At 72.5% G+C, this 56,200-nt stretch carries 56 protein-coding genes and 1 tRNA gene (2 of these 57 only partly in view); 35 read left to right on the forward strand and 22 right to left on the reverse strand.

The features are described 5' to 3' along the window. Nucleotides 1-1,033, reverse strand: partial view of a LuxR C-terminal-related transcriptional regulator gene (locus tag EDF27_RS16345; RefSeq protein WP_123653385.1) — the 5' portion only. 1,496 nt of this gene lie to the left of the window's left edge; the window shows 1,033 of its 2,529 coding nt (coding positions 1-1,033); the start codon lies at nt 1,031-1,033; its stop codon lies beyond the left edge, outside the window. Nucleotides 1,034-1,177: 144 nt separating this feature from the next. Between EDF27_RS16345 and EDF27_RS16350 the strand changes: the two genes are divergently transcribed. Further along, the gene (locus tag EDF27_RS16350) at nt 1,178-2,107 is read left to right on the forward strand and encodes an SUMF1/EgtB/PvdO family nonheme iron enzyme (RefSeq protein ID WP_123653386.1); all 930 of its coding nucleotides are present in this window, start codon (nt 1,178-1,180) and stop codon (nt 2,105-2,107) included. Nucleotides 2,108-2,113: 6 nt separating this feature from the next. Here EDF27_RS16350 and EDF27_RS16355 read toward each other — a convergent pair whose 3' ends face one another. Continuing rightward, nucleotides 2,114-3,745 (reverse strand): SulP family inorganic anion transporter, encoded by a 1,632-nt coding sequence (locus EDF27_RS16355; protein ID WP_123703667.1) that lies wholly within the window; start codon nt 3,743-3,745, stop codon nt 2,114-2,116. Nucleotides 3,746-3,872: 127 nt separating this feature from the next. Further along, a complete protein-coding gene (locus EDF27_RS16360; protein WP_123653388.1) occupies nt 3,873-4,697 on the reverse strand; it encodes a mechanosensitive ion channel family protein in 825 nt (274 codons plus the stop codon). A gap of 156 nt (nt 4,698-4,853) precedes the next feature. Between EDF27_RS16360 and EDF27_RS16365 the strand changes: the two genes are divergently transcribed. Next, complete coding sequence (locus EDF27_RS16365) at nt 4,854-5,690, forward strand: LysM peptidoglycan-binding domain-containing protein (protein ID WP_132050001.1); 837 nt, start codon at nt 4,854-4,856, stop codon at nt 5,688-5,690. A gap of 8 nt (nt 5,691-5,698) precedes the next feature. On the opposite strand, the gene EDF27_RS16370 is transcribed toward EDF27_RS16365, so the two are convergent. After that, nucleotides 5,699-5,914 carry a hypothetical protein gene (locus tag EDF27_RS16370; RefSeq protein ID WP_123653390.1) on the reverse strand — a complete coding sequence of 72 codons (216 nt, stop codon included), beginning with the start codon at nt 5,912-5,914 and terminating at the stop codon, nt 5,699-5,701. Nucleotides 5,915-6,014: 100 nt separating this feature from the next. On the opposite strand from EDF27_RS16370, the gene EDF27_RS16375 reads away from it, so the two are divergent. After that, nucleotides 6,015-6,086: transfer RNA gene (locus EDF27_RS16375), tRNA-Gly, on the forward strand. A 136-nt stretch (nt 6,087-6,222) separates the two neighbouring features. Here the strand turns inward: EDF27_RS16375 and EDF27_RS16380 are convergent. From EDF27_RS16380 to EDF27_RS16390, 3 genes are read right to left on the reverse strand one after another with little or no spacing between them, the layout of a single operon-like run. Then, nucleotides 6,223-6,471, reverse strand: a complete 249-nt coding sequence (locus EDF27_RS16380) for a DUF6510 family protein (protein WP_132050003.1) — start codon at nt 6,469-6,471, stop codon at nt 6,223-6,225. Further along, nucleotides 6,471-7,286, reverse strand: a complete 816-nt coding sequence (locus EDF27_RS16385; protein WP_243698395.1) for an FAD-binding oxidoreductase — start codon at nt 7,284-7,286, stop codon at nt 6,471-6,473. Before EDF27_RS16385 ends, EDF27_RS16380 begins: the two co-directional genes overlap by 1 nt. Then, nucleotides 7,283-7,891 carry a molybdopterin-dependent oxidoreductase gene (locus EDF27_RS16390; protein WP_132050005.1) on the reverse strand — a complete coding sequence of 203 codons (609 nt, stop codon included), beginning with the start codon at nt 7,889-7,891 and terminating at the stop codon, nt 7,283-7,285. The genes EDF27_RS16385 and EDF27_RS16390 overlap by 4 nt, the downstream gene beginning before the upstream one ends. Before the next feature lie 176 nt (nt 7,892-8,067). Between EDF27_RS16390 and EDF27_RS16395 the strand changes: the two genes are divergently transcribed. The 8 genes from EDF27_RS16395 (at nt 8,068) to EDF27_RS16430 (ending at nt 17,110) form a co-directional block, all read left to right on the forward strand. Further along, the gene (locus EDF27_RS16395; protein ID WP_123703663.1) at nt 8,068-9,669 is read left to right on the forward strand and encodes an ABC transporter substrate-binding protein; all 1,602 of its coding nucleotides are present in this window, start codon (nt 8,068-8,070) and stop codon (nt 9,667-9,669) included. Continuing rightward, nucleotides 9,666-10,697, forward strand: a complete 1,032-nt coding sequence (locus tag EDF27_RS16400; RefSeq protein WP_123703661.1) for an ABC transporter permease — start codon at nt 9,666-9,668, stop codon at nt 10,695-10,697. The genes EDF27_RS16395 and EDF27_RS16400 overlap by 4 nt, the downstream gene beginning before the upstream one ends. Continuing rightward, the gene (locus EDF27_RS16405) at nt 10,694-11,575 is read left to right on the forward strand and encodes an ABC transporter permease (protein WP_123653395.1); all 882 of its coding nucleotides are present in this window, start codon (nt 10,694-10,696) and stop codon (nt 11,573-11,575) included. Before EDF27_RS16400 ends, EDF27_RS16405 begins: the two co-directional genes overlap by 4 nt. Further along, a complete protein-coding gene (locus EDF27_RS16410) occupies nt 11,572-13,374 on the forward strand; it encodes an ABC transporter ATP-binding protein (protein ID WP_132050007.1) in 1,803 nt (600 codons plus the stop codon). Before EDF27_RS16405 ends, EDF27_RS16410 begins: the two co-directional genes overlap by 4 nt. After that, nucleotides 13,371-15,413 carry a CocE/NonD family hydrolase gene (locus EDF27_RS16415; RefSeq protein WP_132050009.1) on the forward strand — a complete coding sequence of 681 codons (2,043 nt, stop codon included), beginning with the start codon at nt 13,371-13,373 and terminating at the stop codon, nt 15,411-15,413. The genes EDF27_RS16410 and EDF27_RS16415 overlap by 4 nt, the downstream gene beginning before the upstream one ends. Continuing rightward, complete coding sequence (locus EDF27_RS16420) at nt 15,410-16,048, forward strand: TetR family transcriptional regulator C-terminal domain-containing protein (protein WP_243698396.1); 639 nt, start codon at nt 15,410-15,412, stop codon at nt 16,046-16,048. Before EDF27_RS16415 ends, EDF27_RS16420 begins: the two co-directional genes overlap by 4 nt. Nucleotides 16,049-16,069: 21 nt before the next feature. Next, nucleotides 16,070-16,492: an SIP domain-containing protein gene (locus tag EDF27_RS16425; protein WP_132050011.1), complete on the forward strand. Its 423-nt coding sequence runs from the start codon at nt 16,070-16,072 to the stop codon at nt 16,490-16,492. A gap of 108 nt (nt 16,493-16,600) precedes the next feature. Further along, complete coding sequence (locus EDF27_RS16430) at nt 16,601-17,110, forward strand: DNA starvation/stationary phase protection protein (RefSeq protein WP_123653399.1); 510 nt, start codon at nt 16,601-16,603, stop codon at nt 17,108-17,110. Nucleotides 17,111-17,272: 162 nt separating this feature from the next. Here EDF27_RS16430 and rfaE2 read toward each other — a convergent pair whose 3' ends face one another. Beyond that, the gene (rfaE2, locus tag EDF27_RS16435; protein WP_132050013.1) at nt 17,273-18,766 is read right to left on the reverse strand and encodes a D-glycero-beta-D-manno-heptose 1-phosphate adenylyltransferase; all 1,494 of its coding nucleotides are present in this window, start codon (nt 18,764-18,766) and stop codon (nt 17,273-17,275) included. Continuing rightward, complete coding sequence (locus tag EDF27_RS16440; RefSeq protein WP_132050016.1) at nt 18,763-20,280, reverse strand: aldehyde dehydrogenase family protein; 1,518 nt, start codon at nt 20,278-20,280, stop codon at nt 18,763-18,765. Before EDF27_RS16440 ends, rfaE2 begins: the two co-directional genes overlap by 4 nt. Nucleotides 20,281-20,521: 241 nt before the next feature. Here EDF27_RS16440 and EDF27_RS16445 point away from each other — a divergent pair, with 241 nt between their 5' ends. Next, on the forward strand, nt 20,522-21,610 hold the full coding sequence (locus tag EDF27_RS16445) for a glycosyltransferase family 9 protein (protein WP_132050018.1): 1,089 nt from the start codon (nt 20,522-20,524) through the stop codon (nt 21,608-21,610). Between the two features lie 95 nt (nt 21,611-21,705). Here the strand turns inward: EDF27_RS16445 and EDF27_RS16450 are convergent, their stop codons facing one another. The 7 genes from EDF27_RS16450 to EDF27_RS16480 all read right to left on the reverse strand — a co-directional run bounded on the left by EDF27_RS16450 (nt 21,706) and on the right by EDF27_RS16480 (nt 28,596). Beyond that, on the reverse strand, nt 21,706-22,410 hold the full coding sequence (locus tag EDF27_RS16450; protein WP_132050020.1) for an SDR family NAD(P)-dependent oxidoreductase: 705 nt from the start codon (nt 22,408-22,410) through the stop codon (nt 21,706-21,708). Nucleotides 22,411-22,476: 66 nt separating this feature from the next. After that, nucleotides 22,477-23,958 carry a PfkB family carbohydrate kinase gene (locus tag EDF27_RS16455; protein ID WP_132050023.1) on the reverse strand — a complete coding sequence of 494 codons (1,482 nt, stop codon included), beginning with the start codon at nt 23,956-23,958 and terminating at the stop codon, nt 22,477-22,479. Then, nucleotides 23,955-24,602 carry an SIS domain-containing protein gene (locus EDF27_RS16460; RefSeq protein ID WP_207909653.1) on the reverse strand — a complete coding sequence of 216 codons (648 nt, stop codon included), beginning with the start codon at nt 24,600-24,602 and terminating at the stop codon, nt 23,955-23,957. Before EDF27_RS16460 ends, EDF27_RS16455 begins: the two co-directional genes overlap by 4 nt. Further along, nucleotides 24,599-25,900: a glycosyltransferase gene (locus tag EDF27_RS16465; RefSeq protein WP_132050025.1), complete on the reverse strand. Its 1,302-nt coding sequence runs from the start codon at nt 25,898-25,900 to the stop codon at nt 24,599-24,601. The genes EDF27_RS16460 and EDF27_RS16465 overlap by 4 nt, the downstream gene beginning before the upstream one ends. Further along, nucleotides 25,897-26,895: a glycosyltransferase gene (locus EDF27_RS16470; RefSeq protein ID WP_132050027.1), complete on the reverse strand. Its 999-nt coding sequence runs from the start codon at nt 26,893-26,895 to the stop codon at nt 25,897-25,899. Before EDF27_RS16470 ends, EDF27_RS16465 begins: the two co-directional genes overlap by 4 nt. Nucleotides 26,896-26,947: 52 nt before the next feature. Beyond that, nucleotides 26,948-28,048, reverse strand: a complete 1,101-nt coding sequence (locus tag EDF27_RS16475; RefSeq protein WP_132050029.1) for a glycosyltransferase family 9 protein — start codon at nt 28,046-28,048, stop codon at nt 26,948-26,950. Further along, complete coding sequence (locus tag EDF27_RS16480; protein WP_132050031.1) at nt 28,045-28,596, reverse strand: HAD-IIIA family hydrolase; 552 nt, start codon at nt 28,594-28,596, stop codon at nt 28,045-28,047. Before EDF27_RS16480 ends, EDF27_RS16475 begins: the two co-directional genes overlap by 4 nt. A gap of 116 nt (nt 28,597-28,712) precedes the next feature. On the opposite strand from EDF27_RS16480, the gene EDF27_RS16485 reads away from it, so the two are divergent. The 3 genes from EDF27_RS16485 to EDF27_RS16495 all read left to right on the forward strand — a co-directional run bounded on the left by EDF27_RS16485 (nt 28,713) and on the right by EDF27_RS16495 (nt 31,252). Continuing rightward, nucleotides 28,713-29,735 (forward strand): glycosyltransferase family 9 protein, encoded by a 1,023-nt coding sequence (locus tag EDF27_RS16485; RefSeq protein ID WP_132050032.1) that lies wholly within the window; start codon nt 28,713-28,715, stop codon nt 29,733-29,735. Nucleotides 29,736-29,781: 46 nt separating this feature from the next. Next, nucleotides 29,782-30,138, forward strand: a complete 357-nt coding sequence (locus EDF27_RS16490) for a PRC-barrel domain-containing protein (protein ID WP_123653410.1) — start codon at nt 29,782-29,784, stop codon at nt 30,136-30,138. Nucleotides 30,139-30,250: 112 nt separating this feature from the next. Further along, a complete protein-coding gene (locus tag EDF27_RS16495) occupies nt 30,251-31,252 on the forward strand; it encodes an SGNH/GDSL hydrolase family protein (protein WP_165931543.1) in 1,002 nt (333 codons plus the stop codon). A gap of 7 nt (nt 31,253-31,259) precedes the next feature. On the opposite strand, the gene EDF27_RS16500 is transcribed toward EDF27_RS16495, so the two are convergent. Both EDF27_RS16500 and EDF27_RS16505 read right to left on the reverse strand, forming a co-directional pair. Further along, nucleotides 31,260-32,186: a universal stress protein gene (locus tag EDF27_RS16500; protein WP_132050036.1), complete on the reverse strand. Its 927-nt coding sequence runs from the start codon at nt 32,184-32,186 to the stop codon at nt 31,260-31,262. A gap of 59 nt (nt 32,187-32,245) precedes the next feature. Continuing rightward, the gene (locus EDF27_RS16505) at nt 32,246-33,109 is read right to left on the reverse strand and encodes an alpha/beta fold hydrolase (RefSeq protein WP_132050038.1); all 864 of its coding nucleotides are present in this window, start codon (nt 33,107-33,109) and stop codon (nt 32,246-32,248) included. Nucleotides 33,110-33,132: 23 nt separating this feature from the next. On the opposite strand from EDF27_RS16505, the gene EDF27_RS16510 reads away from it, so the two are divergent. Together EDF27_RS16510 and EDF27_RS16515 are read left to right on the forward strand one after the other, a co-directional pair. Then, nucleotides 33,133-33,630, forward strand: a complete 498-nt coding sequence (locus EDF27_RS16510; protein WP_132050040.1) for an NUDIX domain-containing protein — start codon at nt 33,133-33,135, stop codon at nt 33,628-33,630. A gap of 47 nt (nt 33,631-33,677) precedes the next feature. Beyond that, complete coding sequence (locus EDF27_RS16515; protein WP_132050042.1) at nt 33,678-35,732, forward strand: carboxypeptidase-like regulatory domain-containing protein; 2,055 nt, start codon at nt 33,678-33,680, stop codon at nt 35,730-35,732. Between the two features lie 393 nt (nt 35,733-36,125). Here the strand turns inward: EDF27_RS16515 and EDF27_RS16520 are convergent, their stop codons facing one another. After that, nucleotides 36,126-37,490 carry an MFS transporter gene (locus tag EDF27_RS16520; protein ID WP_132050044.1) on the reverse strand — a complete coding sequence of 455 codons (1,365 nt, stop codon included), beginning with the start codon at nt 37,488-37,490 and terminating at the stop codon, nt 36,126-36,128. 314 nt (nt 37,491-37,804) lie between these two features. After that, a complete protein-coding gene (locus EDF27_RS16525) occupies nt 37,805-38,296 on the reverse strand; it encodes a hypothetical protein (protein ID WP_132050046.1) in 492 nt (163 codons plus the stop codon). Nucleotides 38,297-38,815: 519 nt separating this feature from the next. Between EDF27_RS16525 and EDF27_RS16530 the strand changes: the two genes are divergently transcribed. Further along, nucleotides 38,816-39,010 (forward strand): hypothetical protein, encoded by a 195-nt coding sequence (locus EDF27_RS16530; protein WP_123703620.1) that lies wholly within the window; start codon nt 38,816-38,818, stop codon nt 39,008-39,010. A gap of 6 nt (nt 39,011-39,016) precedes the next feature. Here the strand turns inward: EDF27_RS16530 and EDF27_RS16535 are convergent, their stop codons facing one another. Both EDF27_RS16535 and EDF27_RS16540 read right to left on the reverse strand, forming a co-directional pair. After that, nucleotides 39,017-39,766 (reverse strand): membrane protein insertase YidC, encoded by a 750-nt coding sequence (locus EDF27_RS16535; protein WP_132050048.1) that lies wholly within the window; start codon nt 39,764-39,766, stop codon nt 39,017-39,019. A 57-nt stretch (nt 39,767-39,823) separates the two neighbouring features. Continuing rightward, nucleotides 39,824-40,108 (reverse strand): DUF6412 domain-containing protein, encoded by a 285-nt coding sequence (locus EDF27_RS16540; protein ID WP_132050050.1) that lies wholly within the window; start codon nt 40,106-40,108, stop codon nt 39,824-39,826. A gap of 65 nt (nt 40,109-40,173) precedes the next feature. On the opposite strand from EDF27_RS16540, the gene ybaK reads away from it, so the two are divergent. The 17 genes from ybaK to EDF27_RS16625 all read left to right on the forward strand — a co-directional run. Next, nucleotides 40,174-40,659, forward strand: a complete 486-nt coding sequence (ybaK, locus tag EDF27_RS16545; protein ID WP_123653421.1) for a Cys-tRNA(Pro) deacylase — start codon at nt 40,174-40,176, stop codon at nt 40,657-40,659. Nucleotides 40,660-40,811: 152 nt separating this feature from the next. Then, on the forward strand, nt 40,812-43,394 hold the full coding sequence (locus EDF27_RS16550) for an ATP-dependent Clp protease ATP-binding subunit (RefSeq protein WP_132050052.1): 2,583 nt from the start codon (nt 40,812-40,814) through the stop codon (nt 43,392-43,394). 527 nt (nt 43,395-43,921) lie between these two features. Next, complete coding sequence (locus tag EDF27_RS16555; RefSeq protein WP_123653423.1) at nt 43,922-44,155, forward strand: hypothetical protein; 234 nt, start codon at nt 43,922-43,924, stop codon at nt 44,153-44,155. Nucleotides 44,156-44,202: 47 nt separating this feature from the next. Beyond that, complete coding sequence (locus EDF27_RS16560) at nt 44,203-44,745, forward strand: adenine phosphoribosyltransferase (RefSeq protein WP_132050054.1); 543 nt, start codon at nt 44,203-44,205, stop codon at nt 44,743-44,745. Between the two features lie 112 nt (nt 44,746-44,857). After that, on the forward strand, nt 44,858-46,825 hold the full coding sequence (gene thrS / locus EDF27_RS16565) for a threonine--tRNA ligase (RefSeq protein ID WP_123704077.1): 1,968 nt from the start codon (nt 44,858-44,860) through the stop codon (nt 46,823-46,825). Beyond that, nucleotides 46,825-47,397 (forward strand): HIT domain-containing protein, encoded by a 573-nt coding sequence (locus tag EDF27_RS16570; RefSeq protein WP_132050056.1) that lies wholly within the window; start codon nt 46,825-46,827, stop codon nt 47,395-47,397. The genes thrS and EDF27_RS16570 overlap by 1 nt, the downstream gene beginning before the upstream one ends. A 13-nt stretch (nt 47,398-47,410) precedes the next feature. Further along, entirely contained in the window at nt 47,411-48,337 is a 927-nt protein-coding gene (pdxS, locus tag EDF27_RS16575) for a pyridoxal 5'-phosphate synthase lyase subunit PdxS (RefSeq protein ID WP_123653426.1), read from the forward strand. Further along, on the forward strand, nt 48,327-48,938 hold the full coding sequence (pdxT, locus tag EDF27_RS16580) for a pyridoxal 5'-phosphate synthase glutaminase subunit PdxT (RefSeq protein ID WP_132050058.1): 612 nt from the start codon (nt 48,327-48,329) through the stop codon (nt 48,936-48,938). The genes pdxS and pdxT overlap by 11 nt, the downstream gene beginning before the upstream one ends. 121 nt (nt 48,939-49,059) lie before the next feature. Further along, nucleotides 49,060-49,824, forward strand: a complete 765-nt coding sequence (locus EDF27_RS16585) for a YebC/PmpR family DNA-binding transcriptional regulator (RefSeq protein ID WP_123653428.1) — start codon at nt 49,060-49,062, stop codon at nt 49,822-49,824. Between the two features lie 7 nt (nt 49,825-49,831). Next, complete coding sequence (ruvC, locus tag EDF27_RS16590; protein ID WP_123653846.1) at nt 49,832-50,506, forward strand: crossover junction endodeoxyribonuclease RuvC; 675 nt, start codon at nt 49,832-49,834, stop codon at nt 50,504-50,506. Beyond that, the gene (ruvA, locus tag EDF27_RS16595; protein ID WP_123653429.1) at nt 50,503-51,123 is read left to right on the forward strand and encodes a Holliday junction branch migration protein RuvA; all 621 of its coding nucleotides are present in this window, start codon (nt 50,503-50,505) and stop codon (nt 51,121-51,123) included. The genes ruvC and ruvA overlap by 4 nt, the downstream gene beginning before the upstream one ends. Further along, nucleotides 51,120-52,157, forward strand: coding sequence for a Holliday junction branch migration DNA helicase RuvB (gene ruvB, locus EDF27_RS16600; protein ID WP_123653430.1), 1,038 nt, complete (start codon nt 51,120-51,122; stop codon nt 52,155-52,157). Before ruvA ends, ruvB begins: the two co-directional genes overlap by 4 nt. Nucleotides 52,158-52,251: 94 nt before the next feature. After that, nucleotides 52,252-52,638, forward strand: a complete 387-nt coding sequence (locus EDF27_RS16605; RefSeq protein WP_123653431.1) for a preprotein translocase subunit YajC — start codon at nt 52,252-52,254, stop codon at nt 52,636-52,638. Between the two features lie 95 nt (nt 52,639-52,733). Next, complete coding sequence (secD, locus tag EDF27_RS16610) at nt 52,734-54,479, forward strand: protein translocase subunit SecD (RefSeq protein WP_123653432.1); 1,746 nt, start codon at nt 52,734-52,736, stop codon at nt 54,477-54,479. Next, nucleotides 54,479-55,477, forward strand: a complete 999-nt coding sequence (gene secF, locus EDF27_RS16615; protein WP_123653433.1) for a protein translocase subunit SecF — start codon at nt 54,479-54,481, stop codon at nt 55,475-55,477. The genes secD and secF overlap by 1 nt, the downstream gene beginning before the upstream one ends. Before the next feature lie 4 nt (nt 55,478-55,481). Beyond that, nucleotides 55,482-55,820 carry a rhodanese-like domain-containing protein gene (locus tag EDF27_RS16620; protein WP_132050060.1) on the forward strand — a complete coding sequence of 113 codons (339 nt, stop codon included), beginning with the start codon at nt 55,482-55,484 and terminating at the stop codon, nt 55,818-55,820. Nucleotides 55,821-55,864: 44 nt separating this feature from the next. Next, nucleotides 55,865-56,200, forward strand: the 5' end (the start) of a protein-coding gene (locus EDF27_RS16625; RefSeq protein ID WP_243698397.1) for a bifunctional (p)ppGpp synthetase/guanosine-3',5'-bis(diphosphate) 3'-pyrophosphohydrolase. It continues 2,016 nt past the right edge of the window; the window shows 336 of its 2,352 coding nt (coding positions 1-336); the start codon lies at nt 55,865-55,867; the stop codon falls past the right edge of the window.

Consider the following 56,200-nt stretch of genomic DNA (forward strand, 5'->3'; position numbering starts at 1 on the left):
GCGTGCGGAGTGCGTCCTGGTCGCGGGCGAGGAGCGCCTGTTCCAGGGCCGTGACGTGGTCGCCGTGCGCTTCGTACCACCCGGCGGCGGCGACGTGGTTCCGGACCGCGCCGCACTCCTCCCGCCGACGGAACTCGGCGCGCATGTACCCGGCGAGGATCGGGTGGAACCGGAACCCGTCGTGGTCGGGACTCGCGCTGACGAGCACGTTCCGGGCGCTCAGTCGGTGCAGGACCGCACCGACGTCCGCGCGGCCGGTCAGCGTGACGGCGAGGGCGAGGGGGACGTCCGTGCCGACCGCCGCCCGCATCAGGACCTCACGGTCGTCCTCGTCGAGGGCGTCCAGCACCCGCACGACCAGGTAGTCGGCGACCTGGTGCTGGTCGCCACCGAACCGGGCGACCGCGGCGGCCGGATCGCGCTGCTCGAGGAGGTACGGCATCGCGAGCGCCAGGCCGGCCGCCCATCCGGCGGTCCGTGCCGTGAGGGTCTCGGCGTCCTGGATCGGCAGCACCAGGCCGAACCGGAGGGCGAGCGCGAGTGTGTCCTCGACGTCGAACGCGAGGTCCCTGGTCGGAACGACGGACCGTCCGCCCGCGGCGTCGGTCACGGCCGCGAACCCGCTCGGCTCGTACCGGCCGGCGATGACGAAGCGGACCCCTGGGCCGCTCCGGGTGATCAGCCGGATCAGCGGCGGCACGCCGAGGCCGCCGAGCAGCCGGTCGACGTCGTCGACGAACAACCAGTCCTCGGCGATCGGTTCGTCGGCGAGGAGGTCCGTCGCGCCGAGCCAGCGCACGGTGTCGCCGTCGGAGCGCACCCGGTCGGCCCAGTTCGTGAGCGCGGTCGTCTTGCCGGCACCGGCCGGAGCCCACATCGTGAGCAGTCTGCGGTCCGATCGCCGGAAACGGTCGAGTTGGTCGAGCAGCCGCGGGCGTTCGAGCGGGCGACCTCCGGCGTGCTGCGCCGATGAGCCACCGTTCGGTGTGTCGTTCGCCCGGGCGGTGCTCCTGGTCTCGTTGAAGGCGTACATGTCGAGCCTTTCCCTGAAAAGGCGTGATGTGCTGCTCACGATAGGGGCAGGACGGAGGTTCTGCGAGGAAAACTTGGTGTCAGGCGGGAACAATCACCCCATCCGGGTGACCCCGCCGCCGCCCGGTCGTCGGAGAGTCTGACCATGGAGACTCGTGTCGAGGTCGTCGACGTCGCGGGCGGAGCATTCCTGATGGGATCGGACCGTTTCTACCCGGACGAGGGCCCGGTCCACGAGCGGACGGTCCCGGACTTCCGCCTCGGTTCCCAGCCGGTCACGAACGCGGAGTTCGCGGCGTTCGTCGGCGCGACGGGGTGGATCACGGAAGCGGAACGCCCGCTGTCGCCGGAGGCGTTCCCCGACCTCGCGGCGGATGAACGACTGGCGGGGTCCCTGGTCTTCACACCGACGGCCGGACCGGTCGATCTCCGCGACTGGCGGGCCTGGTGGAGGTGGCAGGCCGGCGCCGACTGGCGGCACCCGCGCGGCCCGGAGTCCTCCGTCGGCGGCCTCGACGACCACCCGGTCGTCCAGGTGTCCCACGCCGACGCCGCGGCGTACGCCGCCTGGGTCGGCGGTCGGCTGCCGACCGAGGCGGAGTGGGAGTACGCCGCCAAGGCCGGTGGTGAACCGGACTGGCCCTTCGCCTGGGGGACCGACGCCCACCCCGGGGGCGCGACCATGGCGAACACCTGGCAGGGTGCGTTCCCGTACCGGAACACCGGCGCTGCCGGGTGGGTGGGGACCTCGCCGGTCGGCTCGTTCCCGCCCAACCCGCTCGGGATCGTCGACATGATCGGCAACGTCTGGGAGTGGACCGACACCCCGTACACCGCCCGGCACGAGCCGGGCACCGCGACCGGCGGGGAGCACTGCGGATGCGGTCCGGCCGACGCGCACCACGGCATGACTGCCGACGGCTCGGCTGCGGAACCCGCGATGCGGGTGCTCAAGGGCGGCTCGCACCTGTGCGCCCCCGAGTACTGCCTGCGCTACCGTCCTGCTGCACGTTCACCCCAGAGCGACGACTCCGCGGCGACGCACATCGGGTTCCGGGTGGCCTGGGACGCCTGACCGCCGTCAGGACACATCGCGGCGTGCACCCTGCGCTGCTTCCACGCTCGGGAAGACGCGGTGCTGTCCGACGAGCCCACGGAACCAGTTGCTCCGCGACGCCGTGTCCGCCGCAGGTCCGTCGAGTCCGACGAGGATCAGTGTGACGCCCCGCTGCTCGAGCTCCTGGTCCAGGTCCCTGAGCGCATCGAGGATCGTCACGGTCGCTGCGCGCATGCGGCTGAGGTCGAGCACGAGCGCGTCGACGCCGGCGGAGGACTCGGCGACCTCGATGGCAGCGTTCTCGTACCCGAGCACGTTCGCGGTGTAGACGTCTCCGTCGACTCGCGCACTCACTGAGCGACCGACGACCGCTCCCGGGACGAGGCGGACGCGCTGGAGCTCACGCAGGATCAGGACGTACGTCCCGAGGACCCCGACGAGCACCGCCCCGAGGAGTCCCGCGGTGAGACCAACAACCGCAGTGAGCACCGCGAGCCAGAAGTCCCGGCGACTGATCCGCGCCATCCGGCGCAGCTCGGCGATGTCGATGAGCCCGACGACCGCGGTGACGACCAGGGCTGCGAGCGTCGCGGTCGGCATCAGCGCGAGGACCGGCCCGAGGACGAGCGCGACGAGGACCGCGAGCGCCGCCGTGACCAGGGTCGACAGCTGTGAGCGCGCACCGGCACGCTGGTTGACGGCGCTCTGGGAGAACCCGCCGGCAGCGGGCAGCGACTGGGTCACGGAGCCGGCGAGGTTCGCGACCGCGGTCGCGAGCAGCTCCCGGTCGCTGTCGATCTGCGGCTCGCTCCGAGCCCGGATGCCCCGCGCGACGGCGGCCGACTCGAGGAAGGCCATCGTCGCGATCCCGAGCGCACCGGGGAGGAGGCCGGGAACGAGTGTCAGGTCCGGCACCGCCGGCATCGGGAGCCCGTTCGGGACCGCCGGGATCACCTCCACACCGACGTCGGTCAGGTGCAGGGCTGCTGACGCGATGATGCCCCCTGCGACGACGACGAGCGGAGCGGGAAAGTGCGGAGCGAACCGCCGGAGGAGCAACAGGACCGCGATCGACAGGACGGAGAGCACGACGGTCGGGCCGTTCGCACGCGGGACCGCCTCGACGACCGCGACCAGCGAGCGGATGAACCCCCGGCCGGTCGGGTCGTCCGTGAGTCCGAGGAGCTTCGGCAGCTGACCGACGGCCACCGTGGCGCCGACACCGATCTGCACGCCGGCGAGGGTCGCCTTGTTGATGTTCTCGACGAGGGAGCCGAGCGAGAGCAACCGGGCGAGGACCAGCACGACACCCACGATGAGTGTCAGTGTCGCGAGTGCGCGGGGTGCATCGTCGGCGTTCGCCGCGACGTCGGCGGCGACGAACGTGGTGGCGGTCAGCGTCGCGATGGTCGACGTGGTCGACACGCTCATCGCGCGCGATCCACCGAGGAGCGCGTAGACGACCATCGGCGCCATGCACGTGTAGAGCCCGACCTGCACCGGCAGGTCGGCGATGGTCGCGTACGCCATCGCCTGCGGGACGACGACCGCACCCGCGCTCAGGCCGGCGACGACGTCTCGGCCGAGCCAGGCGCGGTCGTAGCCACGCAGGGTGGGAGCGAACCACGCGCTGCGGACCGCTGTCCGCGTCGTCACCGCGTCGTCGCGGACTGCTTCGCCATGGGGTGCTCCTCGTGGTCGGTCTGCACGATGAGGCTCGCCGCCGTCGCCACCGTCGAGCACCCCCGAAACGGGTGAGATCGTCCGCCGTCGGGGCCGGGCTTCAGTCGATCGCGTCGACGAGGGCGGTCAGGAACCGCGGCGGGTCCGAGGAGACGGAGCAGGTGAACCCGGCGGCGCCGAGCGACGCAGCGACCGCCCGGACCACCGAGGACCGCGAGACCTCCCGGTCCTCGTACGAGGACCAGAAGCGGATGCTGATGTCCGCCCACGCCGGGGTGAGCGTGTGCAGGAAGATCTCCGGGTCCGTCGCGCCCCGGTGCTCGACGGAGGCGACGGCGGCGAGGACCGCGGGGCAGACCGCGTCGAGGTCCGGGCTGCCGTGGATGCGCGCGCGGACCTCGCTCCGGACGGCGCCCGTCTCGCTGGCGTTCCAGAGCGGGTGCTCGAGCAGCATCGTGTTCGGGATCCGGATCGTCTTGCCGTCGGACGTGCGCAGCAGCACGGCACGCCCGGTCAGCTCGATGATGCGGCCCTCGACCCCCTCGAGCTCGATCGAGTCCCCGATGTGCACGGGGCGGCGGGCCTGGATGACGAGTCCGGCACCGAAGTTCGCGGCGATGCCCCGGAGCGCCAGGAACGCGACGGCGGAGATGATGATCACGGCGGCGAGCACCGGTTGCAGGGGCGCACCGAGGACGGTGAGCACGATGCCGATCGTCAGCAGCATGATCCCGTACCGCGCCAACCGCGCGGCGAGGTTCGTGGAGCTCGGGCCGAGGCCACTCCACTTCGACAGCGCCGCCGCGACGCCCCGCCGCGCCCACCCGGACGCGAACCACCCCGCGACGAGCACCACGGCGGCCAGGATCACGTCCCAGACACCGAAGGACGAGTCCTTGAGCAGCCCGCTCACGAGATCCTGCATCGCGCCTCCCGGGTCCGTGGGACGGCAGGATACGGCTCGCCCGGGTGCGCCGGTTCCCCCGGAGCGGGTGAGAACATCGGCTGGGACTCGGTGGCGGGGTGGGGCGTCATCGGGCAGGATGTGGAGCAGCACCGGGTGGGCGGGAACGGGGAACTGATGACGGTCGTGTCGACGACATCCACGAGGAGGCGGCTCCTCGGCGCCGCAGCACTGACGATCGTGGCGCTCGCGCTCGGCGGGTGCGCCACGACCAGCACCGCGATGCCGGCGGTCGCCACGGCCACGAACCCCGCGCCGAGCAGCCCGACGAGCACCACGCCGACCAGCCCGACGAGCACCACGCCGACCAGCCCGTCGACCCCGGCGCCCGCCGCCGGCACCGTCGTCCTCGACACCGACCTGGCGTCCGCCGACGGCCGGGCATCGATCCACCTCCGCGTCGTCGCCACCGGCCAGGACGACTACGTCGTGCAGACTTCCGCGTACCGCTCCACGCTCGGCGAACCGCTCGCGGTCTTCTTCCGGCAGTTCGACGAGCAGGTGGGCGACACGATCAGCGAAGGCGTGAGCTTCGGCTACGACGCCTGGGGCGCGCCGGGGGAGACCGCCCAGGTGCCGGACGCACGGTTCCGACTGCAGGAGGCCGGGGACGACCCGAGCTTCCTGCGGACCGCGGTGCTGGTGAACCGACCCGAGACGTCGCCGTGGCAGGTGCTCGGCGTCAGCGAACTGCACTGGTCGACGCCGGACCGGCACCCGGACCTGCACGTCGTCGACACCGGCCCCCGGAGCGGTGCCACCGGCACGGTCGAGTCGGCGGGCGGTGTGCCGCGCTGGTACCACGTGGCGGCGGGCGACCGGCTGGCCGACGTCGCGACGCGGTTCGGCGTGACGGTGAGCGACCTGCACTACCTCAGCGCGCGACAGGCCCTCGGGCTGGCGTACGAGCTGCAGGCCGGCGAGACCCTGAACCTCGACCGCACGAAGCGCTGATCCCTGGGTCAGGCCGGGTGGTAGACGGCGATCGCGGGGCCGTCGCCGGCATCGTGGGTCTGCCGGGTCGCCGCCCAGGTCCGGCCGTCGTGCTCGATGGTCGGCGGCAGGTCACCGCGGACCAGGATCCGGACCGCTGGACCGTCACCGTCGACGAGGTCCACGCCGTGCGAGTCGGGCTCGTCCGGGTTGCCGCCGCCGGTCTCCTTCACGAAGTCGTTCATGCACCAGAGTCAACACGGACACGCCCGGTACCGGCTCCGAGTCGGCCCTCGGAGCGAACACGGGTATAGTCATCCGAGCGCGACCGACAGGTCACGCGATGCGGATGTGGCGCAGTGGTAGCGCATCACCTTGCCAAGGTGAGGGTCGCGAGTTCGAATCTCGTCATCCGCTCGGGAACCGCCGGCTCCACCCGGCCCCCTACGAAGCCCTGACCTCCATCGGGGCATTCGTGGTTTCAGGGCGCCGTGGTTTCAGGGCCCCGTGGTTTCAGGGGTCGGATTCTCGGGGCGATCGTGGTTCGAGACGCTCAGAGCAGCGCCGCCCGGACGCCCGGCATCGCGACCCACCGCCGCGCGCCGTCGGTCACCACCGTCACGAGCACGCTGTCGCAGTCCACGCACCGCGCGACCGAGCCCATCGCGGTCCGGTACGTCCGCGCCCGCCCGAGCACGCCGAGTGAACCGCACCCGGCGCAGCGCAGCCGGGCCGAGGTCGCGTCCGGACCGAGGACGTCGACGAGGTCCCCGGCGAGCGCGTTGCCGTCGAACAGGGTCATCAGTTGCCTCCGAACCGTTCCGCGCGGACGTCCGTCGTGTCGTGCCCGAGCTCGCCGAGCCACCGCAGGACCTGCTCGACGAACGGCGTCGAGCCGCAGACGTACACCAGGGCACCGGCGTCCGGCGGGAACACCGCCGCGGCGAGGGCGTCCCGGGTGAGCCGCCCGACCGGCAGCGTCGGGTCCGGCGCCCGGCGGCTGTACACGATCGCGTCGGTGAACGGCGCGGTGCCGGCGCGTGCGGCGTCGAGTGTGGACCGGAAGAAGACGTCGTCCGGCGTCCGCACGGCGTAGAGGAGCCGGAACGGGGTCGGGTCCTCGGCCTCGGTGTGCGCGGAGACCATCGCGGCGAGCGGCACGATGCCCGACCCGCCCGCGATCAGCTGGACGGGACGGGTCGGTGCGGTGGTGTCCGGTCGCCAGACGAACCAGCCCCCGAGCGGGCCGTGCACGTCGAGGGCGTCCCCGACCTCGACCGCGTCGACCAGGAACGGGGAGACCTCGCCGTCGTCGACGCGGTCCACGGCCAGGGTGACCATGGTGGAGTCGCCGGCGGACGCGATCGAGTACGAGCGCGTGGCCTGGTAGCCGTCCTCGGCGGTGAGTCGCAGGTCCAGGTGCTGACCGGGGTCGTTGCCGGGCCAGGTCGGCACGTCGAGGACGATCCGCCGGGCGGTCGGGGTCTCGGGGGAGACGGCGGCGACGGTCGCGGCGTGCCAGGCCGGCCGTCTGCGGGGCGGCGCGGACGGTGCGGAGCCGACCCCCGCCTCCAGACCGGCGGTGCCAGGCGGCACGACGGACGAGGGCACCGTCACCAGTACCGCTCCTCCTTCCACGGGTCACCGTGGAGGTTGTAGCCCGCGTTCTCCCAGAACCCGGGCTCGTCCGAGGACTGCATCACGATCCCGCGCACCCACTTCGCGCTCTTCCAGAAGTACAGGTGCGGCACGAGGAGCCGCGCCGGCCCGCCGTGCTCCGGCTCGAGCGGTTCCCCGTCGGCCTCGAACGCGATCCAGGCCTGCCCGTCGAGCAGCTCGTCGAGCGGCACGTTCGTGGCGTACCCGCCGAAGCTGTGCACCATGCAGTAGTCCAGTGACGTCTCCACGTCCGCGAACAGCTTGTCGAGCGGCACCCCGCGCCAGGGCATGTCGAGCTTGGTCCAGTGCGTCACGCAGTGGATGTCGACGGTGACGTCCTCGACGCCGAGCGCCCGGACCTCGTCCCACGTCCACTCGTGCAGGCCCGACTCGGTGCGGATCGAGAAGCTCCAGTCGGTGGGCTCGATGTCCGGTGTGGCTCCGGCGGAGAGCACGGGCCAGTCGCGGACCAGGGTCTGGCCGGGTGGGATCCGGGACGCGTCGACCGACCCGGCATCGTCGCCCCGCCGTCGTCCGCCGAACCCGCGTGTGAAGCTCGCCATCGCAGCCCGTCCTCCCTGGACACGCACGCGCATCCGTCGGTCTGATCCTGGCCCCTCCGGGCCACCGGCGTGTAACGGGTTCGTAAACGTTCCGCGGATGCGCGTCACAGGATTCGCCAGCGACCCCACGGCCCTCTATCGTTCACCGGAACGATTACCAGGAGGGGTCACCCCGAATGCAGCCCATCGTCCAGCCCCCAGAACCCGACCGCCGTCCCAGCCGCCGCACGCTCCTCACGGGGGCGGCAGGACTCGCCGGTCTCGGCCTGCTCACCCTCACCGGGTGCAGCACCGGCGCGAGCGCGGGCACCGTCAGCATCCCCGAGCAGGCGGCCACCGGCGCCGCACGTCGCGGTGGTCGGCTCCGCATCGCCCGGCCGGCGGCATCGGCCGCCGAGACCCTCGACTCCGCCAGCTCGCTGTCCGCGTACGAGTACCTCGGCGCGCTCTACAACCGCCTCGTGAAGCTCGACGAGTCGGGGGAGACCGTCCCCGACCTCGCTCGCGAGTGGTCCGCGAACGCCGACGGCACCGTGTGGACGTTCCATCTGCGCCGTGGTGTCCGGTTCCACGACGGATCCCGGTTCAGCGCCGACGACGCCGTCGCGAGCATCGCGCACATCCTCGACGAGGCGACGGGCTCCCCGCAGGCCGGCGTCCTCGGTGAGGTGATGACGGCGAAGTCCATGCACGTGGTCGACCCGTACACGCTCCGCTTCGACCTGACGAAGCCGAACGCCGAGTTCCCGTCGCTCCTGACGGCGTACCAGTGCTACATCGTGCCGGCCGCCGCGGTGGCGACGATCGGCCGCACGGGCATCGGCACCGGACCGTTCAAGCTGTCCTCCTTCACGCCGGCCGGTGCCGGCAGCGTCGAGGCGTTCGACGACCACTTCGCCGGACGTCCGGCCCTCGACGGCATCGACTTCTTCTCCATCCAGGACACGACGGCCCGGGTGAACGCGCTGCTCGCCGGCCAGATCGACCTGATCTCGCAGACGAACCTCGACTTCGCCACGGCCCGGGTGGTGGCCGCCTCGGACCGTGCGACGGTCGCCCGCTCGGTGAACGCGCAGTGGTACACGATCCCGATGCTCGCGACGAGTGCCGAGTTCAAGGACCCGAAGGTGCGGCAGGCGATGAAGCTCGCCTACGACCCGAAGCGGATCGTGGAGACGGCACTGCAGGGGACCGGTTCGCCCGGTTGGGACAACCCGGTGCCGCCGCAGCTCGCCGCGTTCCTCGACGAACCCCGCGAGTACGACCCGGACAAGGCCAAGAGCCTGCTCAAGCAGGCCGGACGGGAGGGACTGCGCACCTCGATCTACACGTCCAGTTACGAGTCGGTCTTCACCCCGCTCGCGGTCGCGTACCGCGACCAGGTGGCGGACGCCGGGATCGACCTGACGGTCCGGAGCGCGTCCTCCGACTCGTACTACACGCAGATCTGGATGCAGAAGCCGCTGATGGTGAGCTACTGGTTCACCGGCCGGCCGATCGACCAGCTGCTCAACCAGATCTTCCGGTCCGGGTCCTCCTACAACGAGAGCGCGTGGTCGAACGGGTCCTTCGACCTGCTCCTGGACGAGGCCCGCGCGGAGATGGACGACGCCAAGCGGAAGACGCTCTACCAGGACGCCCAGCGACTCGTCGTCGCGGACGGCGCCGACATGACCCCGATGTTCGGCGACCGCCTCGTGGGGCTCTCCCGCGACGTCGTCAACTACTCGGAGTTCGGCTTCGAGTTCGACTACCTCCGGATCGGACTGCGCCGATGAACGTCCTCCTCCCCGTCCTCCGCCGCGTCGGCATCGCCGTGCTGACGGTGGTGCTCGCCTCCCTGTTCGTGTTCCTCGCGGTGCAGGCCCTGCCCGGCGACGTCGCGCAGCAGCTCCTCGGGCAGAACGCCACGCCGGCAGCGGTCAAGCAGCTGCGCGAGTCCCTCGGCCTCGACCAGAACGTGTGGCTCCGCTACGGGCAGTGGCTCGTCGGCGCGGCGCACGGCGACTTCGGGACCTCGCTCGTCAGCGGGGAGCCGGTCGCACCGACGCTCTTCACCGCGTTCCGGAACAGCATGCTGATCGCCGTGCCCGCGATGCTCGTCGGCGTGACGCTCTCCCTGACGCTCGGCGTCGTCGCCGGGGTCCGTCGCGGCCGTCCGAGCGACCGGGTGATCTCGATCGTCAGCCTCGTCGTGATGAGCGTCCCGGAGTTCATGGTCGCCACCGTGCTCGTGCTGCTCTTCGCGATCGGCATCCCGTTGTTCCCCGCCGTGGTGCTGCGCGGGAGCGACGCCACCGTCGGGGAGCTCCTGCCGACGATCTGGCTGCCGATCATCGTGCTGACCCTGGCGATGGCCGCGTACATCGTCCGGACCGCCCGGTCCTCGACGATCGACGTGATGGCGTCCGAGTTCGTCACCACCGCCGAGCTCAAGGGCCTGACGATGCGCCGAGTGGTCTGGAAGCACGCGGTGCCGAGTGCGCTGCTGCCGACGCTCAACGTCGTCGCGCTGAACGTCGCCTGGCTCCTCGGCGGCGTGGTCGTCGTGGAGAACGTCTTCAACTACCCGGGCATGGGCAAGCTGATGCTCGAGTCCGTCTTCAACCGGGACCTGCCGACGATCGAGGCGATCGCGCTCCTCAGCGCCGTCATCTACGTCATCTGCAACCTCGCGGCGGACCTCGTCGCACTGGCGCTCGACCCGCGGCTCCGCACCCGGCAGCGGCGGACCCGCGTCCGTCCGCCCGCACGACGGGCCGCACGCGCCGCCCGCGCCCGCGCGAACGAAGGGACCGCAGCATGACCGCCATCGCCCCCCGCTCGCGGAACGTGATCGGTGCCGCCGTCGCACCGTTGCGCTCCTCGACCGCCCTGAGCATCGGCCTCGGCCTCATCGCGCTGCACCTGGTGCTCGCGATCCTGGCCCCCGTCATCGCCGTGCACGACCCGGTGGCGACGGACTCGACGAACGTCCTCGCCGGCCCGGAGTGGAGCCACTGGCTCGGCACCGACCAGTACGGCCGCGACATCCTGTCCCGCACCCTGAACGGTGGCCGGTACGCGCTCCTGGTGACCTTCCTCGCGACGACCATCGCGGTCGCCGTCGGCACGGTCCTCGGTGCAATCACCGCGTACGCCGACAACTGGTTCGACGAGGTCGTGATGCGGGTCGTCGACGCACTGCTCAGCGTGCCGTCGATCCTCGCCCTGCTCGTCGTCGTGACGGTGTTCGACGCCGGGCTCTGGGTGATCGTGCTCGCCGTGACGATCGTCTACGCGCCCGCCGTGACCCGCGTGGTCCGTGGCGCCGCCCGGACGGTGATCACGCAGGACTACGTCACCGCGGCACGCGCCCGCGGGGAGAAGCCGCTGTCGATCGTGTTCCGCGAGATCCTGCCGAACGTCCTCGACGTCGTGCTCGTCGAGTACGCGATGCGGGCGTCCTGGATCGTCCTCCTCGTCGCCTCGCTGTCCTTCCTCGGCTTCGGTGCGAACCCGCCGACGCCGGACTGGGGCCTCATGGTGCAGGAGAACCGCACCGCACTGACCGTCGTGCCGCTCGGCACGCTGGCGCCGATCGTGGCGCTGGCGACGCTCGTGATCGGCCTCAACCTCGCCGCGGACGGGCTGGCCAAGTCGCTCGGCGTCGACCGTGCCACGCAGGGAGCAACGAGCGCATGACCGACCCCAGCACCGACGCGACCGCGTCGACGACCACGACCGCCGCGGACACGACCAGGACCGCACCGGACACCGCCACCGTCCGCGTCGAGGACCTCGCGATCTCCTACGCCGCCGGCCGGACCCAGGTCCCCGTCGTCCGCGGCGTCTCGTTCACCATCGCCGCCGGCCGGACGCTCGGCCTGGTCGGGGAGTCCGGCAGCGGCAAGTCCACCGTCGCCCGGACCCTCCTCGCGCACCTCCGCACCGGCTCCCGCATCGTCGGCGGTTCGGTCACGGTCGCCGACCAGGACGTCTTCGCCCTGTCGCCGTCCGCCACCCGGGCGCTCCGAGGCGGTACGGCCTCCGTGGTCGCCCAGAACGCCGGGCAGGCACTCACCCCCTCGATGCGCGTCGGCGAGCAGATCCGCGAGGCCCTCCGCGCCCACGGCGAGCCCGACGGCCCGGAGCGGGTCACGGAGCTCGTCCGGCTCGTGCGCCTGCCGTCCCCGGACACGATCGGCCGCCGGTACCCGCACCAGCTCTCCGGTGGCCAGCAGCAGCGCGTCGCGATCGCGATGGCCGTCGCGGCCCGACCCCGGGTGCTCGTCCTCGACGAGCCGACCACGGCGCTCGACGTCGTCACGCAGGCGGCGGTCCTCGACCTGGTCGCGGACCTCGGCCGGGAGCTCGGCATGGCCGTCCTCCTCGTCAGCCACGACCTCGGCGTCGTGTCGGCGATGGCCGACGAGATCGCCGTGATGCGGCAGGGCGAGATCGTCGAGCACCGCCCGACGGCGGCGCTCTTCGCCGACCCGCAGCACGAGTACACGCGCGCCCTGTTGGCCGCGGTGCCGGACGGGACCCGTCCTGGAGGCGGTGGGCACGCGCCGTCGATGGCGACCGTCCCCGGGACGGTCACCGGCCGGTCCACTGGCACCGAGCCTCCCGTCCGCCCCCTGGTGACCGCACGGGACCTGGTGGTGCGTTACGGACGCGGCCTGCCGGCCGCCGTCGACGGCGTGTCCTTCGACATCGCACCGCGCGAGACGCTCGCCGTCGTCGGCGAGTCCGGCAGCGGCAAGTCCACGCTCGCGACGGCACTCGCCGGGCTCGTGCCCACCGAGTCGGGGACGTTCACCTACGACGGCGGGACGACCTCGGGGGACCTCCGGGACCCGGTCGCCGGACGGAGCACCGCGCTCCGCCGGGCCGTCCAGCTCGTGTTCCAGAACGCGGACACCTCGCTCAACCCCCGGCGGACCGTCGGCGCCGCGGTCGCGCGGCCGCTGAAACTGTTCACCGGGTCGTCGTCGCGTGCGCGGGTCGACGAACTGCTGACACAGGTGGGGCTCGGACCGGAGTTCGCGAACCGCCTGCCCGCCCAGCTCTCCGGCGGTCAGCGCCAGCGTGTCGGGATCGCCCGTGCGCTGGCGGCCGGACCGGAGCTCGTGATCGCGGACGAGATCACCACAGCACTCGACGTGCAGGTGCAGGCCGGGATCCTCGGGCTGCTGGCGGACCTGCAGCGTGAGCAGGGGCTGAGCTGCCTGTTCATCAGCCACGACCTCGCCGTCGTCCGGGGCGTGGCCGACCGGGTCGCCGTGATGACCGGCGGCCGGATCGTCGAGATCGGCCCGACCGAGCGGGTCTTCGGCGGCCCGAACCACCCGTACACGCGGACGCTCCTCGCGGCGACGCTCGAGCCGGGCGTCACCGAGCTGCCGGACGTCGACGACGGCGTGCAGCACTGGCGGAACGCCGACGGCTGGACCGACCACGGCGACGGACACCGGATCAGGAACTGGGAGGACGCATGACCGCGTCGCTGACGGCGATCGGGGTGCCGGGCGGACTGCCGCCGGGCGTCGCGGTCCGGGACGAGTGGATCCCGATGCCGGACGGTGTCCGGCTGCACACCCGGATCTGGTCGCCCGTGACCGACGCCCCGGTGCCCGTGCTGCTGGAGTACCTGCCGTACCGGCTCGACGACTGGACCGCGCCGCGCGACTCCGAGCGGCACCCCTGGTACGCCGCGCACGGGTACGCGTCCGTCCGGGTGGACATCCGCGGGACCGGGTCCTCGGACGGGTTCTTCGACGACGAGTACAGCGAGCAGGAGCTCCGCGACGGCGAGGCCGTGATCGCCTGGCTCGCTGAGCAGCCCTGGTCGACCGGTGCCGTCGGGATGTTCGGCATCTCCTGGGGCGGGTTCAACGCGCTGCAGCTCGCCGCCCGCGCTCCCGCCGCACTCAAGGCCATCGTCACGGTGTGCTCCACCGACGACCGGTACGACAACGACGTGCACTACGTCGGCGGTGCGGTGCTCGGCATCGACATGGCGGCGTGGGGCGCGACGATGTTCGCGTTCAACTCCCGGCCGCCCCGGCCCGAGGTCGTCGGGCCGTCGTGGGTGTCCCGGTGGCGTGAACGGCTCGACGCGAACCGGCCGATGACGCCGGTGTGGCTGTCGCACCAGACGCGCGACGACTACTGGCGGCACGGCAGCGCGTCCGAGGACTACGCCGACATCAGCGCGGCGGTGCTCGCGGTCGGCGGCTGGGCGGACCCCTACCGGGACGCCGTGCTCCGCCTCGTGGAGCACGTCGACGCCCCGGTCAAGGGGATCGTCGGGCCGTGGTCGCACCAGTACCCGGACCGCGGACTCGCGCCGGGGCCGTCGATCGGCTTCCTGCAGGAGTCCCTCCGCTGGTGGGACCGGTGGCTCCGCGGAGTCGACACCGGTGTCGAGCAGGAGCCCGCGCTCCGGGCGTGGATCAACGACCCCGAGCCGCCCGCGTCGTACTACGCCGAGCGGACCGGTCGCTGGGTCGGCGCGACCGCCTGGCCGTCGACGTCCACCGAGCCGCGGGTGCTCCCGCTCGACACGTTGCGCGGCGGCCGCGACGGCGCCGTCGTCGTGGCCTCGCCCGAGGAGACCGGCGCCGACGCGGGCCGGTTCTTCCCGTTCGGCAACGCCACCGACCTGCCGCCGGACCAGCGCGCGGAGGACGGCCGGTCCGTCTGCTTCGACCTGCCCGTCGAGGAGTCGTTCGACCTGCTCGGCAACGTCCTGGTCGACCTGTCGGTGACCAGTGACCAGCCGCGGGCGACCGTGACCGTGCGGCTTTGCGACGTCGCGCCGGACGGCAGCTCCACGCTCGTCACCCGCGGGGTGGTGAACGCCGCGCGTCGGAACGGGATGGACCGCGACGACCCGCTCGAACCCGGCACGTCGACCGTGGTGCCCGTGCGGCTCGTCTCGACCGGCCACCGGTTCCTCGCCGGGCACCGCCTGCGCCTCGCGGTGTCGACGTCGTACTGGCCGTGGGTGTGGCCGCACGGGGTCGCCGCGGCACTCGTGGTGGACCCCGCGGCGAGTTCGGTCACCCTGCCGGTGTGGCACGGCGACCCCGCGGTGGACGCCGGCATCCGCTTCGAGGACCCGGTCCGTTCGACGCCGCTGGCGATCACCCGGGTCGAGCCGACGGAACCGCTGCCGCAGCGCACGGTCACGCACGACGTCGAGACGGGGGAGTGGACGCTCGACGTCGACCCCGGCTACGGCGGCGGACGCGTGTACCCGGACGGGCTGGTGTTCAGCGAGGACGCCCGCGAGACCTACCGGATCCGCTCCGGGGACCCGACGTCCGCCAGTGCGGCGTCCCGGTGGGCGATCGGGCTGTCGCAGGACACCTGGGCGGCACGGCTCGAGACCACCTCGTCCGTCACCGCGTCCGCCGAGGCGTTCTCCGTCGTGAACACCGTGCGGGCCTGGGCCAGGGACGGGGTGGACGCCGCCGAGGAGCTCGTCGCCGAGCACACCTTCCGCGACGAGGTGCCCCGGGAGTCCGCGTGAGCACGGCGGCGTCCGCCGCCGGGCGCGTGCGGCAGCGGCCGGAGGTCCGGCGCGCGATGATCGTCCGCGCCGCGCGGTCGGTGATCGTCCGGAACGGCCTCGGCGCCACCGGGCTCCGGGACATCGCGGCCGAGGCCGGGGTGTCCGTCGGCACGGTGACCTACCACTTCGCGAGCGTCGCCGAGATCCTCAACGAGGTCGTCGTGCTCGAGACCGAGCGGTTCTACGGCGCGATCGTCGCGGCCGTCGACGCCGAGCCCGACACCGTCCGAGCACTCCGGATGCTCGTCGAGCCGCTCTTCGACGACAGCGACGAGGTCCGACAGCACTGGCGGATCTGGTCCGACTACTGGACGGCGGTCGCACGCCGTCCGGAGGTCGCCGACGAGTACGCCGAGCGGATCCGCGTGTGGGAGGCGTGCCTGGTCCGGGTGATCCGGCGCGGGGTCGAGGACGGCACGTTCGACACGGCCTCGGACGGCATCGACGCCTCGGTCGTCGCGCTGAAGCTCGCCGCGTACAGCGACGGCGTGGCGACCCAGCTCGCGCAGAACGCCCCCGGGCTGACGAACGCCGTCGCGCTCACGTGGATGTGGGAGTTCCTTTCACAGCAACTCGGGGTTGTTCTGAGGTAAGGCTTCCCTTACCGTTGAGCCATGGCCCGGACCCGACGACAGCCCAGCGAGCGCATCCTCATCGCAGGAGCCGTCGAGGACCTCCCGGAGATCCACCGGATGCTCGCCGAACTGCCCGAGAACGCCTACGGCCAGGTCTTCGTCGAGGTCGCCCTCGAGGAGCAGGTCCGCATCCTGCCGGCACCGCCGCGCGTCACCGTGACCTGGCTCGTCCGCACCACCCGCCCGTCGAACGTCCCGTCGCTCTGCTTCGCCGACCACGGGGAAGCCCTGGCGGCCGCCGTCATCGGCTGGGCGTCCGAGTGGTGCGTGACCGACTGCGAGCCGCGCACCTCCGTGTGGATCGGGTGCTCCGACAGCCCGTGGGCCGAGCAGGCCCGCGCCGCCGTCCAGCTGGAGCTCGCCGACGCCGGCCAGCAGGTCGTCGTGGAGTACGGCGGGTAAGGTCAGCCTGTGCTTCCTTGCGCCGTTCAAGAAAACGGAGCATGGTGGGTCCATCGGTCAGACCGGGTGCAGGAACCCGGTGCAACCTCGAGGTAGCAGGAGGCAACCATGAGCACGAGCACCACCACGACCACCACCACGACGAACACCACGTCGCCGTTCTCCACCACGCCGGAGCTCGCCGCCGGGGTCGCCCAGTTCCTCGCGCCCGTCGTCATCGACCTCGAAGCCCTGGTCGTCAACGGCAAGCAGGCGCACTGGCACGTCCGCGGCCGCAACTTCATCGGCGTGCACGAGCTCCTCGACCAGATCGTCGAGCACGCGCAGGAGTACGCCGACCTCGCCGCGGAGCGCATCGTCGCCCTCGGCCTGCCGGTCGACTCGCGCATCGCGACCGTCGCCGCGAACACCACCATCCCGGCGCTGTCGGAGGGCTTCCAGAACTCCGACGTCACCATCACCGAGGTCATCGCCGACATCGACGCCGCGCTCGCGCAGGTCCGTCGTGCGGTCGAGGGCCTCGACGAGGTCGACCTCAACAGCCAGGACGTCGTCATCGAGATCGAGCGCGGGCTCACCAAGGACCGCTGGTTCCTGCAGGCGCACCTCGCCGCCTGAGTTGCGACCACTCCGCTGACGGGCAGGTCGAATCGCGCGTAGGAGGTCCGAACTTCGGACTTCCTACGCGCGATTTCGCTTTCCATCGCGACCGGGATGGGAAGAAACCTCCGCCCGTGGCGCACACGCGCGGCGGACCGGTCGCTCAGGACCGGGCGGTGTTCACGCGGCACCGCCCTCCGAGGTGCCTCCTGACGTCTCGCGGATGCGGCGCACGACCGCACTCGTGGAGTGCTCCGGCACGTAGTCGACCATGACGACCTCGCCGCCGTAGCCCCGCACCACCTCGGTCTCGCGGAGCATCTCGGGGGAGTAGTCCCCGCCCTTGACGTAGACGTCCGGGCGGACCCGCTCGATGAGGGGGATCGGGGTGTCCGTCGCGAAGACGGTGACGAGGTCCACGCAGGCGAGTGCCGCGAGGACCCCGGCGCGGTCCTCCGCGGTGTTGATCGGCCGCTCCGGGCCCTTCAGACGGCGGACCGAGTCGTCGTCGTTCAACGCGACCACGAGCAGGTCGCCGAGCTCGCTCGCCTGGCGCAGGTACGACGTGTGGCCACGGTGCACGACGTCGAAGCAGCCGTTCGTGAAGACGACCCGACGGCCGTCGCGGTGCGCCTGCTCGACGGCGGCGGCGAGGTCGTCGTGGTCGACGACGGTCTCCGCCGGGGCCTCCACGGAGCGGAGGAGGGCGTCGGCGTCGCAGGTGGACGTCCCGGCCTCGCGGACGACGACGTCGGCGGCGGCCTGGGCGAAGGTGACGGCGTCGCGGGCCGACGCACCGACGGCGAGGGCGACGGACGCGGCAGCGCAGAACGTGTCACCGGCGCCGGACGCCTGCTGCTCGGACGCGGGGGTCGCGCGGGTACGGAAGCCCTGGTCCTCGCCCCGTTCGAGGAGCACCGTGCCGTCGCGGTCGAGCGTGACCACGGCGGCCTCCGCGCCGGTCGCCCGGAGCACCTGCTCGCGCACCTCGACCACGGTCGCGGCGCGGTCGGTGCCCTGGTCGAGCGTGCGACCGAGGAGCGCCGCGGTCTCGCTGGCGTTCGGCGTGACGAGGTCCGGACGGAGGTCGTGCCACCCGCGGAGGTCGTGGGCGTCCACCACGACGACGTCGGGGCGGTGCGCCTCGAGCACCGGCAACACGGACTCCGGTGTGACGCCGAGGCCGTAGTCGCACACGACCGCGGCGTCGGCGCCGTGGACGGCTCGGGCGATCGCGGCGGCGAGCTGGTCGGTGTGGCCGTCGGTCGGGGTGCCCGCGAGTTCGTCGACACGGACGACCACGCGGTCGCCACCGACGATCCGGGACTTCGAGGTCGTGGTGGCGCCGGGGATCCGGACCATGAAGGACGTGTCGACGCCGGCGGCACCGAGCCGCTCGAGCAGGACCGTGCCGGTCTCGTCGTCGCCGACGATGCCGGCCATCCGGACCCGGGCGCCGAGCGTGCGGGCGTTCACCGCGGTGTTCGCGGCGCCACCGGGGACCGCGATGGTCTCGGTGACGCGGACGACGGGGGCCGGGGCCTCACGGGAGACCCGCTCGGCCTCGCCGATGGTCCAGCGGTCGAGGATGCAGTCGCCGATCACGACGACGAGCGGTTCGCGGTCGTCGATGCGTCCGACGAGGTCCCGGACGAGACGGACGTCGGCGGTCACCGGTCGAACCCCTCGGCGTCGGCGGTGGACGTGTCGGCGGGGGCCCCGGTCGCGGTCGGCGCTGCCGGCGCTGCTGTCGCTGCCGGCCCTGCTGGCGCTGCCGGCGCTGTCGGCCCTGCTGGCGGCGCCGGTTCGAGGTGCACCACCGTGGTCGTCGTCATCTCGTCGAGCAGGTGCGGCCCGTACCCGAAGCCGGCGCCGGAGGCCCCGCGGGGCTCCGCGCTGCCGCCGGGAGCGCCGCCGAACACGGCGTTCACCTTCACGGTGCCGACCGGCAGGGTCGCCGCGGCCCGGAGCGCGTTCCCGGTGTCGTTCGTCAGGACGGTGGCGGCGAGGCCGTACCGGTCCGCGGCCGCGAGGCGCAGCCCCTCGTCGAAGGAGTCGACGACCCGCACGGGCGCGATCGGCCCGAAGGTCTCCTCGGTCAGCGCGAGCGCGTCGTCCGGGACCTCGGTGAGCACGGTCGCCGGGTAGAACGTGCCGTCACCCTCGGGCACGGTGCCGCCGGTCCGGACGCTCGCACCGCGGGACGCCGCGTCGTCGACGTGCGCCTGCACGAGGCTCCGGAGCCGCTCGTCGACCAGGGGGCCGTACTCGGCGGCGGGCAGCGCCGTGCGACGCTCGGCCTCGGCGACGAGTGCGTCCACGAAGGCGTCGGCGACGTCGCGGTGCACGTAGACGCGCTCGACGCTCGTGCAGATCTGGCCGGTGTTGGCGAAGGCGCCGAGGGCGGTCTGCGCGGCGGCCCACACCGGGTCGACGTCGGCGTCCACGACGACGGCGTCGTTCCCGCCGTTCTCACGGATCACGTGCGCGCGGGTGCCGGTCGCCGCCGCCGCGAGTCGGTCGCCGGTCGCGGTCGAACCGACGTGCGCGTAGACCGCGATGCCGTCCTCGGCGAGGAGCGCCTCACCGGTGGACGCGTCGCCGTCGACACCCACCAGGACGCCGTCGGGCAGGACCTCGGCGAGCAGCTCGTTGAGCCGTGCGATCGTCGCCGGGCACCGCTCGCTGCCCTTGTGCACGACCGTGTTGCCGGTCACGACGGCTGCACCGATGATCCCGAGTGCGACCGCCACCGGGTCGTTCCACGGGGTGAGGGCGAGGACGACCCCACGCGGGTGCGGCACGGTCCAGTCGGCGGCTCCGTGCTGGCCGCGGAGCGACTCGCCGCGGTGCAGCGGTCCGAGTTCCGCGTACTGCAGGAGCGTGCCGATGCCGGCCTCGACCCCGCCGAGTGCGTCGCCGGGGACCTTGCCGGTCTCGCGGGTGTTCAGCTCGGCGAGTTCGTCAGCGTGCTCGCGGAGGTGTTCGGCCGCGGTCCGGAGCAGCGCACCCCGGTCGGCCGGAGCGGTGCGCGCCCAGGTCGGGAACGCGGTCCGGGCCCGGGTCACGGCGTCGTGCACCTGCTCGGGGGACGCGACGGGCGTGGTCGACGCCACCGCCCCGGTCACCGGGTCGAGGACGACCAGCTCGGTGGTCTGCGCGGTCGTGGTGGGGGCTTCGAGCGTCATGCGCGTCCTTCCGGAACAGCTGTCGGGAGCGGGAAGTCAGACCGTGCTCCTCGCTCCCTGGGCACGGTCACGGGGTCCGCGGTGGGCGGCCAGGCGCCCCCCGCGGAGTCCGCGGTGGGCGGCCAGGCCGGGCCGACCGGGGAGGCGGTGGCTGGCCAGGCCGGGCTGACCGGGGGACGCGCACGGCTCGGTCCCGGTAGACAGGGAGGACCGGACAGGCGAGACGAAGGAGAACGCGGACGTGGTGCGGATCGGCAACGGCGGCGAACGGTTCGAGGGGATCCGCGAGATCGCGGTGCTCCGGGGCGGGGGTCTCGGCGACCTGATGTTCGCGATGCCGGCGATCGAGGCGCTGGCCGCCGCGTACCCCGAGGCGCGCCTGACGCTGCTCGGCACCCCGGCCGCCGCGACCCTGCTGCAGGGCCGGACGGACGCCGTCCACGCGTTCGAGGAGCTCCCCCTCGCCCCCGGCGTCCGGGACTCCGGCGAGGGCGTCCCCGACCTCGACGAGATCACGGCCCGGCTGCACGGCCGGTTCGACCTCGCGGTGCAGCTGCACGGCGGTGGCCGGAACTCGAACCCGTTCCTGCTGCGGCTCGGCGCCCGCCACACCGTGGGCACCGCGACTGAGGACGCCGAGGTCCTCGAGCGCTGGGTCCGCTACGTCTACTACCAGCACGAGGTCCTCCGCGGCCTCGAGGTGGTCGGGCTCGCGGGCGCCGACCCCGTCACGCTCGACCCCCGCGTCGCGGTCACCGACGAGGAACGCGCCGCGGTCCGCTCCCGGCTCGGCGTCACGCGGAACCTCGTCGCCATGCACCCCGGCGCCACGGACCCCCGTCGTCGCTGGAGCCCCGAGCACTTCGCCGCCGTCGCACTCGCCCGCATCGAGGCCGGTGACGACGTCGTCCTGGTCGGCGACGACTCGGACCGTCCCGCAGCGGCCGCGATCGTCGCTGCTGTCGGTCCGACCGGGGCGGCGCGGCTGCACGACCTCGTCGGGACGCTGCCGCTCGGCGAGCTGCCGGCGGTGCTCGGCGCGGCCGACGTGATGGTCGGCGACGACTCCGGCCCGCGGCACATCGCCCTCGCGGTGGGTGCCAGGACGGTCGGCGTCTTCTGGTTCGGCAACGTGATCAACGCCGGTCCGCTCGATCGCGGCCGGCACCGGGTGCTGATGAGCTTCGTCACGCGGTGCCCGGTCTGCGGCGTCGACGTCACCCAGGTGGGCTGGACCGCGGAGCGCTGCGAGCACGACCCGTCCTACGTCGACGAGGTCACGCCCGACCGCGTCCTCGCCGAGGTCGAGGACCTCCTCCACACCCGCTGACGGCCGCCGCCCGAGACGGGGCACCAGGACGGACGGGAGGCCCGGTACCAGCTGGCACCGGGCCTCCCGTCCGCGACGTGGTGGCGACCACCGGGTCACGGCCAGCTGGGCTCCGTGGCCGGCATGATCGACAGCTCGCGGATCTCGCAGCCGGCCGGCTGCGCGAGCGCGAAGAGGATCGCGTTCGCGACGTACGCAGGCTCGATGAGCTGTGCGTCCGGTCCCGGCTTGTACTGCTCGGTCCGGTCGGCGAAGAAGTTCGTCCGCATCCCGGCCGGGATCACGTTGGTGACGCCGACCTTGCCGGCGGTCTCGGCCGCGAGCGCCTGGGAGAACCCGCGGACGCCGAACTTCGACGCCGAGTAGGCGGTGCCGTCGCCGACGCCGCGGAGCGCCAGCGAGGAGGAGATCGTCACGACGCGGCCGTGGTGCTCCTCGAGCGTGGGGAGCGCCGCGCGGACGACGGCGGCGGTCCCGAGCAGGTTGACGCCGACGATGCGCTCCCAGTCCGAGGCGGAGAGCCCGCCGATCGGGGCGGGCTTGTCGATCCCGGCGGCGGTGACGACGGCGTCGAGACCGCCGTGGCGCTCCGCGGCGTCGCGGACGGCCTGCTCGGTGGCGGCGGTGTCCGTCACGTCGACCGCGACCGCGTCGATCCCGTCGGCGACGCCGTCGACCCGGAGGTCGAGGACGATCGGGGTGCCGCCGGCCTCGATGACGGCGTCGACGACGGCCGCTCCGAGTCCGGAGGCGCCGCCGGTGACGAGGACGCGGCCGATGGGCGTGGTGGGGACGGGCATGTGGTTCCTTTCGTGGAGGGGAGTGGGGCGACGCGGTCGGGCTGCGTCAGCCGACCGCGCCCAGGGTCAGCCGACCGCGGCCAGCGCGGAGGCGAGGCGGGTCGTGGACCGGCCGGGGTGGAACGGCACGGTGACGACCCGTCCGCCCCACTCGGCGAGCGTGCGGGCCTCGGGCAGTTCGTCCGCGGTGTAGTCGCCGCCCTTCGCCCACACGTCAGGGCGGAAGCGGCGGAGGGCCTCGTCTGGTGTGGTCTCGTCGAACACCACGACGGCGTCGACGCAGTCCAGCGCGAGGAGCAGTTCGACGCGGTCGTCCTGCGTCATGATGGGCCGCTCCGGACCCTTCAACTGCCGGACCGAGTCGTCGGAGTTCAGGCAGACGACCAGGCAGTCGCCGAGCGCACGGGCCGCGGAGAGCGTCCGTGCGTGTCCGGCGTGCAGCAGGTCGAAGCAGCCGCCGGTGGCGACGACGGTCCCGCCGGCGCTCCGGACCTCGTACACGATCCGCAGGGCGTCCCGGTCGGCTCCGGGCACGGCGACGGGGGTCGGTGCGGCGTCGGCCAGCAGCGACGTGACACCGCCGGCGGCGAGGTAGGCGGACGCGTCGGCGACCCCGGCGGCGACCGCGTCCGGGACGTCGGCGCCACCGGCGAGGGCGACGGCGACCCCGGCAGCGAGGCGGTCGCCGGCGCCGCACGGGTCACCGGCGGAGACCGACGGTGCCGGCAGGAACCGGCTGTCCATGCCGCGGGCGGTGCGGCGGCCGACGAGGGCACCGCGGTCGCCGAGCGTCACGGCGACGGCGCCGATGTCCCACGTGGCGACGAGTGCTGCCGCGGCGTCGGTCGCGAAGGGCACGCCCTCGCCGCCGATCGACGTGAAGCGGCGGGCCTCGGAGGCGTTCGGGGTGGCGACGGCGATCCCGGCGACGGGGTCGGCGCCCTTGGGGTGCGGGTCCCAGACGACGGGGGTGTGTGCGGCGACGCGGGCGATCGCGGCCCGGAGCTCGGGCGCCGCGGCGACACCGCGGCCGTAGTCGGCGACGATCACGGCGTCGACACCGTCGAGCGCGGCGGTCATGGCGTCGGTGACCGACGGCACGGGCGGGGTGTCGCACCCCTCGTCGATGCGGACCAGGGCGTGGTCGCCGACCCGGACCCGGGTCTTCACGGGGGTGGCGACACCGGAGGGTCCGGCGACGATGCGGACGTCCGGCAGGAGGCCGCGGATCGACGTCGCATGGTCGTCGTCACCGAGGACCGTGACGAGGGTCACGTCGTGGCCGTCCTTCGCGAGCATCGTCGCGACGAGGCCGGCTCCACCCGCGCGGCGGTCGTCGGTGCGGACGTCGACCACGGGGACGGGGGCGTCGGGACTGAGTCGTTCGCTGGTGCCGCTGACGTCGACGTCGAGGAGCGTGTCCCCGACGACCGCGATGCGGAGACGGGCGGCGGCGCCGGAACCGCCGGCGGCGGCACGCTGCGCGCCGCCGGCGCCGGAACCGCCGGCGCCGGAACCGCCGGCGCCGGCACGCTGCGCGCCGCTCATCGTCGGCCCCCGCGCCGGAGCGCCGGCTCCATCGCCGTGCAGAGCGCGTGCACGAGGACGAGCTGTGCCTCCTGCACGTTGGCGGACGGCCCCTCGATGCAGATCGCGTCGTCGACGGCGTCCGCGAGCGGGTTCGGCCGCATCCCGGTCATCGCGAGCGAGCGGGCACCGACGGCCCGTGCCGCGGCAGCCGCGGCCAGCAGGTTCGGGCTCTTGCCGCTGGTGCTGAGGAGCACGACGACGTCCCCCGCCCTGGCGTGCGCCCGGACCTGCCGTGCGAAGACCTCCTCGAAGCCGTAGTCGTTCCCGATCGCGGTGACGGCGGACGTCTCGGCGTGCAGGGAGATCGCCGAGTACGCGGGGCGGTCCCCGTCGAAGCGGCCGGTGAGCTCGGACGTCAGGTGTTGCGCCTCTGCGGCCGATCCGCCGTTGCCCGCGGCGAGCAGGCGCCGCCCGGCGACGAGCCGCGACGCGATGTCGTCGGCCCACGCGGCGATGTGGTCGCGGTGGTCGACGAGCGACGCGACGACGGGCACCGACGCCGCGATGTGGTCGAGCACCGCCCGGGCGCTGTCGCTCATCCGCTCGGCCGTGCCGAGCGCGCCGGCGGTCCCGGTCCCGGCTCCGTGCTGGTCGATCGTCATCGTGCTGTCCTCTCCGTCGCACGGACGGACCGGCTGGCGTGTGCGCCCCGGCCCGACGTCCTGGGCGCGAGGGCCGCGCCGCCGATCAGTCGCTCGTACACCCGCTCGGTGTCCGCGGCGACCCTGGTCCACGCGTAGCGGGACTCGACCCGATCGCGTCCTGCTGCGCCGTACGCCGCTGCCCGCGCGGGGTCGTCGAGGAGCCCCGCGACGGCAGCCGCCACCGCGGCCTCGTCCCGCGGCGGCACGTGCATCCCGGTCGCGTCCTCCACGACGGTGTCGATGAGACCGCCGACCTGTGACGCCACGACCGGCCGCCCGCACGCCATCGCCTCGAGCGGCACGATGCCGAACGGCTCGTACCAGGGCGCGCAGACGACGACGTCGGCGCTCCGGTAGACCGCTGGCATGGCGTCCTGGCCGAGCTGGCCGCGGAAGGACACGTGGTCGCGGACGCCGAGTGAACTGGCGAGGGCGTCGAGTCGCTGGTACTCCGGGTCGTCGGCCAGGTCCGCGCCCGCGGTGCCGGCACCCCCGACCACGACGAGTTCGACGTCGTGACCGGCTTCGACCAGACGGGCGAGTGCGGCGATCGTGGTGCCGACGCCCTTCCGGCGCACGAGCCGCGACGCGGTCAGGATCCGCGCGGACCGGCCGCGCTCCTCGACGGGCCCGGTCGGTCGGAACCGGTCGACGTCGACCCCGCACGGCACGACCGAGATCGCGTGCAGCGGGACGCCGAGCGCCTTGAGTTCGAACGCCTCGTCGGAGCACGTCGCGACGACCTGGTCGACGCCGCGGCCCACGGCGGGCTCGATCCACTCGCGTTCGGCCGGGCTGGTGTCGGCGGCGCCCTGGTGCCGGCGCTTCACCACGCCGAGGGCGTGGAAGGTCTGCACGATCGGGATCCGCGTCCCGCCGGTGCGAGCCTGCACCTGGGTGACGGCGTCGAGCGCCGCGTGGCCGGACATCCAGAAGTGTCCGTGCACCACGTCGGGCCGGTCGACGAACCACTCGGCGGCGAGCACCTGCGCGAACGTCGCCATGTACGGGTACAGCTCGTCCTTCGGGACCGAGCGCGCGGGCCCGGCGTCGACGTGCACGACCTCGACGCCGGGGCGCAGCATCACGCGGGCGGGCAGGGAGGCGTCGTCGCGCCGCGTGTACACCGTCACCTGGTGGCCGCGGTCGGCGAGCGTGCCGGAGAGTGCGGCGACGTGCACGTTCTGCCCGCCGGCGTCGACACCGCCGAGCACGGCGAGCGGGCTGGCGTGTTCGGAGACCATCGCGATCTTCATCGGGTGCTCCCTTCCAGAGCGGGACTCGGGGTCCGCCGCGCGCGCCGGTGGCGCGTCACGACGTCGTCGAGGAGCTCGTCCCAGTCCCCGAGGAACCGTGCGAGTGAGTGTCGTGCGAGCGCGGCTTCGCGGGCGACGGCTCCGCGACGGCGCGCCTCGTCCGGGTCGTCGACGAGCAGCCGGGAGGCCCGGGTCAGCTCCGCCACGTCGGTCCCGATCGCGCCCGCACCGGCGGGCACGGTGCGCACCGCGTCGGTCGTCGCGAGGACCAGGACCGGCATCGCCATGTGCATCGCCTCGATCAGGGAGAGCCCGAGCGAGGTCCAGCGGTTCGGGTGCAGGTACGCGCGACGGTCGGCGAGCGCCGCGTGCATCGGGTCGGGCTTGACGTCGCCGAGCCCGACGAGCCGGTCCCCGTGTCCGAGGTCGGCGAGGTGTTCGGTCCCCATGCCGAAGACGTCGACGGGGGCGACCTCGGCGAACCGGGGGAGCAGGTCGGTGCCGACGACGCGGTTCCGGCGGACGGGTTCGTTGATCACCGCTCCGAAGCGCTCGAGCCGCCCGGTGTACAGCGGGCCGGGGTCGACGACACCGTGCTCGACGACGGTGGTCCGGGCGGTGCCGCAGTCCCACATCAGGGCGTTCCAGTGCGTCACGTGCGCGATCGTCAGGTCGTCGCGGTCGCGGAACGGGTGCAGGCTGTTCGGCACGTCGATCCGTGGGGCGTTGTGCTCGACGAAGACGGTGGGCACGTCGCGGCCGCCGAGGAGCGACCTCGCGACCTCGGCCTCCTCGGTCCGCTGCAGCACGACGAGGTCCATGTCGGCGTCGGCCAGGTCCTCCGGTGCGATCTCGACCACGTTCGGCCAGTCGCGTCCCCCGGTCCCGAGCCCCCATGCGTCGCGTGCCTGTGTGGTCGGGACGAGGTACTCGTGCCGGCCTCGGACGAAGGCGTCCATCCAGCCGCCGTGCACGTGCCAGACGAGGATGCGCATGCAGTCCCTTTCGGTGTGTGACGAGGAGGAGGGGGAGGAGCAGTGCCGGACGCTACGCAGCGCTCTCTGGGCCGCTTCGCAGACTGCTCCCGTTCATCCGCGGAGCGCGTTCGAGCAGGCGTTCGTGCGCCGCGAGGACGTCAGTCGGGGTCACCGACGACAGGCACGGGTGCCCCTGGACCGGGCACTCCCGGGCACGGCTGAGCCGGCACGCCGCGCCCTGGTCGCCGAGCAGTTCGACGTGCTCCGCGTCCGGCGCCCACTTCGCCGCCGGCACCACGGGGGAGAACAAGCTGACGATCCGGGCGCCGACCGCGGCGGCGAGGTGCGCCGGACCGGTGTTGCCCACGACGACGACCTCGGCGCCGGCCAGCACCGCGGCGAGCTCCGCCGGGGACGTCCGCCCGCCGAGGTCGAGCACCGGCGTCGCGGAACCGGCCCCGCCGGCGGCGACCTCGGCGGTCAGCGCGCGCTCCCCGGGGGACCCGGTGACGACCACCGGGACGCCGAGTTCCGCGTACGCGGCGACGAGCGCGCGGTGGTGCTCCGGCGGCCAGGACCGCGCCGGGACGCTCGCGCCGGGGTGGACGACCACGTACCGGCCGAGCGCGACCACCTCGTCCGGTGCGACGGCGTCGTGTCGGACACCGAGCCTCCCGTCGTCGTCCGGCGGCAGCCGGAACCCGGCCGCCTCCGCGATCCGGAGCGCGCGCTCCGGTTCGGGGATGTCCTCGGGGAGGTCCTCGCCGGGACGCAGCCGGACGTCGAGGAGCGAGCCGGGGTGGTCGACGGACGCGCCGGAGACCCGGGGGACCCCCGCGAGGCGGAGCAGCATCGCGAGCGGCAGCGGCGACTGGTGGAAGGAGGTGAGGACGACGGCCTCGTCGATGCGCTCCTCGGCGACGAGTGCGCGGAACTCGGCGAGGACGGCGTCGTCGAGCGGGCGGGCGGTCTCCGTCACCCACGGCGCTGCCCAGACCCGGACGCGGTCGATGCCGGGGAGCAGTGCGGCGGCCGGGGCGCCCTGGGGGCCGCAGAGCATGGTCACGTGGGACGCTCCGGCGGCAACGGCGCGGACGGCGGGGCCGGTGACCAGGACGTCGCCGAAGGAGTCGAGCCGGGCGACGAGGACCCGGGGCTGGTGGTCGCTCATGGCCTGGTCGTCGCGACCCGCTGCAGTGCCAGCGCCACGGCCTCCTCGATCGTGTCGGCGACCGTCTCGGCAGCGTCGATCTCCTCGCGGCGGGTCCGCGGGGTCGGCACCAGGATCGCCTGGGCACCGGCGGCGGCGGCCGCGCCGACGTCCGCGCCGATGTCGCCGATCACGACGAGCTGCGCCACCGGGACGCCGAGCCGCTCGGACGCCTCGAGCACGAGTCCCGGGCGGGGCTTCCGGCAGGGGCAGTCGTCCTCGGGGCCGTGCGGGCAGACGCACCAGACGTCGAACGGCCCGACGAGCTCGTCCACGCGGGCGTTCGTCGCGTCCACCTCGGCGCGGGTGGCTCCGCCGCGGGCGATCACGGACTGGTTCGTCACGACGCCGACCGGCAGCCCCGCCGCCCGGGCACGCTCGACGGCGCGACGGGCGCCGGGGACCGGCACCACCCGGTGCGGGTCCGCGTTGTACGGCACGTCGATGATCAGCGTGTCGTCACGGTCGAAGAGGAGACCGCCGACGACGCGGTCCACGGAGAGAGCCATGGCCCAGGTTCTACCCGGGACCGGCCGGGCGGCGGAGCAGGAAGGCCCAGGAGCGCGAAGGCCCCGGAGCGCGACGGGCCGGGCGCGTCCGGTCGGCGGCGGCTACCGTCGGCCGCGTGACCGCCCTCGATGCCCTCCCGCCCTCCGACGGCCGCCCCGAGCTCGTGGTGCTCCGCGCCATCAAGCTCGGCGACCTGCTCGTCGCCGTCCCCGCGCTCCGCGCGCTCCGCCGTGCCTTCCCCGACCACCGGATCAGCCTCGCCACGACGGCCTGGCTCGCGCCGGTCGTCGCGTTGGTCCCGGCCGTGGACGTACACCTCGCGCAGCAGGGCTTCGACCACCCGATCGGCGTCCCGGCCGGGGTCACCGACGTCGCGGTCAACCTGCACGGCGCCGGTCCGGAGTCCGAGGACCTCGTCGCGGCGCTCGGCGCACGACGGACGATCCACCACGGCGAGGGTGGTCCGTCCTGGGAGGACGGCCCCGTCAACGAGCGCGAGCGCTGGGTGCGGCTGCTCCGCGCGTACGACATCCCGGCCGACGCGGACGACGTCGCGATCGACCGTCCGGCGGAGCCACCGGTGGTCGACGGTGCGGCGGTCGTGCACGTGGGTGCCTTCCACGGCGCGCGGCACTGGCCGGTGGAACGCTTCGCCGAGGTGGTGCGCGGGCTCCGTGAGCGCGGGCACGACGTGGTCCTGACGGGAGGCGCGGCTGACGTGGCGCGGGCAGCCGCGGTCGCCGACGCGACCGGGTTGCCGCCGGAGGCGGTCCTGGCCGGGGTCCTCGACCTGCAGCCGTTCGCCGCGGTGGTCGCCGCCGCACGGGTCGTCGTCACGGTGGACACCGGTGCGGCCCACCTCGCCTCCGCGTACGGGATCCCGTCGGTCGTCCTGTTCGGCCCGGCGCCGCCCGAGGCGTGGGGACCGCCGGCGTCCGGTCCGCACGTGGTGCTCACCGACGCGTCGGTCCGTCGTGGCGACGTCTTCTCCGAGGAGCCGGACCCCGCGATCCTCGCCGTGCACCCGGTGGACGTGCTCGCGGCCGTCGACGGGCTCGGCGTGGTGCCGGCCGGTTCCGGCGCGGGTGCCGGTCCGGACGCCGCGGGCGCTCGGGCAGCGGCGAGCGTCGACCAGTAGCGTCGGGAGGACGGGCCGGAACGACCGGCGCCGTGGAGGGAGCACCGTGTTCGAAGCGGCCAACATCCGGGACTGGATCGGCCTGCCGGTCGTCGACGAGAGCGACGACAAGGTCGGGACCCTCGAGAGCATCTACTACGACACCGCGACCTCGGAGCCGGCGTTCGGCGCGCTCACGACGGGGCTCGTCGGGTTCCAGAAGCTCGTCTTCGTCCCGCTCGTCGGCGCCACCGTGACCCCGAAGAACCTGCGGGTGACCTTCGGCAAGAAGGTCGTCAAGGACGCACCGTCGATCCCCACCGACGGCGAGCTCGACGCCGCCGCGGAGCCGGACCTGTACGCCCACTACGGCCTCCAGTACCAGACCGGCAGCGGGGGAGAGCGTCGACTCGGCCGACGTTGAGGGGGACAGCACTAGCCTGATCCCTTCCCGCCCGACCGCTCCGCACTCCCGAGGTACCGCCCTGCTCCGCTCCGTCCGTTCGACGCTGCTCGCCGCACTGGCGGTCCTCGGCGTGCTCGCCGCCGGGTCCCTGCAACCGACCGCGGCGGAGGCGGCGCCGCTCTGGCCGGTCCCGCAGCCGTACCGGGCGACGAGCGAACCGGTGGAGCAGCTCGCCGGCATCCCCGCCGGCAGCGAGTACGTGGCCCTCGGCGACTCGTACTCGGCGGGGTACGGACTCGACGACCCGACCGGCCTGCCGGTCACCGCGTGCGGGCAGTCGGCCCAGGACTACCCGCACCGGATCGCGGCCCGGTTCGGGCTCGCGTTGCACGACGTCACGTGCGGCGGAGCGACGAGCTCCGACATCACCACCGGGCACCAGTTCAAGGGCGTCCCGCCGCAGATCGAGGCGCTCTCCGACACCACCCGGCTCGTCACGCTGACGATCGGCGGCAACGACGCGGACCTCTTCGGCACCGCGGCGTCCTGCCTCGCGCTCTCCGCGAAGGGGCCGGTGTTCTCCGGGCGCGACGCCCCGTCCTGCCGGAGCACCCTCGTGCAGGACGGCGTGGACCAGCTCGGCGCGAAGATCCAGTCGCGCGTCGCCCTCGGCATCGCGGGCACCCTCGCCGCGATCCGGCAGGCCGCGCCGAACGCCCGGATCGTGTTCCTCGGGTACCCGGCCATCTTCCCGGACGCCGCGCACACCCCGGCGAAGGGGTGCTTCCGGTCCGCGCTCGACATCGGCACGCTCACCGGCGCGTTCCCGGCGAACTCGTACCCGTTCACGAACACCGACGTGCGGTACCTGCACGGCGTGCAGGAGGAGCTGAACGACGTCGCGAAGTCCGCCGCCGCAGCCGCCGGCGTCCGGTACGTCGACGTGTTCGCGTCGACGCAGGCCCGGTCGGCGTGCGCGACGAAGCGCCCGTACGTCTCGGGCGTGACGCTCGACTCCGCGAACGGCCTGCGCCGCATCGACCTCGAACCCGGGGCGCTGCACCCGAACACCCGCGGCGTCGCCTACCTGACCCGCCGTGTCGAGTCCGCGGTGCGGAGCCTGGCGGGCTGAGGCCGGGTCAGGCGGGGACCTCCTCGTCGTTTGGAGTGTCGTCGGTCGCCGCCGTACCGGTCGTTGCTGCACCGCCGGCTGTTGCACTGTCCATTGCTGCACTGCTCGCGGCCGCCTCGTGCGCGCTCGGCGGGACGACGCAGACCGGTGACACCGTGGCGCGGAGGACGTCGTGCAGCACCGAACCGGAGAGCACGTGCACGTGTCCCTGCCCGAGCACCACGAGGGACGCCTGCCGGGTGTGCGCCGCGATGGCCCGTCCGGGGTGCCCCTCGACCAGGAGCAGCCGGACCCGGACGTCCGGGTAGCGGGCCGCCAGCACGGCGGTCGCACGCTGCAGGAGCGCCTCGTTCTGCCGGCGCCAGCGGAGCGGGTCCTCGGCGAAGTCGGTGAGCCCGGTCCGGGTCAGCACCGGCATCTCCCACGCCCGGAGGACCGTCAACCGGCGGTGCCGCCGTCGGGCCTCGTCGACGGCGATGGCCACCGCGCGCTCGTCGAGCGGTTCCTCCACCGCGAGGACCACGTCACCGTCGATCGGGTGCGGACCGTCCGGCACCACCACGGTCGGCACCGCTGACCGTTCGGCGACCCGGGCAGGACCGTTGCCGGCCGTCGAGCCGCGGCGGCTCCGGAAGGTCCCGACGACGAGCAGGTCGCCCGCGTCCGACTCCCGCACCAGTGCGGCGTCCAGGGGACCCGCGTGCCGCACGATCGCGACGTCGACCCCGGGCAGGGCGTCGCGGGTCTCGTCCGCGACGTGCTCCGCCACGCGTTTGCCGTCCGACCCGACCCGACCCTCGAGCGCCGGGTCGACCCCGACCACGCGGACGTGCTCGATCCCGGTCCCGGCGCGTGCCGCGACCCAGGCGATGGCCTCTTCGTGGGGACGCGCCGCGTCCGCCGCCAACGTGACCGTTCTCCAGTGCTCGTCCATCCCGATCGACCTCCTCGTCGAGATCCGCCGGGGCGTCAGGTGGCGCTCCTGGCGCGAAGCTACTCCCGCAGGGTGCCGAGCAACCAGTCCATCGCCTGCGGAACACCTGCGAGGACGGCGATGTGCCCGGCGTCCGGCCGCTCGTGGAAGGTCGCGTCGGGCAGCCCGGCCGCGAGCATCCGGCCGTGCGCGAGTGGTATCACCCGGTCCTCGACACCCTGCTCCACGAGCACCGGGACCCGGACGTCCGACAGCGCGAAGCCCCAGTCCGTCACGAACGCCAGGTCGTCGTCCGCGGCGCCCTCGCTCCCCGTCGGCCCCGCGGCCTGCGCGTCCTGACCCAGCGCCGCCCACTCGCCGTCGAGGGCTGCCCAGTCCGCGTCGGTGAACTGCGCCGGGTCGAAGCCGGCCGTCTCCGCCCAGGTGAGTCGCGCCTCCCGTCCGGATCGTGCCGAACGGAGGCCGCCGTCGTCGGCCATGCCCGCCCACCAGGCCGGCGTGTCGACGAACGGGGCGGGGGAGGCGAAGGTGGCGACCGCGGAGACGCGGTCCGGCAGCAGGGCCGCGGCAGCGAGGGCGTGCGGGCCGCCGCCGGAGCCGCCGATGGTGGCGACGCGGTCGATGCCGAGCGCGTCGAGGACCTGCTCGAGGTCGCGGGCGCCGTCGGCGACCGTGCGGCCGGGGAGGGGGTCGGCGCCGCCGAAGCCGGGGCGGGTGAGGGCGACCAGACGGATGCCGCGGGCGGTGGCGGCGGCGAGGACCGGGGCGAGGTGCCTGCCGGTGTGCGGGGTCTCGTGGTGCCACACGAGTGTGGGCGCGGCTGGGCCGGTTTCGACTGGGCCGGTTTCGACTGGGCCGGTTTCGGGTTGGCCGCTGTCGTCGACGTGGACCGTGCGCTCGTCGCTGAGCCGGATCGCGTGCATGGCGGCGAGCGTAGTCTGCCGGCGTGGTGCGGAGTGCGGGACTGCTGCTGTACCGGACCGGCGCGTCCGGGCTCGAGGTGTTCGTCGCGCACATGGGCGGACCCTTCTGGAAGCGACGGCCACGGGCGTGGTCCATCCCGAAGGGGGAGTTCTCGGCGGACGAGCCCCCGCTGGACGCCGCCGTGCGGGAGTTCGCCGAGGAGATCGGGGTCGCCCCACCCGACGTGCCCTACGAGCTGCTCGGGGAGTTCCGGCAGGCGTCCGGCAAGCGGGTCACGGTGTTCGCGGGCGCTGTGCCGGAGTTCTCGGTGTCCGCGGTCCACTCGAACACCGTGCGGCTCGAGCTGCCGCGCGGGTCGGGGCGGTTCGTCGAGGTCCCGGAGATCGACGACGCCCGGTGGGTGGGGGTGGACGCCGCACGGTCGATGCTGGTCGCGGGGCAGGTGCCGGCGCTCGACGCGCTGGCCCTGCTTCGTCACGAGGACGTCTCGATCTGGCCCGATCCCGCGGATGCTGGTTAGCCTGAGCGAGCGCCGGGGCAGACCGGCGCGCGAGCAGGGGAGCACGCATGCGTCAGTGGCGTCGTCGTCGAGTGGTCGTGGCCGGGTTGACCGGGATCGTCCTCGGAGCAGGGCTCGCACTGGGGGGAGCGACCAGCGCATCCGCGGCACCGGTCGGGCAGTGGGGTGACTTCACCGTCAGCGGCACGAACAAGGCGTACACGGGGACGATGACGATGCCCGGGTTCCCGGACACCACGTTCACGTCGAACTCCCGCCAGACGACCGTGATCAGCGGTGCGTCGACGTGGCAGGGGCCGTCGACCGGCCCCGGTGCCCGCTACGGCTCGAGCCGCGGGAACACCTACATCAACCAGCGCCCGAACAGCGACTCGCCCACCGCGGCTGCGGCGTCGACGACGACCTACACGTTCGCAACACCGACGCCCGCCGGCAGCTGGTCCTTCGTCCTCGGGGACATCGACGCCGACCAGGCGACAATCACCGCCACGGTGCAGGGCGGCGGGGTGGCGACCGGAGCCCAGCTCGGGTACCAGGGCTCCTACAACTCGTGCTCCACCGTCTCGGTCGGCGGATGGTCCTGCCCCGCCGACCCGGGCAACGTGCCCGCCGGGTCGGACGTCCCGTCGTACAACGTGTCCTCGACGGCCGGGCTGCTCGTCGGCAACGTCCAGGCGAACGACACCTCCGGCGCCACCGCCTGGTTCACGCCGACGGTCCCGCTCGACTCACTGACCATCACGTACCAGGCGCGCAGCGGGTTCCCCGTCTACCAGACCTGGTTCGCCTCCCGGACGGCGGCGCTCACCGGCACCGCGACGCTCGACGGCACCCCGATCCCCGGCGCGACGGTCACCGTCACGGCGCCGCGCGGGACTGTTTACACCACGACCACCGCGGCCGACGGCACGTACTCGTTCCCGTCGCTCCCGCAGATCGCCGGGTACACCGTGGTGGTCACCCCGCCGGACGGGGCGACACCCATCGACCAGACGGCGACGGTCTCGCTCGTCGGGGCCGACGGCACCGCTGACCGTGCCTTCGTGGCACCGACGGGCACCGCGTCCGTGATCGGTACCGTCGTCGACGAGGACGACAACCCCGTGGCCGACGTCCCGGTGGTCATCATCGACCCGTCCGACGGGTCGACTCTCGTCGAGACCACGACGAACAGCGACGGGGTCTACACCGCTTCCGGGCTGCCCGCCGAGACCGAACTCGGCGTCTCCGCCGGTGGAGCCGACCCCGTCGTGATCACCACCGGCGAAGCGGGTGCAGCGCCGGTCGAACCCGACCCCATCGTCGCGCCGGCCGCCGCGGTCGCGACGATCTCCGGCACCGTCACGCTCGACGGGGCTCCGGTGGCGGCGGGGACCGTCGTCGAGATCCTCGACACCGCCGGTTCCGTGATCGCCTCGACGACCACCGCTGCCGACGGCACCTACACGATCGCGATCACGCCGGGTGCGTACGACGTCCGGGCGACCCCGCCGGCCGACGGCGTCGGCGGACCGAACCCCGTGACCGTGAACGCCTCCGCCGGGGGCGCCTTCCCGAACACCGACTTCCCGTTCACGTCCCCGGTCGCACCCGTCCCCGTCACCGTGTCCCAGCCGGGCACCGTGACCGACTCGAACGGCGATCCCGCTGCGGGCATCCCCGTCACGGCCACCCCGACGGACCCGGAGGCCGGCGCTCCCGTCACCACCACGACGGGTGCCGACGGGACCTTCACACTCACCGGGCTCGCGGCGGAGACGGAGTACACCATCGTCGCGGGCACAGGGGACGGCGCCGGTGATCCTGTGACGATCACGACGCCCGCGACGGGTTCGGGCGTGCCGCTCGCCCTCGTGGTCCCCGCCGCCGCGGTGACCCCGCCGCCGACGTCCACCCCGACGCCGACGCCCACCCCGTCACCGACCACGGTGCCGGTGTCCTCGTCGGGCGGTGGCTCCGGGTCCACCGGTGCCCTGGCGTACACGGGCGCCGACATCGGCCCGGCGGCCATCGCGGCCGGCGTGCTGGTGCTCCTCGGTGCCGGGCTGCTCACCTTCCGGGCCGCGCGCAACCGCCGCCGCACGGAGCACTTGCAGGACTGACGCGGGCCGCGGCGCCGCCGCACCGCGCGCCGCCGCCGCCGCACCGCACCGCACGAGGAATTCGACACGGCACCACGGGATCCCGTGGTGCCGTGTCGATTCCGTGGCGCGCTGCCGTCGCGGTGCCGGGCCGCACGCGCCCACTCCGTGCGCGCCGCGGCCGCGCGCCGGCGGCTGCTGCCCCGGAGGCGACCACACGCGGAACGACGAGTGCGCTGTCGTACGACAGCGCACTCGTCGCTGCAACGCGCGTGCAACCACCCGCGGACGCAAAGGACGACATGGCCGCTGTCGGACGACAGCGACCATGTCGTTCCGCATCAGTCCCCGAGCGCGCCGCGCTGCCCCGCGCCCGCGCCGCGCGCCGCGCGCCCGCGGGGCCGCGCGCCCGCGTCAGCGCACGCGCCGCGTCCGCTGCGCGCCCGACACCGTGGCGACGGACCCCGTCATCGTCTGGATCGCCCGGGTGATCACCGGCATGGACGTGGTGACGACGGCGAGCGAGGACGTGATCGCCTCGATCGAGGACGTCGACAGGTGCGACTGGTGCGCCGAGTGCACCGGGAAGCCCCGGCGTGCCGCGACGACCACGCCGAGCGACCCGAGCAGCACGAGGGCACCGGCCAGGGGGAGCGTCTGCATCCCGGACAGCCCGAGCACCTGCCCGCCGATGGCCGCACCGCCCGCGATGCCGATGTTCGACGCACCGTTGACCAGCGCGCCCGCGATGTCGGGGGAGACGCCCCCGGTACGGATCGCGGCGGCCATGAAGAGCGTGCCCGTCGTGCCGTTCGCCGCCATCCAGACGCCGGCGACCACCATCGTGCCGATGAGGGACCCGTGCACGAACGGCAGTGCTGCGAAGGCGGCGGCCATCGTGGCGACGGCGGCGATGAGCGTCTGCCGCGGGGCCTTGTCGACGAACATGCCGGCGAGCCACAGGCCGATCACGCCGGTGCCGCCGAGCACCAGCAGCGCGCCGCTGACCAGCCCGGACGCGAGTCCGGCGTCGATCACGTACGGCCCGATGTACGTGTACACGATGTAGTGCCCGGCGAACAGCAGCAGGTCGGCGACGACCACGGCGAGGAGCCCGGTCCGCGCCCAGGCCTTCGGGGAGCCGATGTGTGGGGACGACGTCCCGCGGACGGACGGCAGGAACGCGAAGGCCACGACGGCGAGTGCTGCGGCGCAGAGCGCGACGGCGCCGACGGCGGGACGCCACCCGATGGACTGCCCGACCCCGGTCGCGAGCGGCACCCCGACGACGAACCCGAGCGAGCTGCCGGAGTACACGAACGCGATGGCGCGCCCGGCGAGCCGCGGCGGCACGATCCGGGTGGCGTACGCGGAGGCGACCGAGAAGAAGAGCGCGTGGGCGACACCGCCGACGACCCGCCCGGCGCAGACCACGGCGAACGACGGCGCGAGCGCGACCATCAGGTTCGAGACGGCGTACCCGACGAGGGTCGCGACGAGCACGGCCTTCCGCGGGAGCCGCGCGGTGAGCGAGGTGAGGGGCAGTGCGAGCAGCGCGACGGCCGCGGCGTAGACGGTGATGACGATGCCCATGGTCGACTCGGTGACGCCGAGGTCGGAGCTCATCGTCCCGAGCAGCCCGACGGGCATGAGCTCGGTGGTGATCGCGAAGAACGTGGCGAGGCCGAGGACGGCGATGCCGACGATCGACTTCGAGGTCAGGACGGTGGTCGAGACGGACGACGTGGTCGTGGTGATGGACGCGGTGTTCGTGGACACGGGGCTGACCTCCTCAGGACGTGGTGGAGCGCGCGACGGGGACGTCACGTCGGCGACACCACGACCGGGTCGGTCGGGCTGTGCGCGCTCGCTGTGGGTGTGCGGGTGGGTGGTACGTGGTCACTCCACGGCGAGTGCGATCAATCCAGTGTTGCACGCGACTCCGCGATTGTCACAGGAGCGCTCCAACGAATTCGCTGAGCGCGGACCGTGGGGACGCCGTGGAACGGACCGACCGCGCCGAACGCGCCACCCGGCACCCGGCACCCGGCAAGCTCAGACCGCGCCACCGCGCCACCGGGCACCCGGCACGTTCAGAACGAGTTCGTCACCGTCCCACGGACGCCGCCGCCCGAGAGGTTCACCGTCAGCGTCCCGCTGAGCGACGACGCCGAGAGCGACACGGCACCGTGCAGTGCGTCCTCCCGCGGGTAGCACGCGCTCGTGGCCTGCAGCCGGTCCGCCGTCGCCACCAGGCAGATCGTCGAGCGGTCCGTCCCGACCCCGGCCCACACGTTCCACGGCGTCGCCGCGTCGTCCCCGCTCAGCGACCGGTTCGTGAACACGAGCCGCGTGGTGTGCAGGCTCACCGGTGCCTCGAGCGACCCGGGCAGCTGGTCCGCGTACGTCTGCGGGGCGTCGAGCAGCTGCTGGAGCGTGATGGTGCCGGCGGTCGGCGTGACCGACGGTGACGACGGGGCCACCGGGTGCACCGTCCCGATCGCCAGACCCGTCCCGAACGCGACGACGACGGCCGCCGCGGCACCCCCGGCGAGCCACGGTCGCGCCCGCGCGCTCCGCACCACGCGCAACACCCGTGGCCAGACCCGCGACCACCGACCGGTCGCCGGCTCGTGGAGCGGCTCCCGTTCACCGCCCTCGGACGGGAGGCCCGGATCACCTCCCGACGTCGGCTGCCGCTCCGGCGTGGGGTCGGCCTCCACTGCGGCGCGCACCTCCGCCGGTCGGCTCGCGTCCGCGCTCGGCGCATCCGAGGCCGTGCGTGCGGAGCGGGGCTCTGCGGGACCCGAGCGCGACGGGCGAGGGTCCACCGCCGCCGCGCGTGCAGGCCGGCGCCGTCCGGAGTCCAGGTCCGCGAGCGCGATCCGGGCGCGAGCGGCCTCTGCCTCGCTCGATCCCGAGCCCCACGCGACGCGTTCCAGGCGCGCTCGTTCCAGGTCGGTGTCGCGGTCGTCCTCGGCCATGCGCACTCCCGGTTCCCGGTCGCTGCTCTCTCTCGCGTTCAATGGTGGCACTCGGCGCCCCGGTGCGCGCACCGGATCGGCCGGTCGCACGCACCCAGTCCAGGGGAGTACGACGGCTCCATGAGCGATGCACGCGAACCCGACCCCGAGGTCCTCGAACCGGTCAGCCACGACGCGACCTCCGGCGAGGCCGACTACGTCGCGACGAACCCGGGCGGCAGCGGCACCGAGCGGCACAACCCCCTCCCGGAAGAGGAGCAGGGTCGCGGCACCGAGTACGACCCGGTCGACCAGGGCCCCGAGCACGAGGGCTGACCGGCGCTACGCCAGCGCCCGCCGCAGGACCGCGCGCTCGGCCAACGTCCACGCCGCGCTCGTGACGACGTAGAGCGCGGCCGCGAGCGGTGCGATCGCCGCGAACACGACCGTGATGAACGGCGCGAACCGCCCGATCGCCGCCGTCGCCGCAGCCCCGGGCACGTCCGGCGCACCGTCTGCTCCGGGCACGGCAGCGGGGTTCCACCGCAGGTTCGCCCGCCGGGTCAGCTCGACGAGCACCACCAGCACCGCGAGGAGCAGCACCACGACCCAGGCGTGCACCCACAGCGGCGAGGTCACGACGGCGACGAAGGAGTGACCGAGCGGGATGCCGGCGAGCGTCGCCTCGAGCAGCGTGTTCGTCGCGCCGGCGATGCTCGCGTGGGTGAACAGGGCGTAGAGCATCGACACGACCGGCGCCTGCGCGAGCACGGGCAGACACCCGGCGAGCGGTGACACCTGCTCGGCGGTGTACAGCTCCCGCATCGCCCGCTGCAGTCGCTCGGCGTCCTTCCCGTGGCGCTTCCGCAGCGCGGCGACCTGTGGCGCGAGCCGACGGCGGTCCCGTTCGGCGCGGACCTGCAGCACGGACAGCGGGACGAGCACGGCCCGGACGGCGATGGTGAGGAGCACGACGGCGAGCGCCGCCCCGAGCGGTCCTGCGACGGGGGAGAGCGCCCCGGAGAGCGTGGCGAGCAGGTCGGCCCCGAGGTGCAGCAGGGGTCCGACGACGGGCAGGGTGGAGAGGTCCATGACGTTCCGATCGATGAGGGTGACGGGGGTCGGCGAGCGACCCGGCACCGATCGGTGTCAGGTCGCGGGGACGACTCCCGGTGCCCGCGGACGGGCGTGCCCCTCGGCGTCGGGGTGGCTCCACGCGATGCGCGTCAACAGGTCGAGCGGTCGGCGCCCGGGGATCCCGACGCGACCGGGTGCGACGCCCAGCACGAGCGCGAGCACCTGTGCGACGAGGACGGCGGCGGCGACCGCGGCGACCCCGAGGCCCGCCAGTGCGAGCATCGGCAGCGCGCCGGAGGCGGGGTCGACGAGGAGCAGCGCGGCGACGGCGCGCGGGAACACCTCGATGACGGCCATGGTCCGTTCAGCGTAGCCCCGCGTGCCGCTCGGGAGGAACGCCCTGGTCAGGGGATGATCACGACATGAGCGCAGGTTCCCCGAGCACCCCCGCCACGCTCGCGTTGGAGCGCGCCGGGGTCCCCTTCACCCCGCACGTCTACGAACACCACGAGACGGCGACCAACTTCGGGGAAGAGGCCGCAGCCGCGCTCGGACTCCGCGAGGAGCAGGTCTTCAAGACCCTCGTGGTGTCGGTGGACGGCACCCTCGCGGTCGCGATCGTCCCGGTGGCGAACCGCCTGGACCTCAAGGCGATCGCCGCGGCCGTCGGCGGGAAGAAGGCCACCCTGGCCGACCCGGCCCTGGCGGAGAAGCGCACCGGCTACGTCGTCGGTGGCATCAGCCCGGTCGGGCAGCGGTCCCGGATCCGCACGGTCCTCGACGTCTCGGCGGAGACGTACCCGACGATCTTCGTGTCGGGTGGTCGTCGTGGGTTCGACATCGAGATCGCCCCGAGCGACCTCCAGGCGGTCACCGACGCGACCACCGCGGCGATCGCCCGGACCTGAACCCGGACCTGAACCCGGGCCCGAACCCGGCCCGACCCAGGCCCGACCCGGACCTGAGTCGGGTCGCCGCAACTTTCTCCGACGACCGGGAATGACCCGGCGCCCCCTGCGTTGCATTGAGTCGAAGGCACTCAAGTTCCCAGGAGGTCCCGTTGCCAGAGACGTTCGGCCCGACCGGCGGCAGTGACTCGTTCGACGAGTTCCTCGCCCGCCTCCTCGCAGCCCAGAACACCGGCGCCCAGCGATCCGTACCGCTGGGACGGCCGGTCGACATCACCCGGCTCCTCAGCCGACGCACCCACGAGATGCTCCAGCACACCGCCGAGTACGCGGTGGAGCAGGGGCAGCGCGAGATCGACGCACTGCACATCCTGCACGTCCTGATCCGCACCCAGCCGTTCGACGCCGTGATCCGCTCCGGCGGAGTCGACCCCGAGCGCCTCGCCGACGAGGTCGAACAGCGTCTGCCCGCCCCGTCCGACGAGCGCATCGAGGGCCGCCCGGCCCTGACCCCGTCCGCGCAGCGGATCCTCGTCGAGGCCACCCAGGCCGCGCGCGGCTTCGGCAGCACGTACACGGACCCCGAGCACGTCTTCTTCGCGCTCGTCATGGACCAGGAGACCGTCACCGGTCAGCTCCTCGCGGGCGCCGGCGTCACACCCGCGGTCATGCAGTCCTACGCACAGCAGGCCGCCGACGCGGCACGAGAGGGGCGCCCGATGCCCGGCACCACCGAAGCCGACGAGCAGCAGAGCGACACCCCGACGCTCGAACAGTTCGGCACCGACCTCACCGAGCGCGCCCGTGACGGACGCATCGACCCGGTGATCGGCCGCGCCGACGAGATCGAGCAGACCGTCGAGATCCTGCTCCGTCGCACCAAGAACAACCCCGTGCTGATCGGCGAGCCCGGCGTCGGCAAGACCGCGATCGTCGAGGGCCTCGCCCAGCGCATCGCCGACGGTGACGTCCCGAGCCTGCTCCAGGGCAAGCGCGTGGTCGCACTCGACCTCGCCGGCATGCTCTCGGGCACCCGCTACCGCGGCGACTTCGAGGAGCGCCTCACCAAGGCGATGGACGAGATCGCCGCGCACGCGGACGAGCTCATCGTCTTCGTCGACGAGCTCCACACCGTCGTCGGTGCGGGTGGCGGCGGCGAGGGCGGATCGATGGACGCCGGCAACATCCTCAAGCCGCGCCTGGCGCGCGGCGACCTGCACATGGTCGGTGCGACGACCCTCAAGGAGTACCGCCGCATCGAGAAGGACGCCGCACTCGAGCGTCGCTTCCAGCCGGTCACGGTGGGGGAGCCGAGCGTCGAGGACGCCGTCGCGATCCTCACCGGCCTCGCGCCGCGCTACGCCGACCACCACGGTGTGACCTACACCGACGATGCCCTCCGTGCCGCCGTGGAGCTCTCCCACCGCTACGTCACCGACCGGCACCTGCCGGACAAGGCGATCGACCTCATCGACCAGGCCGGCGCACGCCGCCGACTCGCCCGCTCGGGCGACGTGGACGTCGACGCGCTGCGTGCCGAGGTCGCGGACCTGACGGTCCAGAAGGACCGCGCGGTGGCCGAAGAGCTGTACGAGGACGCGTCCCGTCTGCGCGACCAGATGGTCGAACTGGAGGCTCGCATCACCGCCGCCTCGTCGGCGGACGCGACCCGTGCCTCCCGTCCGGAGCAGCTGGGCACGTCGATCACGGAGGCCGACATCGCAGCCGTGGTGTCCCGGGCCACCGGGATCCCGGCGACCCGGCTCACGCAGGGCGACCGGACGCGGCTCGCCGTCCTGGAGGACGAGCTGCACGAGCGTGTGATCGGCCAGGACGACGCGGTGCGCGCCATCGCGACCGCTGTCCGGCGCAGCCGGACCGGCATGGGCGACCCGGACCGACCGGTGGGGAGCTTCCTGTTCCTCGGACCGACCGGTGTCGGCAAGACCGAGCTGGCGAAGTCGCTCGCGTCCTCGCTGTTCGGTGACGAGTCGGCGATGCTCCGCTTCGACATGAGCGAGTTCGGCGAGCGGCACACCGTGTCGCGGCTGGTCGGTGCCCCTCCCGGGTACGTCGGCTACGACGAGGCCGGGCAGCTCACCGAGCGCGTCCGTCGGAACCCGTACTCGGTGATCCTGCTCGACGAGGTCGAGAAGGCGCACCCGGACGTGTTCAACCTGCTGCTGCAGGTGCTCGACGACGGGCGGCTCACCGACGGCCAGGGCCGGACGGTCGACTTCCGGAACACGGTCGTGATCATGACGTCGAACATCGGGTCCGAGTTCCTCGCGTCGCGCTCCGGCGCCCTCGGGTTCTCGGCGTCCGCGGACGGCGGGTACTCGGACGAGGACCTGCGCCAGCGGGTGATGGGCAAGCTCCGCGAGTCGATGCGGCCGGAGTTCATCAACCGGATCGACGACATCGTGCTGTTCCGCAAGCTCGACCCGTCGCAGCTCCGGTCCATCGTGTCGCTGCTGCTGGCGGAGACCTCGTTGCGGCTCATCGCGCAGGACATGGTCCTGTCGGTGTCCGACGAGGCCGTCGACTGGCTCGCCGAGCACGGGTACGAGCCGGAGTACGGCGCCCGCCCGCTCCGGCGCCTGATCCAGCGCGAGGTCGACGACCGCATCGCGACGCTGGTCGTGGACGGTGCCGTGCAGGCCGGTGACACGGTGCAGATCGCCGTGGACGGGGACGCACTCGTCGCCCGCGCCACCGCACCGGTCGTCGCATAGCGCGTCGCCCACAATGGATGAACGCCCCGGGACCACCACGGTCCCGGGGCGTTCTCGTGTGTTCGGGAGTGCAATTTGCCGCCATCCCGAAAAAGAGGTTGCGCGGTCTCGCAGAATGCCGCTACTGTGCAAGCACCACTTCACCGATCCGCTCCGAAAGGGGGCCAACAATGTTCACCATGCAGACGCCGTTCCGTGCAGTCCGTGGGATCACCGGCGCCCCGTTCGCCGGGTCCCGCTGACGCGGAGCGTTCCTCGCCACACCTGACACGCAACCGCTGAGCGCTGCTCGCGGTCGCTGCTCCGGGAGCTGACCGTCGGTCGTTCGAAGTCGCTGTTCGCGCTTCGTCCGAGCGGCGCTCGAAATGCACCCGGAAATGTCGGTGGTCACTGGGACGCTTCCCGTGTCACAAATCGCGGCCCGCGTGACCTGCGGGTCGATTCTCCATTCGCGTATTCATTCGCATGCATGGGTTTCTTCGCCATGCCCTCTTTGTTCAAACACTCTTCATCGAACGGTGACCACGATGTCAACGAAGTCCGTCCTCCGTCCGCCCGGCACGACGCTCGAACCCCGGAAGGTCTCCCTGACCGACCGGATCGCGCTCCGTGTCGGGATGGCACTCATCATCTGGAGCCGCCGCACCCGGCGTGTGCGGCCTCCGGTCGACCCGGCCCTGGTGGCCGAGCTCGAGCGCGAGCGCGCCGAGCGGGAAGCCGAGTGGGCCATGCTCGGCATCGGGATGCGCGCCTGGCGCTGAGCGCCGCCGCGCGCTGCCGGCGCCGGCGCGGCCCGTACGGTTGAGGGATGACCGAAACCGCGTCCGACCTCGTCCAGCGCCTCACCGCGATCGTCTCCGACTTCCCGAAGCCCGGGATCCTGTTCCGTGACGTGACGCCGGTGTTCGCGGACCCGGTGGCGTTCGGCCGCGTGTGTGAAGCACTCGCCGCGCCGTTCGCGATCGGTGCCGGCTTCGCGGCCGTCGCCGGCATCGAGGCGCGCGGGTTCGCCCTGGCCGGCGGCATCGCGGCGCAGCACCAGGTCGGCGTGCTCACGGTCCGGAAGGCCGGCAAGCTCCCCGGCGAGGTCCTCAGCGAGCAGTACGCGCTCGAGTACGGGGAGGCCGAGCTCGAGCTGCGCCCGGCCCAGCTCCCCGCGGGCACCCGGGTCCTCGTCGTCGACGACGTCCTGGCCACGGGCGGCACCGCGTCCGCCAGCATCACCCTGCTCGAGCGCGCGGGGTACGAGGCGATCGGCTTCGCCGCACTGCTCGAGCTCGACGGGCTCGCCGGCCGCGAACGCCTCGAGCCGCGCCTGCCCGTCACCACGCTCGGCGTCGTCCCGGCCTGAACGGCCCCGGTCGCCGACTAGCATTGCTCCACCACCAGATCGAGGGAGTTCCACCATCGTGACCGAGTCAGTCGCCCCCGCACCCGACGACGCGCCCCAGGCGCCCGAGCCCGTGACCGCGACGACCACGACGACGGGCACCGAGCTCTTCGACGGCGTCCGTGGCGTCGTCGCGATCCGCGTGGCCGGGGTCCTCAAGGACCTCGCTGCCGAAGTGCAGGCGGGCGAGACCGCCGAGCCGGTCACCCTCGACGAGCAGGACGGCCTCGACATCCTGCGCCACTCCGCCGCGCACGTCCTCGCGCAGGCGGTGCAGCAGATCAACCCGGACGCCAAGCTCGGGATCGGTCCGCCGGTCACCGACGGCTTCTACTACGACTTCGACGTCGCCGAGCCCTTCACCCCGGAGGACCTCAAGGCGATCGAGAAGGGCATGGACCGCATCATCAAGCAGGCCCAGCGTTTCCGTCGCGTCGTCGTCACGGACGAGCAGGCCCGCGAGCTGATGGCGGGGGAGCCCTACAAGCAGGAGCTCATCGGCCTGAAGGGCGCCGCTTCCGACGGCGACTCCGGTGAGAGCGTCGAGGTCGGCGCCGGCGAGCTCACCGTCTACGAGAACGTCGACCCGAAGAGCGGCGAGGTCCTCTGGCAGGACCTCTGCCGCGGCCCGCACGTCCCGCACACCCGCTGGATCGGCAACGCCGCGAAGCTCATGCGCGTCGCCGCCGCGTACTGGCGCGGCTCCGAGAAGAACCCGCAGCTGCAGCGCATCTACGGCACCGCATGGCCCGACAAGGACCAGCTGAAGGCGTACCTGGTCCGGCTCGAGGAAGCGGCCAAGCGCGACCACCGCAAGCTCGGTGCCGAGCTCGACCTGTTCTCGTTCCCGGACGAGATCGGTTCCGGACTGGCGATCTTCCACCCCAAGGGCGGCATCATCCGCCGTGAGATGGAGGACTACTCGCGCCGTCGGCACGAGCAGAACGGCTACTCGTTCGTCTACACGCCCCACATCACCAAGGGCGACCTCTTCGAGACCTCCGGGCACCTCGGCTGGTACAAGGACGGCATGTTCCCGGCCATGCACATGGACGAGGCGAAGGACGAGGACGGCAACGTCACCCGCCAGGGCGCCGACTACTACCTCAAGCCGATGAACTGCCCGATGCACATCCTGGCGTACCGGTCGCAGCCGCGCTCCTACCGCGACCTGCCGCTCCGGATGTTCGAGTTCGGCACGGTCTACCGCAACGAGAAGTCCGGCGTGATCCACGGCCTCACCCGGGTCCGTGGCATGACCCAGGACGACGCGCACATCTTCACCACGAAGGAGCGCATGAAGGAAGAGCTCACCACGACGCTCGAGTTCGTGCTCTCGCTGCTGCGCGACTACGGCCTCGACGACTTCTACCTCGAGCTCTCCACCAAGGACCCGGAGAAGTACGTCGGCGACGACGACGTCTGGGAAGAAGCGACGAACACCCTGCGGGAAGTCGCCGAGGAGTCCGGGCTCGAGCTCGTGCCGGACCCCGCCGGCGCCGCGTTCTACGGCCCGAAGATCTCCGTCCAGGCCCGTGACGCCATCGGCCGCACCTGGCAGATGTCCACCGTGCAGCTCGACTTCAACCTCCCCGAGCGCTTCGGCATCGAGTACGCGGCGGCGGACGGCACCCGGCAGCGCCCGGTGATGATCCACCGCGCCCTGTTCGGCTCGATCGAGCGGTTCTTCGGCGTGCTCACCGAGCACTACGCCGGCGCGTTCCCGGCGTGGCTCGCCCCGGTCCAGGTCGTCGGCATCCCGGTCGCGGAAGAGTACGGCGACTACCTCGACGAGGTGATCGCGAAGCTCCGCACCCACGGTGTCCGCGCCGAGGTCGACCACTCGGACGACCGCATGCAGAAGAAGATCCGCACGCACACCAAGCAGAAGGTCCCGTTCCAGCTCATCGCCGGCGGGGACGACCGTGACGCCGGTGCCGTGAGCTTCCGCTTCCGCGACGGCCGTCAGGACAACGGCGTGCCCGTCGACGAAGCGGTGGAGCGAATCCTCACCGCGATCCGCGAGCGCGCGCAGGTCTGATGCCGGAGCAGCACGACGATCCGCTGGTCATCCGGGACGCGGCCACCGAGGCCGCCGTCCCGGATGCCTTCCAGCGCCTCTGGAACCCGCACCGGATGGCCTACATCGACTCCGGCCGGGCCGGGGAAGGCCGTGGCCACCGGGACGACTGCCCGTTCTGCGAGGCGCCGGCGAAGTCCGACGAGGACGCCCTGATCGTCGCCAGGGGCGAGCACGCCTACGTGCTGCTCAACCTCTACCCGTACAACAACGGGCACCTGCTGGTCTGCCCCTACCGGCACACCCCGCTCTACGACGAGGCAACCCCCGACGAACTCCGGGAGATCGGCGAGCTGACCCAGACCGCGATGCGGGTGCTGCGGGAGGTCTCGCACTGCGACGGCTTCAACATCGGCATGAACCAGGGCGAGGTGGCGGGTGCCGGGGTCGCCGGACACCTGCACCAGCACATCGTGCCGCGGTGGCAGTCCGACTCGAACTTCTTCCCGATCATCGCCAGGACGAAGTCGATGTCCCAGCTGCTCGGGGACACCCGTCGGCTCGTCGCGGAAGCCTGGCCCGCCGCGCACTAGACTGGTCGCCATCATGAGCGACAGCACCAGCACCCCCGGCCAGAACGTCAACGGCACGTCGATCACCGGCTCCTCCCGTGTCAAGCGCGGTCTCGCGGAGATGCTCAAGGGCGGCGTCATCATGGACGTCGTCGACGCCGAGCAGGCCCGCATCGCGGAAGAAGCCGGCGCGACCGCGGTCATGGCCCTCGAGCGCGTCCCCGCCGACATCCGTGCGCAGGGCGGCGTCGCCCGCATGTCCGACCCCTCGATGATCGAGGAGATCATCGCAGCGGTGTCGATCCCCGTCATGGCGAAGGCCCGCATCGGTCACTTCGTCGAGGCCCAGGTCCTGCAGGAGCTCGGCGTCGACTACATCGACGAGTCCGAAGTGCTCTCGCCCGCCGACTACCTCAACCACATCGACAAGTGGAAGTTCACCACTCCCTTCGTCTGCGGTGCCACCAACCTCGGCGAAGCGCTCCGCCGCATCACCGAAGGTGCGGCCATGATCCGCTCCAAGGGTGAAGCCGGCACCGGTGACGTGTCCGAGGCGACGAAGCACATCCGCACCATCTCGAAGGAGATCGCGGCGCTCCGCAACCTCCGTCCCGACGAGCTCTACGTCGCGGCGAAGGAACTGCAGGCCCCGATCGACGTCGTGCAGGAAGTCGCCGAGACCGGCAAGCTCCCCGTCGTGCTCTTCACCGCCGGTGGTGTCGCCACCCCGGCCGACGCCGCGATGATGATGCAGCTCGGCGCGGACGGCGTCTTCGTCGGCTCGGGCATCTTCAAGTCCGGCGACCCGGCGGCCCGCGCTGCTGCGATCGTCAAGGCCACGACCTTCCACGACGACCCCAAGGTCATCGCCGAGGTCTCACGTGGTCTGGGTGAGGCGATGGTCGGCATCAACGTCGCCGACGTCCCCGCACCGCACCGCCTCGCCGAGCGTGGCTGGTAGTCCGACGGCCGGCGCGGCACCCCGCATCGGGGTGCTCGCGTTGCAGGGCGACTTCCGCGAGCACATCGCGTCGCTGACGGCGCTCGGGGCAGAGGTGGTGCCGCTCCGTCGTCCGGAGGAGATCGCGTCGCTCCACGGTGTCGTGATCCCCGGCGGCGAGTCGAGCGTGATGGACAAGCTGTCCCGCGCGTTCGGTGTCGCGGAGCCCCTGTCCGCGGCGATTCGCGGCGGGCTCCCGACGTACGGCACCTGCGCCGGCATGATCATGCTGAGCGATCGCATCACCAACGCGATCGGCGGCCAGCAGACCCTCGGGATCCTCGACACGACGGTCCGGCGCAACGCATTCGGCAGCCAGAACGACTCCTTCGAGACCGACATCCCGATGCCCGACCTCGGCGACGCCCCGGTGCACGCGGTGTTCATCCGCGCACCCGTGGTGGAGGAGCACGGTGACGGTGTGCACGTGCTCGGTGCCCTGTCGGACGGCCAGGTCGTCGCGGTGCAGCAGGGCAACGTCATCGCGAGTGCGTTCCACCCGGAGGTCGCGGGGGAAGACCGCTTCCACCGCCGCTTCCTGGACCTGGTCCGGAACGCCTGACCCGGCCACGGGGCGCGCCAGCGTGGCCCGGCCACTTGTCCACAGGCCCTGCGCGCCGGACGTGCACCGAGCCTCCAGGCCGTAAACTCAACCTGACTTTCCGCAAGACGCAAGGAGAACCGTGTCCGGGCATTCCAAGTGGGCGACGACGAAGCACAAGAAGGCCGTCATCGACGGCCGACGTGCCAAGTCGTTCGCGAAGCTCATCAAGAACATCGAGGTCGCCGCGAAGATGGGCGGTGCCGACATGTCGGGCAACCCGACCCTGGTCGACGCCGTGCAGAAGGCCAAGAAGACCTCGGTCCCCAACGACAACATCGACCGCGCGATCAAGCGTGGCGCCGGCCTGACCGGTGAGTCGATCGAGTACACGACGATCATGTACGAGGGCTACGCCCCGAACGGCGTCGCGATGCTCATCGAGTGCCTCACCGACAACAAGAACCGTGCAGCGGCCGAAGTCCGCACCGCGATGTCGCGGAACGGCGGCACCATGGCCGACCCGGGCAGCGTCGCCTACAACTTCTCCCGCAAGGGCGTCATCTCGGTGACGAAGGTCGACGGCCTGTCCGAAGACGACGTCATGACGGCCGTGCTCGACGCCGGTGTCGAAGACGTCATCGACCAGGGCGGCGGCTTCGAGGTCATCACCGAAGCATCGGACCTCGTCACGGCCCGCACCGCGCTGCAGGACGCCGGCATCGACTACGACTCCGCCGACGCCGAGTTCGTCCCCGGCCTCAAGGTCCCGGTCGACGCCGAGACGGCACGCAAGGTGTTCCGCCTCATCGACGCGCTCGAAGACAGCGACGACGTCCAGAACGTCTACGCGAACTTCGACATCCCCGCCGACGTCCAGGCCGAGCTCGACGAGGACGAGGACTAGGCAGGTGCTGCGCGTGCTCGGGGTGGACCCCGGGCTCACCCGGTGCGGTGTCGGGGTGGTCGAGGTCACTCCGAACCGTCGCGCCCGACTGGTGCACGTCACGGTCGTCCGCACGCCGGCGGACATGGCGCTGGAGCAGCGCCTCGTCCTCATCGCCGCCGGGATCGCCGAGCAGATCGAAGAACACCGCCCGGATGCCGTCGCGGTGGAGCGGGTGTTCGCCCAGGCGAACGTCCGCACGGTGATGGGCACCGCGCAGGCCTCCGGTCTCGCGCTGCACGCCGCGGCCGTCCGGGGGATCCCGGTCGGCCTGCACACCCCGTCGGAAGTCAAGGCGGCGGTCACCGGCTACGGCAACGCCGACAAGAAGCAGGTCCAGGCGATGATCGCCCGGATCCTCGGCCTGGCGGAGGCACCGAAGCCGGCCGACGCCGCGGACGCGCTCGCGCTCGCGGTGTGCCATGCCTGGAGGCTCGGGGCACCCGACCAGGTCGGCGTGCAGTCCGGCAGCCTGACGCCGGCGCAACGCGCGTGGCGGGACGCGCAGGCCGGCACGGGTGGACGGTCCACGTCGTCGCCGTTGGCGCAGGCCGCGGCCGCCGCAGCGGCGGCAGGTCGCTCCGGTGCCGGGCAGCGCGCCTCGTCGGGGACGTCGGCGGCTGCCCGTAGGCTCGGGGCATGATCGCGAGTCTCCGGGGCACCTGCATCGACGTCGCCGGATCGTCCGTCGTGATCGAGGTCGGCGGGGTCGGCTACGCCGTCACCGTCACGCCCGCGCACGCGCTGACCATGCGCCACGGCGCCGAGGTCTTCGTGCGCACCGCGATGATCGTCCGTGAAGACGAGCACCTGCTCTTCGGCTTCGAGTCGACGGACGCGCTCCGCGTGTTCGACCTGCTCCGGAGCGTCTCCGGCGTCGGTCCGAAGTCGGCGCTCGGCGTCCTCGGGGCGATGGACCCGGCGCAGATCGCGAACGCCGTCGCGCACGACGACGACGGCGCGTTCCGCAAGGTCTCCGGCATCGGCCCGAAGACCGCGAAGCTGATCATCGTCGCGCTCTCCGGCAAGCTCGCGGCGTTCGAGACGCCGACCGCTGCCCCCGGTGCTCGTGCCGGTGTCGCGCACCCCGCCTCCGAAGACGTCGTCATCGCGCTCGTCGGACTCGGCTGGCGCGAAGACGCTGCGCGCAGCGCCGTCGACGACACGATCGCGAACGAACCCGGCGTCGCGGCGATGGGCACCCAGGCGCTGCTCCGTGCGGCGCTCGGCGCGCTCCGTCCCACCGGTGCCGGCCGATGAGCGGCGGCATCACCGCGGCCGACGCCCAGTCCCCGGAAGAACTCGCCTTCGAAGGTGCGCTCCGGCCGAAGTCCCTGGCGGAGTTCGTCGGACAGCGCAAGGTCCGCGGGCAGCTCGACCTGCTGCTGAAGGCGGCGGCGATGCAGGACCGAACCCCCGACCACATCCTGATGGCGGGACCGCCAGGGCTCGGCAAGACCACCCTCGCGATGATCGTCGCGCACGAGTCGGGCCGCCCGCTGCGGATGTCGAGCGGGCCGGCGATCCAGCACGCCGGTGACCTCGCGGCGGTGCTGTCGTCGCTGATGCCGGGCGAGGTCCTCTTCATCGACGAGATCCACCGGATGGCGCGCTCGGCGGAGGAGATGCTCTACCTGGCGATGGAGGACTTCCGGATCGACGTGATGGTGGGCAAGGGTGCGGGTGCGACCAGCATCCCGCTCGACCTCGCGCCGTTCACGCTCGTCGGTGCCACCACCCGGGCGGGCCTCCTGCCGAACCCGCTGCGCGACCGCTTCGGCTTCACCGCGCACCTCGAGTTCTACGAGCGCGACGAGCTCGAACAGGTCCTCATCCGTGCCGCGCACCTGCTCGACCTCGACTTCGACCGCTTCGCCCTGCGGGAGATCGCGGGCCGCTCGCGGGGGACACCCCGCATCGCGAACCGGCTGCTCCGCCGCGTGCGGGACTACGCCCTCGTGCACGGCACCCGGGACGGCATGGCCGCGGTCCAGGGCGCCCTCGAGCTGTACGACGTCGACGAGTACGGCCTCGACCGGCTGGACCGCGCCGTGCTCGAGACGATGCTCACCCGCTTCGACGGCGGCCCGGTCGGGTTGAACACCCTCGCAGTCTCCGTGGGCGAAGAGTCCGAGACCATCGAGTCCGTGGTGGAGCCCTTCCTCGTCCGGATCGGCCTGGTCACGCGGACGCCGCGCGGCCGGATCGCCACCCCGTCGGCGTGGCGCCACTTCGGCCTGACCCCGGGTCAGGGCGGCGTCGGCCCACAGCCCGGCCTGTTCGAGGACGAGTAGTCCGACCGTCTCAGCCGGGGGAGACGACGGGCACAGCCCCGTGCCCTAGACTGCTACGGCCCGAAACCGAAATACCAGAGAAGGCATCGCAATCATGGGTCAAGAAGTCATCCTCATCGTCATCGTCGTGGCGTTCGCGGCCTTCATGTTCTACAACAGCCGCAAGCGCAAGAAGCAGCAGTCCGAACTCGCGACCAAGATGGTCCCGGGCGCTCGGGTCATGCTCTCGTTCGGCCTCTACGGCACACTCCTCTCCGTCGATGACGAGAAGGTCACCGCCGACGTCGAGATCGCCCCCGGAACCATCGTGACCGTGCACCGTCAGACGCTCTCCCGCGTCGTGGACGACAGCGCATCGGACATCGAGACCACCGCCACCCCGGAAGACGAGCCCAAGCCCGTCGCCGAACTCAACGGTGAGCCCGTCTACGGCGAGCGTGCAGACGACGCCGAGCAGGCGAAGCGCAAGTCCGAGGACTGATCCGCTCACCCGCCCGGACACATCCGTGACCGGGCGGTGACATCTCTGCCGTCGGCGTGCGCGCCGTCGGTCCTGACAGAAAGACGAGACGACCGGTGGCACGATCGACACCCGTCAAGAAGGCGCTGCGCTCGCTCACCTGGTTGGTGATCATCATGGCGATCCTCGCTGGCCTGAACACGGCCGCGTCGATCCTCGCCAGCACCACCAAGGACGACACGGGCAAGTGGTTCGAAGGGGCGAGCTGGGTCCCCGAGCTCGCCCTCGACCTGCAGGGCGGCACGCAGCTGACCCTCGCGGCGCAGAGCACCGACGGTGACTCGGTCACCGCGGACCAGCTCAAGCAGGCGGTGAACATCATCCGGCAGCGCATCGACGCCACCGGTGTCTCCGAGTCCGAGATCAACACCCAGGGCGCGAACAACATCGTCGTCTCGATCCCGGGCAAGCCCGACCAGCAGACGATCGCGCGGATCGAGGCAGCGGCGAAGCTGACGTTCCGCCCGGTCCTCTACACCGAGGCAGCGACCGACACCTCCGTCGGTGACGGGTCGTCCTCGAGCGCCTCGCCGACGCCGTACTCGCCGCCGGCGTCGCTCCAGGCCACGCCGAGCGCGAAGCCGTCGAACGCGAGCGACCTGAACTGGGTCACGCCGAAGCTGCAGGACCTGTACACGAACTACCAGTGCACGGCTCCGGACGACGTCTCCTCCGCGCCCGATGACGAGCCCCTCGTCACCTGCGACCAGGACGGTGCCGCGAAGTACATCCTCGGCCCGGTCGAGGTGTCCGGCGCGAACATCAGCAACGCCACCTCGGGCCTCGCGACGTCCTCCCAGGGCACCACGACCGGTGAGTGGGCGGTCAACCTGACCTTCGACGGCACCGGCACGAAGGACTTCCGCACGGTCACGAACCGCCTCGTGTCCCTGACCGCGCCGCAGAACCAGTTCGCGATCGTGCTCGACGGCAACGTGATCACCGCGCCGACCACGAACAGCGCGATCACCAACGGCAAGGCGCAGATCAGCGGGTCGTTCACCGCGGAGTCCGCGAAGACCCTCGCCGACCAGCTGAAGTACGGCGCCCTGCCGATCAACTTCAAGGTGCAGTCGAACGAGAACATCTCGGCCACGCTCGGCACCGCGCAGCTCATCGGTGGCCTGGTCGCCGGCCTGATCGGTCTGATCCTCGTCATCATCTACTCGGTCATCCAGTACCGGGCCCTGGCGTTCGTGACGGTCCTGTCGCTCGGCGTCGCCGCCGCGCTGACGTACCTCGTGATCGCGATCATGTCCTGGCGCGTCGACTACCGATTGTCGTTGGCCGGCGTCGCGGGGTTGATCGTGGCGATCGGCATCACAGCGGACTCGTTCATCGTCTACTTCGAGCGGATCCGCGACGAACTCCGTGAAGGCCGAGCCCTCGAAGGCGCGGTCGAGTCCGGCTGGAAGCGTGCACTCCGCACGATCCTGGCGTCCGACTCGATCAACTTCCTCGCCGCGATCGTGCTCTACATCCTCGCGGTGAGCGACGTGAAGGGCTTCGCGTTCACGCTGCTCCTCACCACCCTCATCGACGTCGTGGTCGTGATCCTCTTCACGCACCCGATGCTCCAGCTCATCTCGCGCCGCCGCTTCTTCAACGAGGGGCACCGGTTCAGCGGGCTCGACCCAGCGGCCCTCGGTGCCGTGTACCGCGGCCGTGCCCAGTTCCGGGCACCCGTCGTGGACGGCAAACGCCAGCGCAGTGCCGGTGAGGCACAGCGTCGACAGACCATCGCGGAGCGCAAGGCCGGCAACGGCGACAACGGCGGCAAGCCGAATGGGAAGGACAGCTGATGGCGAGCTTCAGCCAGTTCGGCAACGACCTCTACACGGGCAAGCGCTCGTACGACATCGTCGGCCGCCGACGCCTCTGGTACGTGATCGCCATCGCGGCGATCCTGATCTCGCTGGGCGTCCCGTGGCTCCGCGGCGGGTACCAGCTCGGCATCGAGTTCACCGGCGGTTCCGAGTTCACGATCTCGGACGTCAAGAACCTCGACCAGAACCTCGCGACGGACGCCGTCGAGAACATCGTCACCGACGAGATCCCGCGCGTCTCGCAGCTCGGGACGCACGGCATCCGCGTGCAGACCGGGCAGCTCACCGACGCGCAGACCACGCAGGTGCAGGGTGCCCTCGCCGACGCGTACAACGTCGACAGCAGCGAAGTCGCATCGACCTTCATCGGCGCGACGTGGGGTGCCGACGTCCTCGCGCAGGCCATCCGCGGCCTCGTGATCTTCCTCGCACTGGCAGCCGTGTTCATGGCGCTGTACTTCCGCACCTGGAAGATGTCGCTCTCGGCGATGGTGGCGCTGCTCCACGACCTCCTGATCACGGCCGGTGTCTACGGCATCGTCGGGCTCGAGGTCACGCCGGCAGCGGTCATCGGCTTCCTGACGATCCTCGGGTACTCGCTCTACGACACCGTGGTGGTCTTCGACAAGGTGCGTGAGAACACCGCGATGGAGACCCACCGCACCTTCGTGCAGTCGGTGAACCTCGCGGTGAACCAGACGCTCGTCCGCTCGATCAACACCTCGGTCGTGGCGCTCCTGCCGGTCGGCGCGATCCTCTTCATCGGGTCGTACGTCCTCGGCGCCGGGACGCTCCGCGACATCTCGCTCGCGCTCTTCATCGGCATCATCGTCGGCACCTACTCGACGATCTTCATCGCGTCGCCGATGTACGCACACCTCCGCGAAGGTGAGCCGAAGATCAAGGCGGCGGACGCCAAGAAGCAGGCCGCGGCGAAGAAGCGCGCCGAGGTCAAGGCGACGGCGGAGGCCTGATCCCGTGGAGGAGATCACCACCGAGGAAGCCCTGCGCCGCATCGCGGCCGGCTCGCGGCTGTACGACGTCCGCGAGCAGGGGGAGTGGGAGGACGTCCACGCCCCGCAGGCCACACTCGTACCGATGTCGGAGCTGTCGGAGCGCTGGACCGAGATCCAGCCCACCGACGAGCCGGCGATCATCGTCTGCCACTCCGGGATGCGGTCCGCACGGGTCGTCGCGGCGCTGGAGCAGTCCGGGGTCCCCGCGGTGAACCTCGCCGGCGGCATGGTCGCGTGGGAAGCCGCCGGTGCGCCGGTGGAGCGCGCCGACGCCCAGCGCGAACGTGGTCACGAGCACTGACGCCACGCGCGTAGTCTGGTCCGATCAGTCCTGGGAGGCGCATCATGACGGACATCCGTGAGTCCTCGAAGCAGGACGACTCCACGCCCAGCCGCCCGGGCGCATCGGTCCCCGGCGCCAGCCCACTGCCGTCGAGCCCGCCGCTCGGCCCGAACACCACGGGCAACCTCGGCTCGCTCCGGTCCCTCCTGCCGCGCCTGTTCTCCCGGGCACAGCCGGCCGGTGCGGTCGACACCCTGATCCGCACGGTGCGCTCGCACCACCCCAAGGCCGACGTCACGCTCATCGAGCACGCGTACTCCGTCGCCGAGCGCGCCCACGACGGGCAGAAGCGCAAGTCCGGCGAGCCGTACATCACGCACCCCGTCGCGGTGGCGCAG

The sequence above is a fragment of the Curtobacterium sp. PhB136 genome (genome assembly GCF_004346855.1).
In the GTDB taxonomy this organism is placed as follows: Bacteria; Actinomycetota; Actinomycetes; order Actinomycetales; family Microbacteriaceae; genus Curtobacterium.

Bases quoted from the DNA above. Each gene is read 5' to 3' on its own strand.
- EDF27_RS16350 (WP_123653386.1), top strand. From the start codon at position 1,178: ATGGAGACTCGTGTCGAGGTCGTCGACGTCGCGGGCGGAGCATTCCTG.
- EDF27_RS16360 (WP_123653388.1), bottom strand. From the start codon at position 4,697: ATGCAGGATCTCGTGAGCGGGCTGCTCAAGGACTCGTCCTTCGGTGTC.
- EDF27_RS16365 (WP_132050001.1), top strand. From the start codon at position 4,854: ATGACGGTCGTGTCGACGACATCCACGAGGAGGCGGCTCCTCGGCGCC.
- EDF27_RS16370 (WP_123653390.1), bottom strand. From the start codon at position 5,914: ATGAACGACTTCGTGAAGGAGACCGGCGGCGGCAACCCGGACGAGCCC.
- EDF27_RS16380 (WP_132050003.1), bottom strand. From the start codon at position 6,471: ATGACCCTGTTCGACGGCAACGCGCTCGCCGGGGACCTCGTCGACGTC.
- EDF27_RS16390 (WP_132050005.1), bottom strand. From the start codon at position 7,891: ATGGCGAGCTTCACACGCGGGTTCGGCGGACGACGGCGGGGCGACGAT.
- EDF27_RS16395 (WP_123703663.1), top strand. From the start codon at position 8,068: ATGCAGCCCATCGTCCAGCCCCCAGAACCCGACCGCCGTCCCAGCCGC.
- EDF27_RS16400 (WP_123703661.1), top strand. From the start codon at position 9,666: ATGAACGTCCTCCTCCCCGTCCTCCGCCGCGTCGGCATCGCCGTGCTG.
- EDF27_RS16405 (WP_123653395.1), top strand. From the start codon at position 10,694: ATGACCGCCATCGCCCCCCGCTCGCGGAACGTGATCGGTGCCGCCGTC.
- EDF27_RS16410 (WP_132050007.1), top strand. From the start codon at position 11,572: ATGACCGACCCCAGCACCGACGCGACCGCGTCGACGACCACGACCGCC.
- EDF27_RS16415 (WP_132050009.1), top strand. From the start codon at position 13,371: ATGACCGCGTCGCTGACGGCGATCGGGGTGCCGGGCGGACTGCCGCCG.
- EDF27_RS16425 (WP_132050011.1), top strand. From the start codon at position 16,070: ATGGCCCGGACCCGACGACAGCCCAGCGAGCGCATCCTCATCGCAGGA.
- EDF27_RS16430 (WP_123653399.1), top strand. From the start codon at position 16,601: ATGAGCACGAGCACCACCACGACCACCACCACGACGAACACCACGTCG.
- EDF27_RS16440 (WP_132050016.1), bottom strand. From the start codon at position 20,280: ATGACGCTCGAAGCCCCCACCACGACCGCGCAGACCACCGAGCTGGTC.
- EDF27_RS16450 (WP_132050020.1), bottom strand. From the start codon at position 22,410: ATGCCCGTCCCCACCACGCCCATCGGCCGCGTCCTCGTCACCGGCGGC.
- EDF27_RS16455 (WP_132050023.1), bottom strand. From the start codon at position 23,958: ATGAGCGGCGCGCAGCGTGCCGGCGCCGGCGGTTCCGGCGCCGGCGGT.
- EDF27_RS16460 (WP_207909653.1), bottom strand. From the start codon at position 24,602: ATGACGATCGACCAGCACGGAGCCGGGACCGGGACCGCCGGCGCGCTC.
- EDF27_RS16465 (WP_132050025.1), bottom strand. From the start codon at position 25,900: ATGAAGATCGCGATGGTCTCCGAACACGCCAGCCCGCTCGCCGTGCTC.
- EDF27_RS16470 (WP_132050027.1), bottom strand. From the start codon at position 26,895: ATGCGCATCCTCGTCTGGCACGTGCACGGCGGCTGGATGGACGCCTTC.
- EDF27_RS16475 (WP_132050029.1), bottom strand. From the start codon at position 28,048: ATGAGCGACCACCAGCCCCGGGTCCTCGTCGCCCGGCTCGACTCCTTC.
- EDF27_RS16480 (WP_132050031.1), bottom strand. From the start codon at position 28,596: ATGGCTCTCTCCGTGGACCGCGTCGTCGGCGGTCTCCTCTTCGACCGT.
- EDF27_RS16500 (WP_132050036.1), bottom strand. From the start codon at position 32,186: ATGGACGAGCACTGGAGAACGGTCACGTTGGCGGCGGACGCGGCGCGT.
- EDF27_RS16505 (WP_132050038.1), bottom strand. From the start codon at position 33,109: ATGCACGCGATCCGGCTCAGCGACGAGCGCACGGTCCACGTCGACGAC.
- EDF27_RS16515 (WP_132050042.1), top strand. From the start codon at position 33,678: ATGCGTCAGTGGCGTCGTCGTCGAGTGGTCGTGGCCGGGTTGACCGGG.
- EDF27_RS16530 (WP_123703620.1), top strand. From the start codon at position 38,816: ATGAGCGATGCACGCGAACCCGACCCCGAGGTCCTCGAACCGGTCAGC.
- EDF27_RS16535 (WP_132050048.1), bottom strand. From the start codon at position 39,766: ATGGACCTCTCCACCCTGCCCGTCGTCGGACCCCTGCTGCACCTCGGG.
- EDF27_RS16540 (WP_132050050.1), bottom strand. From the start codon at position 40,108: ATGGCCGTCATCGAGGTGTTCCCGCGCGCCGTCGCCGCGCTGCTCCTC.
- ybaK (WP_123653421.1), top strand. From the start codon at position 40,174: ATGAGCGCAGGTTCCCCGAGCACCCCCGCCACGCTCGCGTTGGAGCGC.
- EDF27_RS16555 (WP_123653423.1), top strand. From the start codon at position 43,922: ATGTCAACGAAGTCCGTCCTCCGTCCGCCCGGCACGACGCTCGAACCC.
- EDF27_RS16560 (WP_132050054.1), top strand. From the start codon at position 44,203: ATGACCGAAACCGCGTCCGACCTCGTCCAGCGCCTCACCGCGATCGTC.
- EDF27_RS16570 (WP_132050056.1), top strand. From the start codon at position 46,825: ATGCCGGAGCAGCACGACGATCCGCTGGTCATCCGGGACGCGGCCACC.
- pdxS (WP_123653426.1), top strand. From the start codon at position 47,411: ATGAGCGACAGCACCAGCACCCCCGGCCAGAACGTCAACGGCACGTCG.
- ruvA (WP_123653429.1), top strand. From the start codon at position 50,503: ATGATCGCGAGTCTCCGGGGCACCTGCATCGACGTCGCCGGATCGTCC.
- ruvB (WP_123653430.1), top strand. From the start codon at position 51,120: ATGAGCGGCGGCATCACCGCGGCCGACGCCCAGTCCCCGGAAGAACTC.
- EDF27_RS16605 (WP_123653431.1), top strand. From the start codon at position 52,252: ATGGGTCAAGAAGTCATCCTCATCGTCATCGTCGTGGCGTTCGCGGCC.
- secF (WP_123653433.1), top strand. From the start codon at position 54,479: ATGGCGAGCTTCAGCCAGTTCGGCAACGACCTCTACACGGGCAAGCGC.